The 55788-nt window shown below is 52.5% G+C and carries 59 protein-coding genes, 2 tRNA genes, 4 pseudogenes and 1 other annotated feature (2 of these 66 only partly in view); of the genes and pseudogenes, 28 read left to right on the forward strand and 37 right to left on the reverse strand.

What is annotated here, in order from left to right; translation table 11 throughout:
• Both RAL91_RS21895 and RAL91_RS21900 read left to right on the forward strand, forming a co-directional pair.
• Window positions 1-165, forward strand: the 3' end of a protein-coding gene (locus tag RAL91_RS21895; RefSeq protein ID WP_306263057.1) for a LysR substrate-binding domain-containing protein. It extends 705 nt beyond the left edge of the window; 165 of the gene's 870 nt are visible here — the last part of the coding sequence; the start codon falls outside the window, past its left edge; the stop codon is at window positions 163-165.
• Window positions 166-438: 273 nt separating this feature from the next.
• A complete protein-coding gene (locus RAL91_RS21900; RefSeq protein WP_306258371.1) occupies window positions 439-1695 on the forward strand; it encodes an MFS transporter in 1257 nt (418 codons plus the stop codon).
• A 119-nt stretch (window positions 1696-1814) separates the two neighbouring features.
• On the opposite strand, the pseudogene RAL91_RS21905 reads toward RAL91_RS21900, so the two are convergent.
• A pseudogene (locus tag RAL91_RS21905) lies at window positions 1815-1918 on the reverse strand (IS5/IS1182 family transposase); the annotation flags it as partial.
• Window positions 1919-2499: 581 nt separating this feature from the next.
• On the opposite strand from RAL91_RS21905, the gene RAL91_RS21910 reads away from it, so the two are divergent.
• On the forward strand, window positions 2500-3195 hold the full coding sequence (locus RAL91_RS21910; RefSeq protein WP_306258372.1) for a ferric reductase-like transmembrane domain-containing protein: 696 nt from the start codon (window positions 2500-2502) through the stop codon (window positions 3193-3195).
• Between the two features lie 66 nt (window positions 3196-3261).
• On the opposite strand, the gene RAL91_RS21915 is transcribed toward RAL91_RS21910, so the two are convergent.
• From RAL91_RS21915 to RAL91_RS21930, 4 genes are all read right to left on the reverse strand, one after another.
• Entirely contained in the window at window positions 3262-4002 is a 741-nt protein-coding gene (locus RAL91_RS21915; RefSeq protein WP_306263059.1) for an IS6 family transposase, read from the reverse strand.
• Window positions 3999-4778: a DUF6538 domain-containing protein gene (locus RAL91_RS21920; RefSeq protein ID WP_306258373.1), complete on the reverse strand. Its 780-nt coding sequence runs from the start codon at window positions 4776-4778 to the stop codon at window positions 3999-4001. Before RAL91_RS21920 ends, RAL91_RS21915 begins: the two co-directional genes overlap by 4 nt.
• Before the next feature lie 116 nt (window positions 4779-4894).
• Window positions 4895-4981, reverse strand: a tRNA-Leu gene (locus RAL91_RS21925).
• Between the two features lie 94 nt (window positions 4982-5075).
• On the reverse strand, window positions 5076-5333 hold the full coding sequence (locus RAL91_RS21930) for a FliM/FliN family flagellar motor switch protein (protein WP_306258374.1): 258 nt from the start codon (window positions 5331-5333) through the stop codon (window positions 5076-5078).
• A gap of 90 nt (window positions 5334-5423) precedes the next feature.
• On the opposite strand from RAL91_RS21930, the gene lipB reads away from it, so the two are divergent.
• Window positions 5424-6143, forward strand: coding sequence for a lipoyl(octanoyl) transferase LipB (gene lipB / locus RAL91_RS21935; protein ID WP_306258375.1), 720 nt, complete (start codon window positions 5424-5426; stop codon window positions 6141-6143).
• 6 nt (window positions 6144-6149) lie between these two features.
• Here the strand turns inward: lipB and RAL91_RS21940 are convergent, their stop codons facing one another.
• The 5 genes from RAL91_RS21940 to RAL91_RS21960 all read right to left on the reverse strand — a co-directional run bounded on the left by RAL91_RS21940 (window position 6150) and on the right by RAL91_RS21960 (window position 11765).
• Entirely contained in the window at window positions 6150-8168 is a 2019-nt protein-coding gene (locus tag RAL91_RS21940; RefSeq protein WP_306258376.1) for an acetyl/propionyl/methylcrotonyl-CoA carboxylase subunit alpha, read from the reverse strand.
• 106 nt (window positions 8169-8274) lie between these two features.
• Window positions 8275-8823: an NfeD family protein gene (locus RAL91_RS21945; RefSeq protein ID WP_306258377.1), complete on the reverse strand. Its 549-nt coding sequence runs from the start codon at window positions 8821-8823 to the stop codon at window positions 8275-8277.
• Window positions 8765-9730: an SPFH domain-containing protein gene (locus RAL91_RS21950; RefSeq protein ID WP_306258378.1), complete on the reverse strand. Its 966-nt coding sequence runs from the start codon at window positions 9728-9730 to the stop codon at window positions 8765-8767. Before RAL91_RS21950 ends, RAL91_RS21945 begins: the two co-directional genes overlap by 59 nt.
• A gap of 142 nt (window positions 9731-9872) precedes the next feature.
• Window positions 9873-10913, reverse strand: a complete 1041-nt coding sequence (gene hemH / locus RAL91_RS21955) for a ferrochelatase (protein ID WP_306263061.1) — start codon at window positions 10911-10913, stop codon at window positions 9873-9875.
• A gap of 165 nt (window positions 10914-11078) precedes the next feature.
• Window positions 11079-11765 (reverse strand): zinc metallopeptidase, encoded by a 687-nt coding sequence (locus RAL91_RS21960; RefSeq protein ID WP_306258379.1) that lies wholly within the window; start codon window positions 11763-11765, stop codon window positions 11079-11081.
• Between RAL91_RS21960 and RAL91_RS21965 the strand changes: the two genes are divergently transcribed.
• Window positions 11740-11892, forward strand: coding sequence for a hypothetical protein (locus tag RAL91_RS21965; protein ID WP_306258380.1), 153 nt, complete (start codon window positions 11740-11742; stop codon window positions 11890-11892). The genes RAL91_RS21960 and RAL91_RS21965 overlap by 26 nt on opposite strands.
• On the opposite strand, the gene RAL91_RS21970 is transcribed toward RAL91_RS21965, so the two are convergent.
• The 3 genes from RAL91_RS21970 to RAL91_RS21980 form a co-directional block, all read right to left on the reverse strand.
• The gene (locus tag RAL91_RS21970; protein WP_306258381.1) at window positions 11880-13472 is read right to left on the reverse strand and encodes a TRAP transporter large permease subunit; all 1593 of its coding nucleotides are present in this window, start codon (window positions 13470-13472) and stop codon (window positions 11880-11882) included. The genes RAL91_RS21965 and RAL91_RS21970 overlap by 13 nt on opposite strands.
• Complete coding sequence (locus RAL91_RS21975; protein ID WP_306258382.1) at window positions 13472-14059, reverse strand: TRAP transporter small permease subunit; 588 nt, start codon at window positions 14057-14059, stop codon at window positions 13472-13474. Before RAL91_RS21975 ends, RAL91_RS21970 begins: the two co-directional genes overlap by 1 nt.
• An 84-nt stretch (window positions 14060-14143) precedes the next feature.
• On the reverse strand, window positions 14144-15247 hold the full coding sequence (locus RAL91_RS21980; protein WP_306258383.1) for a TRAP transporter substrate-binding protein: 1104 nt from the start codon (window positions 15245-15247) through the stop codon (window positions 14144-14146).
• A gap of 228 nt (window positions 15248-15475) precedes the next feature.
• On the opposite strand from RAL91_RS21980, the gene RAL91_RS21985 reads away from it, so the two are divergent.
• From RAL91_RS21985 to RAL91_RS21995, 3 genes are all read left to right on the forward strand, one after another.
• Window positions 15476-17008, forward strand: a complete 1533-nt coding sequence (locus RAL91_RS21985; RefSeq protein ID WP_306258384.1) for a cache domain-containing protein — start codon at window positions 15476-15478, stop codon at window positions 17006-17008.
• Window positions 17008-17724 carry a response regulator transcription factor gene (locus RAL91_RS21990; protein WP_306258385.1) on the forward strand — a complete coding sequence of 239 codons (717 nt, stop codon included), beginning with the start codon at window positions 17008-17010 and terminating at the stop codon, window positions 17722-17724. Before RAL91_RS21985 ends, RAL91_RS21990 begins: the two co-directional genes overlap by 1 nt.
• A gap of 145 nt (window positions 17725-17869) precedes the next feature.
• Window positions 17870-17946 (forward strand) — tRNA-Met (locus tag RAL91_RS21995).
• On the opposite strand, the gene RAL91_RS22000 is transcribed toward RAL91_RS21995, so the two are convergent.
• From RAL91_RS22000 to RAL91_RS22020, 5 genes are all read right to left on the reverse strand, one after another.
• The gene (locus RAL91_RS22000; RefSeq protein WP_306263064.1) at window positions 17903-19552 is read right to left on the reverse strand and encodes a recombinase family protein; all 1650 of its coding nucleotides are present in this window, start codon (window positions 19550-19552) and stop codon (window positions 17903-17905) included. The two genes, RAL91_RS21995 and RAL91_RS22000, sit on opposite strands and share 44 nt — an antisense overlap.
• Window positions 19553-19566: 14 nt before the next feature.
• Entirely contained in the window at window positions 19567-19728 is a 162-nt protein-coding gene (locus RAL91_RS22005; RefSeq protein ID WP_306258386.1) for a hypothetical protein, read from the reverse strand.
• A gap of 131 nt (window positions 19729-19859) precedes the next feature.
• Window positions 19860-20195, reverse strand: a complete 336-nt coding sequence (locus RAL91_RS22010) for a hypothetical protein (RefSeq protein WP_306258387.1) — start codon at window positions 20193-20195, stop codon at window positions 19860-19862.
• A 12-nt stretch (window positions 20196-20207) separates the two neighbouring features.
• Window positions 20208-20825 (reverse strand): hypothetical protein, encoded by a 618-nt coding sequence (locus RAL91_RS22015; RefSeq protein WP_306258388.1) that lies wholly within the window; start codon window positions 20823-20825, stop codon window positions 20208-20210.
• Window positions 20826-20847: 22 nt separating this feature from the next.
• Window positions 20848-21354, reverse strand: a complete 507-nt coding sequence (locus RAL91_RS22020) for a hypothetical protein (RefSeq protein ID WP_306258389.1) — start codon at window positions 21352-21354, stop codon at window positions 20848-20850.
• A gap of 63 nt (window positions 21355-21417) precedes the next feature.
• Here RAL91_RS22020 and RAL91_RS22025 point away from each other — a divergent pair, with 63 nt between their 5' ends.
• Entirely contained in the window at window positions 21418-21678 is a 261-nt protein-coding gene (locus RAL91_RS22025) for a hypothetical protein (RefSeq protein ID WP_306258390.1), read from the forward strand.
• Here the strand turns inward: RAL91_RS22025 and RAL91_RS22030 are convergent.
• From RAL91_RS22030 to RAL91_RS22070, 9 genes are all read right to left on the reverse strand, one after another.
• Window positions 21675-21923: a hypothetical protein gene (locus tag RAL91_RS22030; protein ID WP_306258391.1), complete on the reverse strand. Its 249-nt coding sequence runs from the start codon at window positions 21921-21923 to the stop codon at window positions 21675-21677. The two genes, RAL91_RS22025 and RAL91_RS22030, sit on opposite strands and share 4 nt — an antisense overlap.
• Window positions 21920-23389, reverse strand: a complete 1470-nt coding sequence (locus RAL91_RS22035) for a type IV secretory system conjugative DNA transfer family protein (protein WP_306258392.1) — start codon at window positions 23387-23389, stop codon at window positions 21920-21922. The genes RAL91_RS22030 and RAL91_RS22035 overlap by 4 nt, the downstream gene beginning before the upstream one ends.
• Entirely contained in the window at window positions 23389-23688 is a 300-nt protein-coding gene (locus RAL91_RS22040; protein WP_306258393.1) for a hypothetical protein, read from the reverse strand. The genes RAL91_RS22035 and RAL91_RS22040 overlap by 1 nt, the downstream gene beginning before the upstream one ends.
• Window positions 23672-24058, reverse strand: a complete 387-nt coding sequence (locus RAL91_RS22045; RefSeq protein WP_306258394.1) for a hypothetical protein — start codon at window positions 24056-24058, stop codon at window positions 23672-23674. The genes RAL91_RS22040 and RAL91_RS22045 overlap by 17 nt, the downstream gene beginning before the upstream one ends.
• Window positions 24055-24591 (reverse strand): hypothetical protein, encoded by a 537-nt coding sequence (locus RAL91_RS22050; RefSeq protein ID WP_306258395.1) that lies wholly within the window; start codon window positions 24589-24591, stop codon window positions 24055-24057. The genes RAL91_RS22045 and RAL91_RS22050 overlap by 4 nt, the downstream gene beginning before the upstream one ends.
• A gap of 17 nt (window positions 24592-24608) precedes the next feature.
• On the reverse strand, window positions 24609-25175 hold the full coding sequence (locus tag RAL91_RS22055; RefSeq protein ID WP_306258396.1) for a hypothetical protein: 567 nt from the start codon (window positions 25173-25175) through the stop codon (window positions 24609-24611).
• A complete protein-coding gene (locus RAL91_RS22060; protein WP_306258397.1) occupies window positions 25172-26218 on the reverse strand; it encodes a hypothetical protein in 1047 nt (348 codons plus the stop codon). Before RAL91_RS22060 ends, RAL91_RS22055 begins: the two co-directional genes overlap by 4 nt.
• Window positions 26219-27123: 905 nt before the next feature.
• Entirely contained in the window at window positions 27124-29865 is a 2742-nt protein-coding gene (locus RAL91_RS22065; RefSeq protein ID WP_306258398.1) for a tetratricopeptide repeat protein, read from the reverse strand.
• A 56-nt stretch (window positions 29866-29921) separates the two neighbouring features.
• Complete coding sequence (locus RAL91_RS22070) at window positions 29922-30329, reverse strand: hypothetical protein (RefSeq protein WP_306258399.1); 408 nt, start codon at window positions 30327-30329, stop codon at window positions 29922-29924.
• 192 nt (window positions 30330-30521) lie between these two features.
• Between RAL91_RS22070 and RAL91_RS22075 the strand changes: the two genes are divergently transcribed.
• The 5 genes from RAL91_RS22075 to RAL91_RS22095 all read left to right on the forward strand — a co-directional run bounded on the left by RAL91_RS22075 (window position 30522) and on the right by RAL91_RS22095 (window position 34937).
• Window positions 30522-30995, forward strand: a complete 474-nt coding sequence (locus RAL91_RS22075; protein WP_306258400.1) for a hypothetical protein — start codon at window positions 30522-30524, stop codon at window positions 30993-30995.
• Window positions 30996-31669: 674 nt separating this feature from the next.
• Window positions 31670-32557 carry an ArdC family protein gene (locus RAL91_RS22080; protein WP_306258401.1) on the forward strand — a complete coding sequence of 296 codons (888 nt, stop codon included), beginning with the start codon at window positions 31670-31672 and terminating at the stop codon, window positions 32555-32557.
• Between the two features lie 87 nt (window positions 32558-32644).
• Window positions 32645-34354, forward strand: a complete 1710-nt coding sequence (locus RAL91_RS22085) for a ParB/RepB/Spo0J family partition protein (protein WP_306258402.1) — start codon at window positions 32645-32647, stop codon at window positions 34352-34354.
• Window positions 34355-34468: 114 nt separating this feature from the next.
• The gene (locus RAL91_RS22090; protein ID WP_306258403.1) at window positions 34469-34651 is read left to right on the forward strand and encodes a hypothetical protein; all 183 of its coding nucleotides are present in this window, start codon (window positions 34469-34471) and stop codon (window positions 34649-34651) included.
• On the forward strand, window positions 34641-34937 hold the full coding sequence (locus tag RAL91_RS22095) for a type II toxin-antitoxin system RelE/ParE family toxin (RefSeq protein ID WP_306258404.1): 297 nt from the start codon (window positions 34641-34643) through the stop codon (window positions 34935-34937). The genes RAL91_RS22090 and RAL91_RS22095 overlap by 11 nt, the downstream gene beginning before the upstream one ends.
• On the opposite strand, the gene RAL91_RS25155 is transcribed toward RAL91_RS22095, so the two are convergent.
• Genes RAL91_RS25155 through RAL91_RS22105 form a run of 3 tightly spaced genes read right to left on the reverse strand, consistent with a single transcriptional unit; the run spans window position 34898 to window position 35999 of the window.
• Entirely contained in the window at window positions 34898-35092 is a 195-nt protein-coding gene (locus RAL91_RS25155) for a type II toxin-antitoxin system RelE/ParE family toxin (RefSeq protein WP_371932449.1), read from the reverse strand. The genes RAL91_RS22095 and RAL91_RS25155 overlap by 40 nt on opposite strands.
• Window positions 35082-35384, reverse strand: a complete 303-nt coding sequence (locus tag RAL91_RS22100; RefSeq protein WP_306258405.1) for a hypothetical protein — start codon at window positions 35382-35384, stop codon at window positions 35082-35084. Before RAL91_RS22100 ends, RAL91_RS25155 begins: the two co-directional genes overlap by 11 nt.
• 45 nt (window positions 35385-35429) lie before the next feature.
• Window positions 35430-35999 (reverse strand): recombinase family protein, encoded by a 570-nt coding sequence (locus RAL91_RS22105; RefSeq protein WP_306258406.1) that lies wholly within the window; start codon window positions 35997-35999, stop codon window positions 35430-35432.
• A gap of 189 nt (window positions 36000-36188) precedes the next feature.
• Here RAL91_RS22105 and RAL91_RS22110 point away from each other — a divergent pair, with 189 nt between their 5' ends.
• Window positions 36189-36548 (forward strand): hypothetical protein, encoded by a 360-nt coding sequence (locus RAL91_RS22110; protein WP_306258407.1) that lies wholly within the window; start codon window positions 36189-36191, stop codon window positions 36546-36548.
• Window positions 36549-37427 carry a hypothetical protein gene (locus tag RAL91_RS22115; protein WP_306258408.1) on the forward strand — a complete coding sequence of 293 codons (879 nt, stop codon included), beginning with the start codon at window positions 36549-36551 and terminating at the stop codon, window positions 37425-37427.
• 13 nt (window positions 37428-37440) lie between these two features.
• On the opposite strand, the gene RAL91_RS22120 is transcribed toward RAL91_RS22115, so the two are convergent.
• Window positions 37441-37821 (reverse strand): helix-turn-helix domain-containing protein, encoded by a 381-nt coding sequence (locus tag RAL91_RS22120; RefSeq protein ID WP_306258409.1) that lies wholly within the window; start codon window positions 37819-37821, stop codon window positions 37441-37443.
• 19 nt (window positions 37822-37840) lie between these two features.
• A complete protein-coding gene (locus RAL91_RS22125) occupies window positions 37841-38281 on the reverse strand; it encodes a hypothetical protein (RefSeq protein WP_306258410.1) in 441 nt (146 codons plus the stop codon).
• Between the two features lie 126 nt (window positions 38282-38407).
• Between RAL91_RS22125 and RAL91_RS22130 the strand changes: the two genes are divergently transcribed.
• From RAL91_RS22130 to RAL91_RS22150, 6 genes are all read left to right on the forward strand, one after another.
• Entirely contained in the window at window positions 38408-39064 is a 657-nt protein-coding gene (locus RAL91_RS22130; protein WP_306257369.1) for a helix-turn-helix transcriptional regulator, read from the forward strand.
• Window positions 39064-39627: an N-acetyltransferase gene (locus tag RAL91_RS22135; protein ID WP_306258411.1), complete on the forward strand. Its 564-nt coding sequence runs from the start codon at window positions 39064-39066 to the stop codon at window positions 39625-39627. Before RAL91_RS22130 ends, RAL91_RS22135 begins: the two co-directional genes overlap by 1 nt.
• A gap of 310 nt (window positions 39628-39937) precedes the next feature.
• On the forward strand, window positions 39938-40327 hold the full coding sequence (locus RAL91_RS22140) for a helix-turn-helix domain-containing protein (protein WP_306258412.1): 390 nt from the start codon (window positions 39938-39940) through the stop codon (window positions 40325-40327).
• A 197-nt stretch (window positions 40328-40524) separates the two neighbouring features.
• Complete coding sequence (locus tag RAL91_RS25160; RefSeq protein ID WP_371932450.1) at window positions 40525-40983, forward strand: hypothetical protein; 459 nt, start codon at window positions 40525-40527, stop codon at window positions 40981-40983.
• Window positions 40984-41018: 35 nt separating this feature from the next.
• Window positions 41019-42101 (forward strand): IS5 family transposase, encoded by a 1083-nt coding sequence (locus RAL91_RS22145; protein ID WP_306258413.1) that lies wholly within the window; start codon window positions 41019-41021, stop codon window positions 42099-42101.
• Window positions 42102-42349: 248 nt separating this feature from the next.
• Window positions 42350-42787 carry a cytochrome c family protein gene (locus tag RAL91_RS22150; RefSeq protein WP_306258414.1) on the forward strand — a complete coding sequence of 146 codons (438 nt, stop codon included), beginning with the start codon at window positions 42350-42352 and terminating at the stop codon, window positions 42785-42787.
• 74 nt (window positions 42788-42861) lie between these two features.
• On the opposite strand, the gene RAL91_RS22155 is transcribed toward RAL91_RS22150, so the two are convergent.
• From RAL91_RS22155 to RAL91_RS22175, 5 genes and pseudogenes are all read right to left on the reverse strand, one after another.
• Window positions 42862-43566 (reverse strand): leucine-rich repeat domain-containing protein, encoded by a 705-nt coding sequence (locus tag RAL91_RS22155; RefSeq protein WP_306258415.1) that lies wholly within the window; start codon window positions 43564-43566, stop codon window positions 42862-42864.
• Between the two features lie 295 nt (window positions 43567-43861).
• Window positions 43862-44351 (reverse strand): annotated as a pseudogene (locus RAL91_RS22160) (IS3 family transposase); the annotation flags it as partial.
• A gap of 113 nt (window positions 44352-44464) precedes the next feature.
• The gene (locus RAL91_RS22165) at window positions 44465-45835 is read right to left on the reverse strand and encodes an IS1182 family transposase (protein WP_306258416.1); all 1371 of its coding nucleotides are present in this window, start codon (window positions 45833-45835) and stop codon (window positions 44465-44467) included.
• Window positions 45836-45954: 119 nt separating this feature from the next.
• Window positions 45955-47481, reverse strand: coding sequence for a group II intron reverse transcriptase/maturase (gene ltrA, locus RAL91_RS22170; protein ID WP_371932451.1), 1527 nt, complete (start codon window positions 47479-47481; stop codon window positions 45955-45957).
• Between the two features lie 607 nt (window positions 47482-48088).
• Window positions 48089-48902, reverse strand: a pseudogene (locus RAL91_RS22175) (IS3 family transposase); the annotation flags it as partial.
• Window positions 48503-48618 (reverse strand) — a sequence feature (AL1L pseudoknot). It overlaps the preceding pseudogene by 116 nt.
• A gap of 75 nt (window positions 48903-48977) precedes the next feature.
• Here RAL91_RS22175 and RAL91_RS22180 point away from each other — a divergent pair.
• The 6 genes and pseudogenes from RAL91_RS22180 to RAL91_RS22205 all read left to right on the forward strand — a co-directional run.
• Window positions 48978-49660, forward strand: a pseudogene (locus RAL91_RS22180) (transposase); the annotation flags it as partial.
• A 231-nt stretch (window positions 49661-49891) separates the two neighbouring features.
• On the forward strand, window positions 49892-51547 hold the full coding sequence (locus RAL91_RS22185) for an ATP-binding protein (RefSeq protein ID WP_306258418.1): 1656 nt from the start codon (window positions 49892-49894) through the stop codon (window positions 51545-51547).
• Entirely contained in the window at window positions 51540-52361 is an 822-nt protein-coding gene (locus RAL91_RS22190; protein WP_306258419.1) for an HNH endonuclease, read from the forward strand. The genes RAL91_RS22185 and RAL91_RS22190 overlap by 8 nt, the downstream gene beginning before the upstream one ends.
• The gene (locus RAL91_RS22195) at window positions 52354-54192 is read left to right on the forward strand and encodes a DEAD/DEAH box helicase (protein WP_306258420.1); all 1839 of its coding nucleotides are present in this window, start codon (window positions 52354-52356) and stop codon (window positions 54190-54192) included. The genes RAL91_RS22190 and RAL91_RS22195 overlap by 8 nt, the downstream gene beginning before the upstream one ends.
• Entirely contained in the window at window positions 54189-54611 is a 423-nt protein-coding gene (locus RAL91_RS22200) for an EcoRII N-terminal effector-binding domain-containing protein (RefSeq protein WP_306258421.1), read from the forward strand. The genes RAL91_RS22195 and RAL91_RS22200 overlap by 4 nt, the downstream gene beginning before the upstream one ends.
• A 365-nt stretch (window positions 54612-54976) precedes the next feature.
• Window positions 54977-55788, forward strand: partial view of an IS481 family transposase gene (locus tag RAL91_RS22205; protein ID WP_306258422.1) — the 5' portion only. The gene runs 223 nt beyond the window's last position; the window shows 812 of its 1035 coding nt (coding positions 1-812); it begins with the start codon at window positions 54977-54979; its stop codon lies beyond the right edge, outside the window.

Here is a 55788-nt window from a genome sequence, read left to right on the forward strand (position 1 = left end):
GAACGCTTACCTGTGGGTCTTGGTCTTCCAGCCACAGAGCCAATCGAGGTCAGGTTACTTGTTTCAGAACGTGCGTCTCCCGCATCTTTGGCACTTTGCAAAGTTCTTCGTAAGGTAGCGTTGCGAGAGCTTTCGCAGCATGAGCTTGAGGCCGTGGTCGCCTGATCACTCAAAGATCTTGATAATGATCTAGAGCCCAACTCTGTGTCGTTTCCGCTAGAAAACACCGTTAACTGGAGGTCCCGATGAAACTGGGTATCGCCAAATTGTTGGCAGCAGCCCGTTTTGGCTGTCGATCCCATTGGGCAGGGCATCCAGCGCAAACATATAAACTCACTTCAAGAATTCGAAAGTGACTTATCAGAATAACCCGTGATACGAAAGTGATGAACTTTGTTAAAGTAAGTTGGTAATGCAGAGCAGAGAGGCGCACAAACGATGGAAACCCGAACCGTTGGCCCTTTGTTTAACCCTGTTCTGATAGCCGGATGCATTATCATTCTGGTGAGTTTTGCGGTACGAGCGTCTTTCGGGGTTTTCCAGATTCCAATTGCAGAAGACTTCAATTGGATGCGGTCGGAGTTTTCCTTCGCGATCGCGATTCAAAACCTGTTCTGGGGTATAGGGCAGCCAATTTTTGGCGCCTTTGCCGAGAAATTCGGGGATAGAAAAGCTATCGTCGCGGGTGCCGTTTTTTACTCTGCCGGATTGCTTTTGTCTTCATACGCGATCACGCCAGGCCAACACCAAATCCTGGAAATTTTGGTTGGCTTCGGAATTGCAGGGACTGGTTTTGGAGTAATCCTGGCGGTCGTTGGGCGCGCAGCGTCCGATGAAAATCGCTCGCTGGCTTTAGGAATCGCAACCGCAGCTGGTTCGGCTGGGCAGATTTTCGGTCCGCCACTTGCTGAGGCCTTGCTACAACAAATGCCATGGTCGTCAGTTTTTGTCGTCTTCGCTTTCATCATTTTGTTATCGTTGCTTGCGCTTTTATATATGGGCGAGGTTCCTCTGCTCAAACCCCAACTGCGCGATGAAAGTCTGCGCAGGACGATAGGTCGAGCGATTAAAGACCCTACTTTTGCTATGATATTTGTAGGTTTCTTTTCTTGTGGGTATCAACTTGCATTCATCACAGCTCACTTTCCTGCATTCATTACAGAAATGTGCGGAGCCATATCACCTGGCAGTTTGATAAGTTCTATAGGAATTACAACTACTTCAGCACTGGGCGCGTTGGCGATCGCCCTAATCGGCGTGTCGAATATCGGAGGAACAATTCTGGCGGGTTGGCTTGGTAACAAGGTTTCGAGAAAGTATCTTTTGGTTGGCATTTACATCGCACGAACTCTCGTCGCCGCAATGTTTATTTTGACTCCGATGACCCCTGAATCTGTGGTCTTGTTTTCCATTGTAATGGGCTCGCTATGGCTGGCAACAGTCCCTTTGACCTCCGGTCTTGTCGCCCAAATTTATGGACTGCGCTACATGGGGACGCTGTACGGATTGGTGTTCTTTTCACATCAGTTAGGCGGATTTCTGGGTGTTTGGCTGGGCGGTCGAATGTACGATATGTATGGCGACTATACCTTGGTTTGGTGGATAGGAATCGGTGTGGGTGCCCTATCAGCTCTCATTCACATCCCGATTGACGAACGTCCAATTGATCAACGCTCAGATGTTGCTATCGCGTAGAGGAGTGAGGTCACGAGCAATCGTCGGCATTAATTCCACATGCGTCTGAGAAAAATCTCAAACGTGCAAGCCGCAGACCCAACTTAACTGAAGATGTTTATAGAGAACGCCCGTGTCTTCCGTTTCCAGCGATCATACAGCGTCTTGGGTGGACCATACCAAGAGGGTGCGTCAGACCAGCGAACCCATTGCGATTGATGAAGATTATGCCACTCAGAAGACGCTCGACTGAGCATCCGGCGCATCTGCTCCGCCCCATCGGAGGCGTTTGCGCAGCAAACTGACATGAGATCGATAATAGTGCACCTCGGAGGAGAAACTTCGAACATCCTGTTTCAAACTTTGGAGGAATGGAGCACCTATCTCAACGCAGAGGAAGTTGATCTTTCAGAGCCATCCGCAGAGGCACAGAAGAAGCCTGTTGAGAGCCGCGCCCAGCACTTGAAACTCTCATTATGAGGAAGGATGGCAAATTTCAGGGTGATAAGGCTGTTGGTGCGGTGTTTGCGGACGCTGTCAAGTCTCAGCGCAACAATCAGCGAAACCGCCTCGCGTAACCGACGAAGAAATGGCGACTTTAAAACATCTATCTGCTGGATTGAAGATAGCAAAATCTCGGCGTCAGCGTTTGTAAAATGGGGTCTGTTGCATTAACGTCCATGAAACTGCAATCTGATCCCGCAATTGTTATCTATGCGGCGATCGCCATCACTTCGGTTTTTGGGTTTCAGCGGCTATATCTCTCAAGATGGATCGCACCGGCTCCAACATGAGCAGCCGATTTCAATAACAATAGAGGTTGAGATGACGGCAGCAATTTTGAATACGAAAGCCTGGTGGGTCCGCCATCTGATTGTGATTGTCCTGGCTGTGATCGGAACGGCGCTGTTCCTGTACAGCCGCGCCGAATGGTCGCCTATGCATCGCTGGAACCGGGCGGTCGGGGACATGTCGTTGGTGCTTGTCGCTCTGGCGATGGCGCTCGGCCCAATGTCGCGATTGTGGCGTAGCTTTGTTCGTTGGGTGCCCTATCGCCGCGAACTGGGGATCTATGCGGTCATGCTGGCGCTGGTCCATTTCACGATCATCCTGTTCGGCTGGGTCGAACTGGACCTGATGCGTCTTGTCGGATTTGAGTTTCATCCGAGTCTGCAGCGGTACGTCATGGTGCAGCACGGCTTCGGGCTGGCCAACCTGGTGGGCGTGCTTGCGTTGCTTTACGGAGCAATCCTGGCGGCAACATCGAATGATCGCAGCCTTCGCTGGCTTGGCAGTTCGGTCTGGAAATTCGTCCAGCAGGGGACTTATGTTTTATGGTGGCTGTCGGTCATTCATACTGGCTACTTCCTGTTCATGCATTTCCTCGATTTCCACCGACAAACGCCTGAGCCGAACTGGTTCCAGTGGCCTTTTGTCGGGCTGGTCACAATCGTGCTAGTGCTTCAGATCGCGGCGTCTTTGACGACCTGGCGCAATGGACGCAATCGTGCCATGGCGTAACCGTTTTAGATGGGTCTGTTGCATTAACTCGGTTGAGACGGAACTTTGCCGGTTTTCCTGACTTGGTCAGAAGGTTTGAGCGAAGAGCCGCTCAATGAAACAGATTTCGCCTGCGACACCAGGAGCCTTGTTGCGAACATGGCCATTCTTAACGCTGCGAAAGATCTCGATACCTTTCAACGCATCTTTGGCGGCGCTCAGTGATTTGAACCCGCGCATTGGCGTAATTAGCTTTTTCAATGCGGCATGATCTGATTCAATGCGATTATTCTTCCACTTCCGATCAATGTGCACGATTTCCTCACCTGGGAACGACCATTCATTCATCTTTGAGACTACCTTGGCGTAGCTGTGAGCCTTGTCCGAAATCATCGTCATCGGTTGATAAAACCGGGCATTTTCTCGCGCTTGACGGAAGAAAGCCCGTGCTGCTTTCGCATCTCGCTTCGCGGTCAGCCGAAAGTCGATTAACTGGCCGTTTTGATCGACAGCGCGCCAGCGATATCGCCATCTACCGCCGACACGAACGTATGTTTCATCAACATGCCACGCGAGGCCGCGACAAGTCCTATGATGGAATGATCGTTTGGATATCTCCGGGCCGAATTTGCGGACCCAGCGGTATATGGTTGCCGCATCCACACTAACTCCCCGTTCTTCAAGCAGATCTCGGACATCGCGGTATGAAAGTGCAAAGCGACAGTACCAGCGTACGGCTGTCAGAATGACATCGCGGGAAAACCGGTGCCGTTTGAAAGGTTCGTGCGTTTCATATTCATGCTCCAGATCACAAAACGCAAATATCAGTCAGTTTTATCAGTTAATGCAACAGACCCCGCAAAAGACATATTTCTAAATGGGTTAAGCCGGACTTCTTCGCCTATGTATTTAAAATACTCGGTGAATAATTTGCGCATGTTGCCTAAATCACGGTTGGCGGACGATGCAGAAAATCCCTTCAATTGATCCTTCGTAGAAACCCTATCAAGCCACCACTTATAAAACTTTCGGGCGTCTTCCCGGCTTATGTCCTCAAGCGGAATGTCACCCACAACTTTGTTGAAATTGTTGACCGCCCGCTGTTTCACCTTTTTCCAAGACGCACTTTGCGATTGTGATTTGCCGGTCAATTCACTGGCGGCAATTTCATCGACGTATATATCAAAGGCTTCAGTCAGTTTCAGCTTCGGACGAGAGACCCTCCCCAACAGCGCCTCTGTGGTTGGAACATCTTGCTCGCTTTTGATGGTCTCAATACGGTCGAGTAACTCACCCACGCTGGCTGTACGGGCAAGCTCTCCCGCCGGAGCGTAAGTGAAACCCAGCAGGCTGGCGCGTTCCAAAGCTGCCTGGTACCGCTGCAACGCGGACACCCCACTCTTGCCCGTAACGAGGGCAGACCAAAAAAGCTCGTCGGCGCGCTCCAATTCATCACGCTTGTCTCGTGCAATAGCGATGTTGTCAGTATTGAGCGCGAACCGAATGACACCTCGCGAATCCACGTGTGCGAGTTTCCGCGGCACGCGGCGTGCGTAGTAGTATCGAAAATTTCGTTGCTTGAGGTGTCGATCACGGTCGCGCATGAGCCATCCGAATTCAAATTGTAGCTCAATTCAACGCGACTTGGGTGCACCAAACCATCGCCATCCCATATAACGCAATTAAATCAATGATGCAGGGGGAATAAAAATTCTAATGATGGTGCGGTCGAGAAGACTCGAACTTCCACGGGTTTTACCCCACAGCGACCTCAACGCTGCGCGTCTACCAATTCCGCCACGACCGCACTGTACACGAAACCGGGCACCAAGTGTGCCCTGCAACCGCTCATCTATCAAACCTTTGACCGGTTCACAAGAGGCTTGTTCGTCCTGACTGATTTATGCAGCTTCCGCCGGGCTTTCTTTATGAGAGCGACCATGAACATGCTTGATTTCAATGGCAACCTTATCGCCTTGCAGAACCACCTGCACATCGGCAACCGGCATCCCGTTGGCAAACAGGACCAGGTCCTGGTCCGCATCGGTGTTCAGCGCAATGACGGCACCGCGGCCCATCCGCAACAATTGATGGACCGGCATATGAGTGTGGCCAAGGCCAACGGCAAGGTCTACATCAATGACGTCGAGGGTCGCCATAAGAGGGCTCCATCTGATAAGGACTTATCGGCCAAGACCGATTGCAAAGCAGTATGCTCATACCTGTTTTGCGGAATTTAAGGTAAACAAATGATTAACGAACGGGCAGAGATCGCACTGGACTTGAAACGAATTGCGCAGCAACCCCCAATTTCAGGGGTTGAGCACGTTGAATGGGCCATCAGCAATCATCCGGTCCCTTATGAAGAAGCGCTGCAACGCATGGAATCACGTGCTGCAGACATCGCTTCCCATCAAACACCGGAACTGGTCTGGCTGCTTGAGCATCCGCCCCTTTACACCGCAGGCACAAGCGCGCAGTCGGAAGATCTGCTGCTGCCCGATCGCTTCCCGGTTTTTCAAACCGGACGCGGCGGACAATACACTTATCACGGGCCTGGGCAGCGCATCGCCTATGTCATGCTCGACCTGGGAAGCCGCACGCAGGATGTGCGCCGCTTTGTGGCCGTTCTGGAACAATGGGTCATCAACACGCTCGGCACGTTTGGCATTACCGGTGAGCGCCGGGAAGACCGGGTCGGGGTCTGGGTTCGGCGACCGGAAAAATCACCTTTGCCCGATGGCACTATGCGGGAAGACAAGATTGCCGCCATTGGCATTCGCCTGCGTAAATGGGTCAGCTTTCACGGTATCAGCATTAATGTGGAGCCGGACCTGACGCATTTCGATGGTATTGTGCCCTGCGGCGTAGCAGGGCATGGCGTCACCAGCCTTTTTGATCTGGGCGTGACGGCAACCATGGAAGATGTCGATGTCGCGCTACAGCAGGAATTCAAGCGTCTGTTCTAAGCCGGCTCAGCTTTCAAATTCCATGATAATGGCATCCACAGCCAGACTGTCCCCGGCAACGGCATGAATGGCTGACACGGTTGCATCGCGTTCAGCACGCAACACATTTTCCATTTTCATGGCTTCAACAACGGCCAGGGTCTCCCCGGCTTTGACCGGTTGGCCCACTTCCACCGAAACAGACACCACCAAGCCCGGCATGGGACACAACAGCAGATTGGATGTATCCGGTGCTTCCTTGACAGGCATCAGTGCATTCAGCCGCGCCTGCGCGGCGGGCAAAACCCGCGCAGTGGAACCAATTCCGCGCCAGTTGAGAGCCATACCACCTGGCGCATTGGCAATCTGCACCAGCAACGGTTCATCATTCACCATCCCGCGCCACAACGCAGCTCCGGCACGCCAGGACGCTGTAATCTGATAGGGTTCAGAGCTGTCGGAAAACACCAGTTGAAGCGACGATGTCTCGCCCGCAACAAATCGCGTCACATCCATCTGGAAAGCGTAGTCCCCAAGCGCAACAGACCAGCCTTTGGGCACAGCGCCTGTATGGGGTCGAAGGCGGCCTGTCATGTGATCCAACCGGTCCTTGCGCACCAGCTCCAGTGACAGCGCGGCGCAAGCAAGTTTGCGCGCCGTCTCTTCAGACAAATCCGCGCCTTCAAAGCCTTCTGGATATTCCTCGGCAATAAAGCCCGTAGACAGCTCTGCTGCTTGCCAACGCGGATGATCAAAGAGAGCCGCCAGAAACGGAATATTGTGGCCAATTCCTTCAACGACAAATGCGTCAAGCGCACCAGCCATGGCTTGATTGGCCAGGTCACGCGTGGCCCCATGACTGCACAATTTGGCAATCATCGGATCGTAAAACATGGAAATCTCGCTGCCTTCAACCACCCCGGTATCCACGCGAATAGTGGAAACCCCGTCGAATGTCTCGGCTGGCGGCTGAAAACGCACCAGACGGCCAATCGAGGGTAGAAAATTGCGATAGGGGTCTTCCGCGTAAATGCGGCTTTCCATCGCCCAGCCATTGATGCCGATATCGCTCTGCTGCAAGGACAATGTCTCGCCAGCGGCCACACGGATCATCTGCTCGACCAGATCGACATCCGTGATCAGCTCAGTCACAGGGTGCTCCACCTGCAGCCGAGTGTTCATTTCAAGAAAGTAAAAACTTTTATCCTGCCCGACAACGAATTCCACAGTGCCCGCTGTGTCATAGCCAACAGCGTGCGCCAGCGCACAAGCCTCCTCGCCCATCCGTGCTCTGGTCTCCGGGTCCAGCAGAGGCGACGGCGCCTCCTCAATCACTTTCTGATTGCGGCGTTGAATCGAGCATTCACGCTCGTTCAGATGGATGACATTGCCGTGCTTGTCACCCAGCACCTGAATTTCGATATGGCGTGGGTTCTCAATGAATTTTTCTATGAAGATGCGGTCATCCCCAAAGGACGATGCCGCCTCGGAGCGGGCCCGCTCAAAGCCCTCCAACGCTTCATCATGGTTCCAGGCAATCCGCATGCCTTTACCGCCACCACCTGCGGAGGCTTTGATCATCACCGGAAATCCGATTTGGGCGGAAATGCGCGCAGCGTGTTCTGCATCCCTGATCGTATCAGGCGCGCCCGGCACGGTCGAAATACCAGCCTCGGCGGCAACAATTTTGGACCGGATCTTGTCACCCATATCTTCAATGGCCCTGCGGTTTGGGCCAATAAAGACAATGCCGGCTTCGTCAAGCGCCTCTGCAAAGGCTGCATTTTCTGACAGGAACCCATAGCCCGGATGCACAGCTTCCGCACCGGTCTGGCGACAGGCCTCTATGATCCGATCAATCCGAAGATAGGATTCAGCGGCAGGCGGCGGGCCGATATGGACAGCTTCGTCTGCCATCTGCACATGCAGCGCATTCCGGTCCGCATCAGAATAGACAGCCACAGTTGCAATGCCCATGTGTTGGGCCGTGCGCATGACGCGACAGGCAATTTCACCACGATTGGCAATCAGGATTTTCTTAAACATGGGCGCAATACTGCTGGGCTGCTGGGTTTTTGTTCAGTACAGAGTAAATGCCCAAAGGTTGGCGAGCAAGCGCCAGCCTATTGAACTTTCGATTGGGTCACTTCGTCTAAGAATTACTGGCGGCGACAGGGACAACAATCAATGTTGCACTGTCTGTCTGGCTGATCTCAATCTGCGTTCCGGCTGTCAGGTTTGGCCCCCGGACACGCCACAGCGTATCGCCAATGCGCACACGCCCTTCCCCACCCACAATTGGTTCAGTCAGCGTAAACTGTCGTCCAATCAGCGCCTGACCGCGTTCATTCAAATGGGGTCGATCGGATGTCGTTTGCTCGGCAGAAAACAGTCTGCGGCCCACCAGCAGAAAAACAAGTGCAAGCGCCGCAAAACCAATCCAGGCCACCTGCCATGACAAATCAACAACCAAGGACGCAATGCCGACCACCAGCGCAGCCAGACCAAGCCAGATCAGAAAACTGCCCGGCATGGCCAATTCCAGCGCCAGCAAAACAATGCCGCCAATCAACCAAGCCCAGGGCCCAAGGTCTGAAGCCAGTTGCACGATGTAGGAGCCATTATTTTCCATCAGCGCAGTCTCACTGTCCTGTGTCAGGCTGGCGCGAACCGCCCTTGCGTGTGGAATTTTTACTATCACCAAAAGCTTCGCGTGCGATTTCGGCAACGCCGCCAATAGATCCGATCACGGCAGCGGCTTCCACCGGAAGCATCAACACTTTCTGGTTCGGCGCACTGGCAATAGCCTGCAGCGCGTCGACATATTTTCCGGCAACAAAATAATTGATCGCCTGAATATCACCGGCAGCAATGGCATCGGAAACAACTGTAGTAGCTCGGGCTTCCGCTTCGGCCTCACGCTCACGCGCCTCTGAATCCCGGAAAGCGGCTTCACGGCGGCCTTCAGATTCCAGAATCTGGGATTGCTTTTCGCCTTCAGCGCGCAGAATGGCCGACTGGCGCATGCCCTCCGCTTCCAGAATGGAGGCACGTTTTTCCCGTTCCGCCTTCATCTGGCGGCCCATGGCCTCAACCAGATCGCGCGGTGGGTTGATGTCCTTGATTTCAATACGTGTGATTTTCAGGCCCCAGGGCGAAACCGCCTGATCGACCACCGACAACAATCGGGCATTGATCTCGTCACGATTGGACAGCAATTGATCCAGGTCCATAGACCCCATCACTGTCCTGATATTGGTCATGGTCAGGTTCAGAACCGCATTCTCAAGTCCGGAGACCTCATAGGCCGCCTGTGCTGCATCCAGCACTTGATAGAAGGTCACACCATCGGCAGTGATGGAGGCATTATCCTTGGTGATAACTTCCTGGGACGGCACGTCCAGCACCTGCTCCATCATATTCAGCCGAGCACCAATCCGGTCAATGAAAGGTACAAGAATGTTGAGGCCGGGCTTCATGGTACGGGTGTAACGACCAAACCGTTCTACGGTATAATTGAAGCCCTGCGGCACCTGTTTGAGTGTAAAAAACAGGACGACGACAAGCAGAACGACCAAACTCAATACAAATACGTCAAAACCGAACATCAAAGTTCCCCATACCAGATACCAGGCAGCCAAAACCCGCCTGCTTTCACCATTATTCTCATTGGTAATATATGGGGCTTTTATGAGACTTGTACAATCCCGCCGATTGTCAGGCCACTGGCGTTCCGGTTAGCGAGGCCGCTCAGATCCAGCCGGAAAGTTCGCGGCGCACCATGGTTTCAATCACGGCCATGCCTTCCGGCGTGTCATTCAGGCAGGGAATATGGGCAAAATGTTCGCCGCCATGTTCCTCAAATATCTCGCCAGCCTCTCCGGCAATTTCTTCCAGCGTTTCAAGACAATCCGAAACAAAGCCAGGGTTGAAAACGGCCACGCTTTTGACCCCCTCCTTAGCCAGTTTCTCGACGGTCTTGTCCGTGTAGGGCTGCAGCCATTCTTCCGGTCCGAAACGCGACTGAAAGCAGGTCATCAAACGGCCCTTGTTTGGCCCGCTGTCCCAGCCAAGGCGCTCTTCCAGAAGCCGGGAGGTTTTCATGCAATGACAATGATAAGGATCGCCCTTTTTGAAGTAGCTTTGTGGAATACCGTGATAGGAAGCAATCACCTTTTCCGGTTCAAAATCAAGCTTGCCCAGACAGGTCTCGATGCTGGCCGCCAGTGCGTCGATATAGGCCGGATCATCATGGTAGGGCGGCACTGTGCGCAAGGCTGGTTGCCAGCGCATCTGCATCAGCGCTTCAAATGTCTTGTCGTTGACTGTGGCCGTTGTGGCAGCTGCATATTGCGGATAGAGCGGGAACACCAGAATCCGCTCACAACCAGCTGCCTGCAAAGCTTCAATGCGTTCCTTGATGGGCGGCTTGCCATACCGCATGGCCCAGTCCACCACCACATTTTCATGACCGGCGAGAATTTCAGCCAGTTGATCACCCTGGCTGCGGGTAAACGTTCGCAACGGAGATTCATTCAGCTCGTAATTCCAGATTTCCGCATAAGCAGCCCCGCTCTTTTTTGGGCGGACGTTCAGCACAATGCCAAACAGAATTGGAAACCACAGCGCGCGCGGCCATTCGATCACCCGTTTATCCATCAGAAATTCTTTGAGGTAACGGCGCATCGGCTTCTTTTCGGTGCCGTCAGGCGTGCCAAGATTTACCAGCAGAACACCAATTTTGCCCGCCTTTACCGGCGGATGATCGCCAGGCAATTGGACCTGCTTCATCCGCAGATACCGCTCATCCAGAGCAACTGATACGGTCGGGGCATTCTTATCGGTGATATCTTTAAGCATGAATGCCCTCGCTGGTGTTTACGTCTCATTGGTCGCTTGTGACATGAGAGTAGCTAGAGCGTTTTCAGAGTATTTCCAAGGTAGGCTTCAAAAATTCTATCGCAGCAAACGCAAAAGCCGCCAAAGATTGAACACACCCGCCAGTGATTGGGCCACATAAGTCAGTGAAGCGGCCCGTAAAACCGAACGTGTAGCCGGTAAATCTGATTGATCGAGATAGTCACCGCCCGACAAGATGGGAAGCGCCTTGCCGAAACTGGCGTCAAATTCCACTGGCAGTGTGACAAGATGAATGACCAGTTGCAGAACAAGCACCAGAATACCCAGCAGAAAAAACATCAGGCTGAAACTGGGGGCGCGGGCGATCATCGCAATCATCGGGCCGACAATCAGCAAAGCACCGGCGATCTTGTTGATCGGCTGAATGGATTTTGCCAGCGCCATGCGCAAATGGAAGAGCTTTTCATTGCGTGCATGTTGCAGGGCGTGCCCAACTTCATGCGCTGCAACCGCAACCGCGGAGATAGACTTTCCGCGGTAAAATGACCGGCTGAGACGGATCGTCCGGGTTTCGGGATCATAATGATCTCCGCCCTCATCAATCGGCTCTACACCAACACCACGCAGCCCTGCGCGCTTAATCAGATGCAAAGCCAGTTCACCGCCGGTTCCGGGAAAATCGGGCCTGGGGCGTGCATGCTTCTTAAGCTGTCGCCGCACCCAGAAAGAGGGTCCGAAAATCAACAGGATGAACAAAATGGCAAAGATCAAAAAAATGGGCATGCTCTCCATGTTGGGCGCAACAGCCGGACTGTCAATCGCCCGAATGGCAGAAAGCGCCGCTGAAGGTCATTCAACGGCGCTTTTCTATACAATTGAGGTTTTTGAAATCCGATCCTACGGGCCGTAAACCACTTTCGGCAACCAGGTTGCCAGCGATGGCAGGTACCACAAAACCACCAGGGCAATCATCTGGATAAAAACAAAGGGAATGGCCCCAAGATAGATATCCGATGTCTTGACGCTGGGCGGTGCGACACCGCGCAGATAGAACAGGGCAAAGCCAAATGGCGGCGTCAGAAAGGATGTCTGCAGATTGACAGCCATCATGATACCCAGCCAGACCGGACTGATCGGATCTCCATTCGGCATTTCAAGCTGCAGAAGGATGGGAGCGACCAGCGGAACCACCACAAACACAATTTCCAGAAAGTCCAGAAAGAAGCCCAGAACGAACATCAGCAACATAACGGTCAGGACAACACCAATGGTGCCGCCCGGTATGTCCCGCAGCATTTCATGAACCAGCTCTTCACCGCCCAGCCCACGGAAAACCAGCGAGAAAATGGACGCACCGATCAGAATGACAAACACCATGGTCGTCACATGGGTGGTACCTTCCACCACCTTGGTCAGAACACCCTCACGGAAAACACGCAGCAGGGCCACACCGATACCTATGGCAACGATCAGACAACACACAGCAGCAGCGTAAATTGCATATTGATCGAATTGCGAGATTTCATTACGCGCAACCCGCAGATCAAGATTGACCGTCATAAACAGAACCACGACCAGCGCAATTGCCGCCAGATAGATGGGCCACGGACTGCCATTGCCGACACGCAAACCTGCAAGGAAAATTGAGCCGACGGCACCCACGGCAGCTGCTTCCGTTGGTGTTGCGATGCCGCCAAGAATGGAGCCCAGCACCGAGATAATCAGCACAATGGGAGGCACAAGGGCATGAAACACTTTGCCAATACTGACCCGTTGACCGGATTCAGGCGGCATTGCGGGCGAGCTTTCCGGGCTCAAAATGGCCATGCCGATCTGATACAGCATATACATGCCAACCAGCATCAATCCCGGCAGCAGAGCTCCAGCAAACAGATCGCCTACAGACACAGTATCCGGTGAGAAATTACCCATATCCAACTGAGCCTTTTGATAGGCGTTGGATATCTGATCGCCCAAGATCACCAGAACAATCGAGGGCGGAATGATCTGCCCCAATGTTCCCGATGCGGCAATTGACCCGCAGGCAAGTCGTTTGGAATAGCCGCGTTCCAGCATAGTCGGCAAAGACAGCAGACCCATAGTGACAACGGTGGCACCCACAATCCCGGTCGATGCGGCCAGCAAAGCGCCCACGATGGTAACCGACAGGCCCAGACCACCCCTTAAAGTCCCAAACAGCTGGCCCATCGTTTCCAGCAATTCTTCGGCAACCTTGGAGCGCTCCAGCATGACCCCCATGAAAACAAACAGCGGCACGGCAATGAGAACCTCATTGGTCATAATGCCGAACAGGCGTTGCGGAGTGGCAAGCAGGAAGGAGGGGTCGAAAACACCGACCACATAGCCGATCAGACCAAAGGCCAGCCCTGTTCCAGCCAGCGTAAACGCCACCGGAAAACCCATCAACAGCACCACGCAAACCGTGGCAAACATCAAAAGGTCGAGCGATTGTCCAATAGAGACGTCCATTATGTCTGCCCCCCGGCGCGTGTTTTTTCAGTTCGCTGCTCACGCAGTTCCGGCAATTCCTGGCTCATCCGCAATCGATCGATTTCTATTTCGTCACCACCCAGTGCCAGCAATGACCGAATGGCCATGGAAACACCTTGCAGCGCCATCATTGCAGCAAACGCCAGAATGGCGGTTTTGTGAATGTAACGTGCCTGAATACCGCTGGTTTCCGGTGACCCTTCCAGTGCCGCCCAGGATGCAATGACGTAAGGAAATGACGTCCAGAAAATCAGCACACAGACCGGGATCATGAGAAGGAAGGCACCGACCAGATTGACCATCGCCTTTTTGCGCGGACGGGCATCGCGGTAGAAAATATCAACGCGCACGTGACCATCAGTCAGAAGCGTATAGGCTGCCGCCAGCATAAACAGAAAGCCATGCAGATAGGTGATGCTTTCCTGCGCAAAAATTGAGCCGACGCCAAAGACATAGCGCATCACCACAACAACAAACTGAATAAGGACAATGAACAGGGCGAACCACATGACGGTTCTGCCGATAGATTTATTGACCCGATCAATCAGATCAGCCAGCGCACGCATGATATGGCCCCCGAGGCATGAGAGAAATTAAGTTAAAGCAAAAAACCTCCCGCACTTTCGTGCGGGAGGTTTTTTCAGATTGGTTTATCCGAGATATTTGTTGCGACGCTGCACATATGGCAGCTCCTGCACATTCAGCCAGCCACCAAGATCTGTACGGGCTTTGCGGAAGCTGTCCACAATTCTGCGACCCAGATCATCTTCAGCCACTTCCGAAACAACTTCCTCGGATGCCTTGGCAAACGCTTCAAAGATCTCGTCGGAGAAGTCTCTGCGCTGCACGCCATGCACATTGACAAGTTCAGCCAATGCAGCGCCATTGCGGAAATTGATCTCGGAATACATCTGATTGTTTTCAGCGTAAGCACAAGCCGAAATCAATTCCTGATCAGCTTCTGACATGGAATCCCAGATGCCCTTGTTGATACCCAGTGACAAGGTTGTGCCGGGCTCATGGAAACCAGGACCGTAATAGAATTTGGCCACTTTGTAGAAGCCGAATGTCAGATCAAGCCACGGGCCAACCCACTCGGTTGCATCAATGGTGCCAGCCTGCAGGGCCGGGAACACTTCGCCGCCGGGCAACGCCACGGCAGTCATGCCAACACGGCGCAGAACTTCTCCACCAAGGCCGGGCATGCGCATTTTGATGCCCTTCAAATCTTCAACAGTGTTGACTTCATTGCGGAACCAGCCACCCATCTGGGCACCCGTATTACCGGCAGGCAACGCCTTGACGCCGAAGCCTGCGGACAACTCATCCCACAATTCCTGACCACCGCCAAATTGCATCCAGGCATCATTTTCTGCAGCTGTGAGACCCATTGGAACAGCAGCGAAGAAATTAAACGCCTTGTTTTTGCCCTGCCAGTAATACTCAGCACCGTGATACATATCAGCGGTACCGCTCTGTACCGCATCGTGGCTCTCAAATGGAGGAACCAACTCGCCGGCAGCAAACAGTTTAACGGAGATACGCCCATCCGAGGCTTTCGTAATACGGTCGGCAAGACGCTGCGCGCCCGTGCCCAGACCCGGCAGATTTTTGCCCCAGGTCGTGACCATTTTCAGCTCACGTGTATCCTGAGCCAATGCTGGCGTCGCCAATGTGGTCGCAACAGCGCCACCAGCGGTCACCAGACCAGCGGATTTGATAAAGGATCGACGATCCAGTTTTGAATTAGTCATGTGCAGATTTCCTCCCTTGCACAAAGTCATGCGAAACTCTTACCACGCGCATAGCCGCGGCGACCATTACAAATGGTGCAGGCGTCTGTCTAGGCAATCACTATCGACATGGCTATTGCGTTAACTGCGGAAAAAATGCGTAGTACTACTGAGTTTGGGTGTCAGGGGGAGGCAAACAATGATCAGAACAATCAATAACCCGTCCGTGCATGCACTGGGGAGCCAATTATGAGGTCCAACAGACTGCCTCGGCTGACCTTCAGGACCCGGCTGCTGCTGATAACAATCCTGCCATTGCTCGCCGTATCGGCGCTCAGTTGGCTGGTGATCTCCTTTCAGGCAGATCGGCTTATACGTGCAGAACTGGCCACCGTGGAAAAACGCATATTGGCAGCCCGGCAGGCCGAAATCCGCAATTACATTTCACTGGCACAAACATCAATCCGACACCTATATGATGCCGAGCCAGCCGGTCAGGAAGCGGCGCAGGCGGAAGTCATGCAGATATTGCACGACATGACCTTTGGCGATGATGGCTATTTCTTTGTCTATGATAATGACGGCAACAGCCTGGTTCATCCGCGTCTGCCAGAGCTGGTTGGCGAAAACTGGTGGGATCTGCAGGACCCCAATGGCGATTACGTCATCCGCAACCTCATCAAAGCGGCGCAGGATGGCGGCGGTTTCCACCGCTATATCTGGAACAAGCCCACCACTGGCCAGGCCGCCGAAAAGCTGGGCTATGCGGATTACCTACCAAAATGGGGCTGGATGTTCGGCACCGGCCTGTATCTTGATGACATTGAGAACGAGATCAGCATTCTGCGCGCCCAGACCGAAGAAAACGTCAACCAGACAGCGATCATCCTGTTTGCATTGACCTTTGTGGCGGTGCTGATGGTCAGCGCAATGTTGTTTGCCATCCGCCTGTCTGAAGAACGGTTTGCTGACAGCAAGCTGAAAGACCTGACGCGGCGCATCGTCAATGTGCAGGAGGACGAGCGCAAACGCGTCTCCACAGAATTGCATGACGGCATCAGCCAGTTGCTGGTCGGCGCGCGCTATTCGCTGGATTTGGCCCATGCGCAGGCCCCGGCAGACGCTCCCGCCCATACAATGGAAAAAAACAATGAAAAGCCGGAAGCCACCACAACCAGCAGTCCCCGCGCGCTGATCGCCAAATCCATGCACGTTCTGGACAATGCCATCAGTGAAGTGCGCCGCATTTCCAAGGATCTGCGCCCAAGCGTGCTGGATGATCTGGGCCTTGCCGCAGCCATTCAGAACCTGTGCAATGATTTTGCCGATCAGACCCGGCTTCATGTGGAGGTGACGGCAACGCCGGTCGGGCCAAGCTTGCCGGACGGGGCCAAAACGGCGCTTTACCGGGTGCTTCAGGAAAGCCTCACGAATATTGCCAAACACGCCGAGGCCAGTCGTGTCAGTGTCGAACTGAAACGGCAGGACGGCATGCTCGTCATGCGCATTCGCGACAATGGCAAGGGCCTGCCGTCCAAAGTGCGCAATGGTGGCTCTGGCAGTCCCGCTTCAACATCCACTGACACCGGCCTTGGTATTCGCAACATGATGGAACGAGTGGAAAGTCACGGCGGTAAACTGGTTATCAGGCCTGCAGAATTCGACGGCATCACTTGCGGCACCGAAATCTACATCACCATGCCTCTCGATCTCACCCGCGAAGACCCAAGCGCAGAAACCAATCTGCAATCGACCACGCCACAAATTCGGGAGGCGGCATAATGTCCTCGAACATCTCGATCATCATAGCTGATGATCACGAAGTGGTCCGCGATGGCATCCGCGCCCGGCTGCTGGGCACGTCCGATCTGAAAATCCTGGCAGAAGCCAAAAACGGCGCTGAGGCCGTAGATCTTGTGCAACGCCACAGCCCTGACGTGGTCATGCTGGATATTTCAATGCCGGTGATGAACGGTCTGGAGGCTGCGCGCAAAATCCGCGAAAACAAGCATGATTGCAAAATCCTGATGCTGTCGATCTATGATGCCACTGAATATGTGCAAGGCGCGGTCAAAGCCGGCGCCAATGGCTATCTGCTGAAAGAAGCCGATGCCCGGGAAATGCTATCCGCCATCCGCTCGGTTGCAGCTGGCGGTCTCTATTTTTCCGCAAAGGTCGCACCATCCCTCATGCCCGCGTCCTTCGCCCCCGCAATTGATGAGGAGCAAAGCCGTCAACACAGCAACCGCATCAACGGTTCTGTCAGTGCCACACCCCCGCCCGCCGACCCCAGCCGCATCTGCGCCTATGGCCTGTCCGGCCGCGAACGCCAAGTGCTGCAAGGCATCGCCGGTGGTCTTGCCAACAAGGAAATCGCCGAAAAACTCTCCATCAGCGTGCGCACGGTAGAAAGCCATCGCCTCAACATCCGCGAAAAAACCAATGGCGGCAACACCGCCCACCTGACACGCATCGCCACAGAACTGAACCTTATCTGACCCTATTTGCGCCCTTGAAAGGCCGGTTTCCGCCCTTTGATGGAAGGATCAAAAAAGACTTACAAAAAACGTCACATATACCTTTCATTCCCCAAAGAGGAGTGCTACATGCTGCCTGTCGCTGAGGAACTCAGCACGTTTTTGGCGCGGGGTGGAGCAGCCCGGTAGCTCGTCAGGCTCATAACCTGAAGGTCGTAGGTTCAAATCCTACCCCCGCAACCAACGCGGCTTGCTGTTGAGGTTTATACCAAGACAGTTGCCGTTCGAGGCTACTTCTGTCCATCTGAGTTGAGATAGACAGGATTCCTGCCAAGTCTCCGTGAAGGTCAACGCTTAGGCGGGCTTCACCTGATACCGGCTTCAATACTATTTTCTCTAACAAGCCTCGAAGTGTTTCTGCTGATTCAGCGCGATGCTGAGGCTTATTCAGCGTTTCGACCAAATTTCGAATAGCTGTATGATAGCGACCGGATAAGCTCGGGTGAAAAATGACCTTGTCTTCTTGCATTCCATCCAAAGTGGCGAGGATCGTTTTTTTGCGCTCATCAAGCTCATTTAAATGCAATTTAAGAGCTTCGTTGGCAAATCCATCAAAAATAGCCTGAATGCCTTTCTTTTCTTCCCGTTCAATCTTGGACAGCTCTTTCTTCATCTGATGAAGGGCACCATTTTTTTCCTTACGCAGCGCGTTCAAATGGCTAGTGTATTGCTCGCAAAAGATTTTGCAGAGTTCCTCGTCCATCAAATGGGTTTGAAGCGCTCCGATAACTGCCTGTTCCAAAGTTTCTCGCTTCATTGTTAGGCGATTATCACAGGTTCCCTTGTTCCGGGCTGTTGAACAGCCCAGGTGGGTCGCCGAAACCATCGAAAAACCACCGTCACAACAGCCGCATTTAAGGATTTGAGAAAGAAGATATTTTGGGCGATTGTTCTTCCAGAGTTTCCCTTTGTTTTTATCAAGTGATTTTTGTCTGGCTTTCGCTCCATCCCAAAGATCGTGATCAACAATTCTGTGTTCAGGCAGCTCTTTGATAATCCATTCTGATTCTGGATTTAAGCGGGAAACCCGTTTTCCAGTGTCCGGGTCTTTAATATATTTTACCTTGTTCCAAACAAGCCGCCCTATATAAAGCTCATTGTTTAGAATACCGGTTCCTCGCCTTCTATTGCCATTGATGGTCGATTGCCCCCACCCCTTTCCAGACGGGCTGGGAACACCTTCTTTGTTCAATTCTAACGCTATGCTCTTCGGTGACTTTCCGACGCAGTAGTCACGGAAGATTCGTAGAATGACTGACTTCTCTTGTGTGTTTATTTTACGGTCGCCTCGAATGGGCTCACCACTTGCGTCGTACTTTTTAACAACGTCGTATCCGTAGGAGTTACCACCGCCTGATTTCCCTTTTTCCACGCGCCCCCTCAATCCGCGACGGACTTTATGGCGTAAATCCTCAAGGAAAAGAGAGTTCATTGTGCCTTTCAAACCAATATGAATTGAGCTTATTTCGCCCTCTGACAGTGTGAACATGCTGGCACCAGCAAATTCAACCCGCTTGAACAAGTGTGCAATGTCCTCTTGATCCCTGGAAAAACGATCCAATGCTTCACCAACAATAATAGAGAATTGTCCGCTTGCAGTGGCTTTCATGAGTGCTTGAATTCCCGGGCGAATGAGGGATGCTCCCGATATTGCGTGATCACAATATACTTCGGCAACTTGCCAGCCTTCGCTTTCAGCTCGTTCTCTGCAAACGCGGATTTGATCCTCGATGCTAGTTTGTTTTTGAAGGTCGCTGGAATAGCGTGCGTATATCGCAATCTTTTTCATATCAGGTTTTTCCTCTAGTTGTATTTTCCCTTAGGTGCTTCTTCGTCAATAAAATCCTCTTCAGCCGCGACACGCGCTATTAGCTTTACAAGGGCCGTAACCTCCTTTGGAGGCCAATGACGATAACCGCCCGGTTGGCCTGCATGCGGATTGTTCTTTGTTGGTTTTTCAATCATATCACTATACCTCCTTTCCGTTTGAACAAAAAGAGAACAATATAGGTTTATATTCCTGTATGTTCAAGTAAAAACGGCGTAATATTGTTGCGTTTTCAGTTAGTTATGAAAATAAACCGTGCCGGGCGCGCTCACTCAGGCTTATCAATAAGCCCTTCGCCAAATTGCTCTTTGATGCTGTGAAGTTCACCGATGGCCTGCAAAAGCAGCTCCCAGCGCAGGCATTGATTCATTGGCAATCGCCCGGCAGGACAATGATAATCAAGACACATTGCTTCGGCGCGTCCGATGTGACCCAAATCGTGCGTTTGCTCGTGTTCTATTCGGCGTACTGTATCGTGCGCCTCATTGAGATAGTGAACGGCGCTTTGACGTATCCCGAATAACTCCAGGTGAGATTGCGTCACTGGCTGGGTCATGTTTTTTCCGTGTGGCAAATCAACCTTGGCGAAGAAAATATCTCTCATGATGGTGTCTCCCTATTGCGACTGAGTGCGCGTTCGCCTTTGGGCTTGCCCGTCTTCTTTTCTTTCTCTTCGGCTGAAGGACCGTGCTTCAGGGGTATAATATTGCTTCTCAGTCTCTTTGGCCCACTGGTAGAAGTCTTTTCCCTCTTTGGCTTTGAATGATTCTGCGATGACGCGTTTAGCGCCCGCTTCGCTAATCCCGAGATCTTGTGCGTAATCCACAGCCGCTTTATCCAGGGCGCGGTAGAGAGGGATGTCACCGTCTTCTATCCGTATGCCGATATTAATCGCGTAAGCATGCCCTTTGCTTTTTTCGAGGTCAGTCAGCGTTGCCTCTCTGTCCTGCAGGACCTTCAGAGTCGCTTTCATGGTTAGGTCGTAACGCGAGGCGTAGACATCCCTGATGATAATCTCGGCTTTCATGGCGTCGAAAGGTTGATGGCGGGCGAACGTTTGGGAAAAATCGGTAAGCACGTCCTTGAACTTGCCGGAATGCAGTATCTCCCGGTGCGTGATTTCCGTGAGGTTCCAAACGAACTGGAACTGTGAACCTGTCAGGCTGCGGCCAGTCTTGCTCTCCATTGCGCGTTGAAAGCCAGCCATGTCGTTTTCCGTATTGGTGATGTTCATCTTGTTCTCCTTTGGCTTTTGATTAGCGGTCGCGGCTCAGTCTGCGAGACTGCCCGCGCGGTTGATTTTCCGTTTGATCTGCTTGGCGACGATCTGCGGAACGTTTGAATTCCTGCCTGCTTTTGTCGCGCTTTTCATTGCGCTCATGGACAACATCCAAAAAACTGCCGAGCTCGGTTTTTTCCCGGCCGTCAATTGAGCTCAAACGGCGGGCGTGGTCGTGTTGAACCTCCCGGTGCGCCTGGCGTTTTAAGCTCTGCTGATTGAACCGATCCGTACCAAAGAGCTTGAGAGTATGGTCTTTGGTTTTCGCGCCCGCTTTGTCGATGAGCGTTTTAAGCCGCTTTGCAACGCGGGCGTCATATTCGCCATAGTATTTTTGTGATGTGAGGCGTGTTTCATTTTTGTAGCGGCTGGTAATTTCATTGGCCTTGTCCCAGTCACCGGGTTGTCGCAAAATCTGCGCCTGCCTGCGCAAGGCGCGCAGTTCAAATTGCCGTTTTATGTCGTCTGAAGTATCAGAGCACATGAGGAAATATTCCTTCTGCTGTTTTTATTGCGTTGGCGAATCCGTTTGTGGTATTCTCAAAAGGTGAGAAGTTTCAGCGATATAGATGATGTTGACGAGTGGCTGGAACCGATGGATTACAGCGGTTTCTGGTACGCAATTGCGCCGTTTGATCTGGACATCATGACCAAGGAGCATTGTGACCAGCAGATCAGGGAGACCAATGTTTCCGCCGCTGTAGTGCTGAACGTCATGAAGAACTTTGCCCGGCAAGAATTGACGGAAAAACTCGATCTTGACCACCGCATGCCGACCCCCTGGGTGAAACTGGCAACCAGCCATTAGCCCCTCTCGCTTTGTTGCTTGAAGAATTTGAAGCGCGGGCAATTGCCATCACCGGGATGAATGGTGATTTCAGTGCGGAAATTCGTATAGGTGCAGCGCGTATATTGCCGTTCGGCAAACGGATCATTGCCGCCATCACTGTAAAAATCATACGACCAGTTGAGATAAGGCGTGCCAAAAACCAGATAGATTGCGACGAGCGCTGCCGGAAAAATCAGCCACGGGAAAAAACGCAAAATCCTCATGCCTGCCACCCGTCATAGTTGGGCAGTACCACCTTGTAGTCGGGCGGTAATATCTTTCCGCCTTCGTTCGGATTGCCTGACAAATCAGCGGAGAGGGGGAAGAAGTTATTCTGCCGCACTTTCTTGCAATGGAGAGTGGGTTGGCCCGGGATGAATATAATTTGCTGGTCAGCCGGGAGGCTTTGGAGTTGATCAGCGGTGAACAGGCGTTCTTTGCCTAAATTGATTGTTCTTGAAACGTCGGGTTTGCCCGAGCTTTCATTGATGCTGTAACTGACATTCTCAACATCACCGATGGCTTTTGAAATGGTCTCGGCTGCCTGGTTGGTAATTTGCAGATACTGGATGGCGCAATTATCTTCCAAGGTCGCAACTATTTTCACGCCGTTTTGACGTTCCAAGTCGGCTTTTGATTGGGCCAGATACAAGACCTGCAATCCGAACGATCTAAAGATCGTGACATTCTTAATGATGTCCTTGGCCGGAGTGTTTGCTACCTCATCGAAAATCAAAATCGTGCGCCCACACTCGCCGGACATCTGGGCATTCAGAAAGGCGTTGAAAGTCAGCCCATAATAAATACTGAGGTTGGCGGCATTTCTGGCATTTTGGCAGACACATACAATGTAGTTTTCTTTCAGCAATTGCTCATGGGTGATGTCCTCATTCTGTCCAACTTCGTGAAGGGGCCCGCCTTCCATGAAGATCGAGAAGGCCGAGAGCGCTGCCAAAATATGCTGGCTGTAATGCTCGGGATTATCGGCGTGCATTTGCAGTATTTGTCTGGCGCGGTTTTTGGTCAGCGGCGTGCCTTCTTCCGCTTCAATCTCGAGCGCGCTGTGCCATAGATCAGGATCAGCAATCAGGCTGGCTATTCCGCCCGGTGTGGCGTTATCGGGGCTGTGCGCCAGCAGGATTAATATCGCAACGATAACAAGCTCTCTTGGTGATTGCCGAAAATAGAAATTGCGGGGTTCGTTGTCGGGCTCATTTATAAAAACCTTGCTGACACTCTCAATTTCCAGCATCAGATTGGGCGAGTTTTCGCGGTGGGCAGCAATCAAATTGCTAAACGGATTGACGCGCACACGATGAGGATAGGCCTTGCCCATCGACCCGCTATCATCGATGACCGCAAAATTGCGCCCAGCCTTGAGGCACATTTCGGCAATCTGGTGGGCCACTTCCGGCTTCACATCGTTGATGATCTGCCCCCGTGTGCTATCTGCCAGCAACGACAAAATCGCCGATATCGTGACACAAGTGGTCTTGCCTGATCCTGCACCACCATAGACGAGCCAGGACAGGGTGGTGTTCGGCTCATAGATAGGCGTTTCATCCTCAAGAGTGAGGCCGATCACCCGGCGGATTTCCCGGTGTTCAGCAGCGATCTTCCGCACATCTTTGCGGGTCAGTCCAAACGGCTTTTTAAGATGTCGGAGAATGTTTTTGAGACGTTTTCGCATCACAACATCCCCGCTTTTACAAGATCTTCGCGGTTGGCAAGTTTGGCATTGTGGGGCGCTGGCCGGGTGAGCATGTCCTCCCGAACGGCGGCATTCTGCCGTAGTTTAAGGGCTGCTGAAATTGCTTTGCCAATCAATCCGGCAGCGGCGAGATAACAGCAGATGCTTAAAAAGCCGAACGCCCACCAGTGCGGATGAGTGGGGTACACAACGTAACCTGCCAAGATCAAAAAACAGCCATAGGCAATCATCAGATTGATCTTTGCAACGTCACCCCATGCACTATTGAGTTTTTGCATGTGAAGCTCCTTTTTTCGACGCGGCAATGCGCGGCGTGATCTCGTCCCGGAGCCGATCAAGCGTCTTGTGATGACCCCAGATCACATTCCCCTGCTTTGCTGAAATGAGCTCGCGCGAGATGAATTTCAGTTGGCCGACCTGAAATCCGGCAAAGACGGAAATTGCCGTAACGCTCGCTATTGTGATGATTTCGACGGGGTACAAGAGATCACTAAAGGCGACCACAAAACCAATCGCAGCAACCCCGAAGAAAGCAAATGCAAAGCGGAATGGTCGATCCGTATCCACGTGATCCAGGCTTGAAATGGAATAGCTTGTCCGATGCGTTTTGACGGTATCGGACCCGATGCGCACATACCCCAAAATCATTGAAACCTCCCGGCGCAAACGGGGGAGGACAAAGCCGCAAAAAGCTCTGCGTCCAGATTGCGGATTTTAGACGGGGTGATGAGCCGTGCCGAGCCGGCGTAGAGCGCCCAAGGCATGCGGTCTTCCAGTTGGACGTTAACAGCGCATTTGCAGGATGATGAGGCGTGTGCCGCCGCATTTTTGAGGCGCGCATTATATGCGTCTTTCAGTTCTTGATTTTGTTTTTCAATCTGTCCCGCCAGCGGGTTCTGAAACAATGGCCCCACGATATTACAAAGCTGCTTGCCTTCCGGCCCGGCAAACATACCCATGATGCTATTGCAATCCGGGGTTGGAACAGGCGTTTGGAAAGTTGGCGCATCTTGCTTCGCCGCCAGAACAAGAGCTTGTTCACAGCGCGGCATCCAATTCGACTTCTCAATGACTCGAGTGCCGATCACTTGACCGGAAACCAGAGCGGAGAACGCCGCATAAGCCGCTCCTGTAAGAAACAGTCCGGTGCCAATTGGCGGTATGATCTGGTCAAAGGGCATGCTTGCTCTCCTTTTCTTTAGCGTGGGTTTTCAATGTCGAAGATGCCGAAGCGGCAATTGGCTTTTGCGATGGAGGCAAGGCGCTCTGTGCTTATGCCAAGCTCAGACAAGACATCTGGCGGCACGGTCTGTAGATCGCTGTAAATTGGCCGGGACGCCCCGGCCTGCTTGCCAAGATCAATATGTCTGGTAGCAACACCTTTGCCGAAGCCGACATAGCACCACTGTTTCGCCGCACGTTTTTCAATGACGTCTTCAGCGGAGGCAAAGCTTGCTCCAGTCACGACGACGCCAAGCCCGCCGACAGTAACCCGCTTGAAGAAACTTATTTCGTCAACACCTGCCAGCAAGTCGGTTTGTTGGCTTGTGTTTTCAGTCAGCTCGGATGGTTGCCACTCACCAAACATTGCCAGTTTGAAATTCTCCCATTTGTCGCGGAAGACAAAGAAATCAGCATCCCACGCAATGAAAATCGTCATGGCAACGAGGACAGCGCCGCCCAGCATCGTGAAGCCGATAGTGCGCGCGAGGCGGTTGGCCCCGCGCACATATCGTTTGCCCTGTGGGGTCGCAGGGGCGTTCATTCGAGCGCATCCCCATCCAGAGGCGTCGTCTTGCCGTTCTTATAGGCTTGCGGAGGAGTAGCGTTGCCGGAGCCACTATTTTTTGCCGTATTCTGTGATTTGTATTTTTGCTGCTTGAGCGCCTGCTCAATGATCCAGACTTCCTTGAGATAAGCCATGATCCAGACGGAGATCGGCAGTACGCCATCTATCGCGATGATCAGCAAAAACAGTGGCAAGAAATCCATGGCATGGGTCACCGCCTCACCAACCCCGGGACGCGCCGGAAAGATCGGACGCATGACTGCGGTACCGCCGCTACTCTCCAGGATTGCTTCAAGATTCTTGCCATGTTCCGACAAAATGGCATTGATACGCTGTGCGACATCTGCCCGTCCTGACAGCTTAATGCCGTTCGACAATTCCTCCGCATATCGTTCGATAAGATGCAGCGGTACGGCATTGGACAGTTTTGCCGTTGCCTGGTGCAGCAGGTTGTCGGTCTGTTTCAGTGTGTTGCGGCGCTCCCAAATGCTGATCTCTGTCTGCCCAACAATGCGCTGATAGTCAGCAAAGTGATCGTTGATTTCTTCCAGCGCATGTTCACGCGCGGCTTCGCCCTGTTCATATTGCTGTTGAATGGCTTCTGCCTGTTCCGCCAGACCTTCTAGGACTACTGTGATAGACCCACGCCCCGTAGCGGCTGCTTTGCTTAAGCAAGACTGTGATTGCTCGCAGGCGGCCCAGCCATGCAAATCCGATGCTATGACCCCGAGGGTCGCGCCACTTCTGCTGGCCTCAGTCGCGACTTGATTAACTTGCGAAATCTCTTGCGCTAGCTTGGTACCGTGATCCTGCATTCGAAGAGCAGCAACATCGGGTAAAATGTTCCCGGAAAATGTTGCCAAGGCGAAACCCGCGCCGACAAACATTATCCCAACTATGCTGGCGATCGCCGCCAACCTAAAGCGTTTGGCGGCATAAGGCGCACCAAAGCTAACAGCAAGGTGCATGACACCAAAACTCACTATCCCTGCACCAAGGGTCAGGGATGCAATCTTCAAATTGTGAAAACCGCCTGATCCTGTGATGATGTTTGGCAGGCCAAGCGCCAGTGTCAGTGTTTGGGTTCCGACAAGAAGGGGTGGGACCCAATCCATCAATGGGCGGCTCGGCGGGCGTTCATGAACCTGTAAGTCATTGTCAAAAGTATCGTCGTGAACGTTCATATTAATCTCCGGTTTTGGATGACAGCGACGAACGGGCCATGATTGCGGGCGTGCGGAAACAGCCGCGCAAAATCTGTCCGGTGGTTCGGTGTCGATATATTTTGAAACTTTGACGGCTACGGACGTGCCGAAGCCGTCAGGGTTTTTTGTCTGTGCGGTTCCCTAGATGGGAAATGATCCGCGACCACGACAGCTCCGGCAAAAGAAGGAATGCCGCGTCATGCCCCATCCCCTGCAAACTGGGCAGGACGTATCTTCAAAAATATTGGCAATTTGCCCGTCAGTGGACATTGGTGAATATTCGAGATCGATAATTGACCCGAAATCACCGAGCCGTGATAAGATCGTCTTCATCTTAAATCCTCCATGCAAGTGGGCTTTGGATGTGTCAGGTGTTCGGGACGCGCCAACTTCCCGAACACCCCTTGGCCTATTTCCCGGTCATGTGGCCAGAGGAATAGAGCCCGATCTGATTGGCCGCCGAGCCGGTGACAACACCTATTTGACCGAGCCAGAGATTAAGAATGGGACTGTTTTTCATTTGAGATTCTCCTGATTTATTCAGCCGGGTTTGTTCGGCCTAACTACACGCTAATGCAGCTTTGAATATACCTTGGGAGAGTTTAGGGAGAATTAGCCCAATATGTAGGCAGTGCTTTGTTTATAAAGCTTTTTTATTCTTGGCGAGTTCGTAGGTGGCTCATTTACGGGCTGGTCTCCGGCCACAATTGGCAAGGCGTTCAGCGTTCAATGAATTTATCTACGGAAATAACATTCTCGCGGAACGGCGAACAGACTTTTCTAACCTCAGCCGACTCGTCGCCATCGACGGCTTGTTCGATAATCGCGTTGGTTTCATCCTTACTGTACGCACTCATACCCATGTTCCGAAGCTGTTTAAGGGCTTCACCCGCCGTAGCAAAATCTCGTTGCTCTTTGCTGTAAAGGGTTTCGTAGGCAAGGCCACACAAGGCCGCCACATTGCCCTTTGCAGCAAGATCGGAAATCCGTGCGTATGACATTTGTCGGTTATCTACTGCCAACAAGCTCGACAACCTTATATGATTTTCCTCCCCGTTTTTGTTGCCCGCCTCCATAGCCTGCCGGTAATAGTCAAGCGCCGTCTGAGAATCGAATTTGTGAAGAGCGCCAATTTCGTAGGACACACCCAACAGATTTATTGCGCACGTATTTCCTTCCGTCGCAGAGAATTCAAGCGCATTGCGCGCATCAGTCTCGGTGATCTCGACTTTACTGTCTTCGAACATACATGAGTACCCATCCGAATGGAGATAGGTTTCAGCGACCATGTAGGCTCCCATTGCATGGCCCTGTTTCCAGGATAGAAGTAAGCGCTCAACTCCGCGCGCCTCTCCAACAGTACGCGGGTCCGACATTCTAATAAGAGTCTTCCCTACCATAGCTGACGCTTTCCCGTCCCCCTCGTCAGAAGCCTGTGAAATCAGATTGAACGCTTCTTCCCATTCCGGCGTTTCGCGTTCAAACCGCCCTGTCAGATTTACTACCAGTGGATAGAGCGCGGGTTTGTGGCCCTGTTCCAGCGCCTTTCGGTACCAACCTTCTGCGATGGCCGCATTGTTCTCGCTGTCTTCTACGCCCCGGTTGTTTTCATACATCAATGCAAGATTGAACTGAGCACTTGGCAATCCCAGTTCAGCGGCTTGGCTGTACCACGATACGGCTATTGAATCATTGTCGGAACTTGGCGGAACACCTCGATCAACCTCATACATCCAACCTAGATTTTTTTGCGCCAAAGCGAATCCTTGCTCTGCCGCTTTTCGCAACCAATCTACAGCAGTCTCATCATTGCGGCCTTCCTTCGCCACACCCTCATCTTCCACGTACATCATTGCCAGATTGTTTTGCGCCGCTGCCAAACCCTGCTCTGCCGCCAATTTGTACCAACGCACGGCCTCTTCATCATCTAACGCGACACCGCGCCCCATGTCGTATGACCAACCCAAATCAAGTTGTCCGCGCGAGTTTCCTGTTGACGCGGCCTTTCGGAACAATTCCAGCGCTGCGCGGTCATTTTCATTCGAGACCTCAGATCCTCTGCCATCCCTCAGCATACTTCCCAAGTCCACCTGAGCATCCGTCACACCTTTGTTGGCAGCCTCCCTGAAATGTTCGACAGCGATCTTGTCGTTTTCGGGATCGGCCTGCACCCCCCGGTTTCTTGCATACATGACGCCAAGTTTCCATGTAGCGCGAGGGTGATCATGGTTGGCCGCGTGAGTTAGTAGTTCGACCGCTGCCACTAGCCGGTCTTTTGGATCTTTGCCTCCCTCCGGGCAAAGACCGCGATCATAGTAGACAGCTTCCAGGAAATAACCATCAAACTCTTCTGCCTGCCTGGCAGCAATTGCAAAACCCAACCCGTCGCAATCATCATTTGCAGATTTATTGTTTAGATATAGCTCAGCAAGATGGACCCCAGCGCGGCTGCTACCATGGCTGGCGGCCGCAAGGAGAAAATCAACACCTTTGCCGAGGTCCTTCTCAATGCCAACGCCCCGAAGAAGGATGAAGCCATAAGCATTTTGAGCCTCTACATCGCCCGATCTTGCAAGAGACGGCAGGCCGCGCTCTATCGCAGTTTCGATGTATCGTTCGCCCAGCCCTTCATTCTTGAGGGTGCGCTCACCAAGCAAGTAGCTTACACCAAGTCTCGCCGCCGCAACCGGATAGCCTTGTTCATTTGACCGGCGGAGGTCAGCGAGAAACCCATCAAAATCGCCTTCTCGCCCATGATCCATGGCTTCATTGTAAGCAGAATTGCCAAGTGCTTCGGATTCTACTGGTTGTGAAGGATTTGCGAGAAACAGGTACGCGCCACCCACCACGAGCGCGATGCAGGTTGCCGCGAGACCGGCGCCCACAAATATTTGCTTCTCCTTGCGTGCCTTGGATATTCTCTCTTCTTCGAGAACGCGATCATAAAGCGCTTTTGCCACCGACATTGTGTGCGGTACTGGTTTATTAAAGGCCTTCTCAAATGAACTGCCAAGGATATCGTGATCAACAGCGGACACCGCCGAGGCAAACCCGTCGCCGGCCATTGTGTGCGCCCAAAAATAGGCCAACAGAGGAACGAGCTTGTGGGATTTCGTCGTGGTCGGTGCCCATTTGTCGAGGAGATTTTCCTGAATGTCCCGCAATTCCGGTTCCCCCGTAAATTGACGTGGAATCTTGCCGGGAAAATCCTTCTTGAGATCGTTCAGAAAACGCGACCAGGCTATTGGAACCGGCGCAGAGCCAGCGTTGTCCGAATATTTCTCCTGTAACGGATTACGAAAATGCTCCTTGACCGTCCACGCGATCTCGTTGACAGGAGCCTCTCTCTTGAAAAATAGTCGCTTCGCCTGCGCGGCGCGCTTCGCGTGTTTTAGGCGAACTATCTTGCAAAAGTACTCGAAAGCCTCGACATCAGGGATGACCATTTTTTCGCTCGACATTCCAAAGTCCCCGCACACGTTTTGCGAGAAACAATAATGTCGAACTACTCAAAGGTCTAGGTGGGTTTTGGTGGCGGGGCTTTCGGTATGCTTTGATCCCCGTGTTCGTGAACGTAATTCTCGGTGCGTCTTACAGCCCCCGTCTTGGCGTCCCTGACAATATAAGCCGGCCCATCGATTCGGTGACGGTTGCCTGAATCGAACCATTCTTCTCCGATGATCACATCGGTATCCGGATCAATCACCTCAACCGCCGGAACGTGCAATCCGTGCCGCCTGCCGTGGAACCATCTTTCGAGCTTTACCGGTTTTCCGGAGACCGGATCATACTCGATTATCGCAGGCATGTTGACCCCTCCGTGAAGCTTGCCGTTTTCGTCCCGGCAGGTCTTGGTGATCACCTGATCGGTTTGCAGGTCTCGTTCAATCTCAATTTGAAATGTTTCTGTATAGGTCCTTCTCACAAAATCATTCTATCAAAGATTCTACAAAATAACCATAAAAAACAACATGTTATATGGGAAATATCAGCATGGGTTCAGGCATATGTCAGGCATATATCTGCTGACAAGTACCGGCAGGTTTCAGCATTATCCCGGTGTCGACCAAGCCCGGGGTAACCCAGGAGAGCTCTCCGCAGCGTCACGGAGAATAAAATGACGCAGATTTATACAGGGGATCTGTATTCCCTCTCGACCGCCGCTTTGCGGCATCCTCACATGGCAGGTAAAATTGCCCGCTACTGGAATTTCGGTGGCATGTCCGGAGAACTGATTCTGGACACTATCATGGATGAGCTGAACCTGAACCACGAAGGACGTCTTTTCCAATACAACCAGCGGGCTCTTGACAACAAGCGGGCTCTTGATCTGGTGGCGCTTAGGCCGAAAGAACTATGGGGCGAGCAAGCACTGAGTACGATGAAGTCGCTTTCAAAATTCCGCGATCAACATATGATCGAAGTTACGGATTTATTCGGCGAAGACGGGCGGCGTGCTATCAATGCTATTCGGACTTTGGCCTCGATTCCCCCCAAAAAAGCACTTTGTCGGTCAGTCGTACCGCGCTTTATGATGCTCGATTTCGCGCGCCGGATTCGCGAAGCTCGGTTGGCACCAGCGATGGCCTAACAGGATCGGCTAATAATAGTGCTTGCCTTGCTGTCCGGGCGGGCTCTATTTCACTAGGCGCGTGCCTTGCCAAGTGAAACCGAACCAATGAGGCATTGTTTCGGCGCATTCGCGTAACGATCCCTGACAAAGAAAAGCCAAGCGGCCGGTACTCCAAGGGTGCTCTCGATCCCACGGCGTTGGCCGCTCCTGCGGGAACACCGGGAACCTTGGCTTACCGATCGACGCGTCCCGCCACCTCAAATGTGGCTCCTGGCAGTCTTCATTTTATGGTGTCGTCGTTGACGGCGTTTTTAAGGACTGTCGGAGACGGCACAATCAGGATTGTGCCGCCGCTTATAGTGATGCCCGGCACACCGGACATGGAAACCCTAGGCCAGCTTACACCGACACAAAACACCTGATCCAATAGCCAAAATCCTCCGGCCCGCTCCATTCCCCTCATTGCATTCGGCTCCCGTGTTGTCGGATCGGCTGGCAAGCAGCCGCCGCAAGCGGTGAGGCTTTGGGGCGTTTTGCTTTCGGCACAACCGTCCAAAGAGACGTCGCCTCCGATAAATCGGGGGCGGCTTTTTTCGTTTTTGGACGCTCGCCGCGAGCAAGGTTTCATGTGCGGGGTAGACAGAAGAAAGTCTGAAAACCTCGTTTTTGAAAACCAACAATGCGAGGAAAAAATGACCAAGCGAGATATTTACCAAGAGATAACCGACAAGATTATAGCCGTTCTGGATCAGGTGAATCTGGACGACTACCAAGCCCCATTCGCTGGATTGGCGGCGCAGGGATTACCAGCGAACCCCACAACAGACCACCAATATCAAGGCATCAATATTCCGTCCCTTTGGGTAGACCAGCAGGTGAATGGGTTTGAGTCCAACCAATGGGCAACCTTCAAACAATGGAAGGACAAGGGCGCACAGGTTCGCAAAGGCGAAAAGGGAAGCCCGATTATCTTTTTCAAAACGCTTCAAAAGACCGCAGAAAACACCGCAGGCGAGCCGGAAGAATTTAACATACCAATGACGCGGTTCTATACCGTCTTTAATGCCAGTCAGGTCGATGGTTACGACCATCAGGATGGCGGCGCAGAGCCAAAAATTGATCTTGTCACACGCATTGACCATGCAGACCGATATTGCACCCAGACGGGCGCAGACATCCGTCATGGCGGGTTAAGTGCCTTCTATCGACGCAGCGGCGACTTTATCAATCTGCCCGACACTGCCGCCTTTGTGGATACATCACAGGCCACCGCCACAGAAAACTATTATGCGACTTTGTTCCATGAACTGACCCACTGGACAGGCGCGCCCAAACGCCTTGACCGTGACAAGGCAAAAAACCGCCAAGACCGCGAAAAATACGCCTTTGAGGAATTGATTGCAGAACTTGGCGCGGCATTTTTGTGTTCCAAACTCGCAATCGTACAGACCCCGCGCAACGATCACGCGCTTTACATCAAGAGTTGGCTGGCGGCGCTCAAAAACAACAAGAAATTCATATTCAAGGCATCGGCACAAGCCGCCCGTGCCGTGGCGTTTCTCGACGGGTTTCAGGAATAGGGATTGCAGCACAGAGGCCAATCGCTGGTTGGCCTCGATGGTGCAATTCCGCGCCTTTTAAAAACCTAACCACCCAAGGAGAAGACCATGGAACTACAACATATTGAATTGAAAGATTTAAAAACAACAAAACTGAATGTCCGCAAAATCGGTGCCAAGAACACCGCCGATCTTGAGGCCAGCATTCAATCGCTTGGCATTATCCAGCCATTGCTGGTACGTGCCAACTGTGAGGGCTTTGAAGTTGTCGCAGGACAGCGGCGCTTTCATGCTTTGAGCAAATTGGCGCAACAAGGCGAGATTGAGCCTGTGCCGTGCATTGTCATGCAAGAGGGCGATGATGCCAAAGCGATAGAGGCGTCCTTGGCGGAAAACATTGCCCGTCTGCCGATGGATGAAATTGACCAGTACAAGGCTTTTTCAGCGCTGGCAAAACAAGGGACAAGCATTGAAGATATTGCCCTGCAATTCGGCATTACCGACAGGCAGGTCAAACAGCGCCTTGCCCTTGGCAATCTATATGCACCGATATTGAGCGCGTACCGCAAGGCTGAGATTAACGCAGGAACACTTCGCGCATTGACACTGGCAACCACCAAACAACAAAAACTGTGGTGGGATTTGTTCAAGAGCGAAGATCAACACGCCCCGCAAGGTCACAGCCTTAAAAGCTGGTTGTTTGGCGGCGCGAATATTCCACTGGAAAATGCGCTGTTTGATGTCGCAAATTACAAAGGCGCAAGCGTGTCTGATCTGTTTGAAGACGCCAGCTATTTTGATGATGCAACGAATTTCTGGACATTGCAAAATCAAGCCATTGCCGCCGCGAAGGAAACCTATCTTGCCAATGGTTGGCAGGAGGTTATCATTCTGGATATCGGTGAGTATTGGAGCGATTGGGAATATGCGAAAGCCACCAAGAAGGATGGCGGCAGAATCTATGTCCAGATTGCCACCAATGGCGAAGTGACATTCCATGAGGGGTATCTGACGAGACAGGAAACAAAGCGCCAGAAGAAAGTTGAAGCTGGCGAAGTTGTGGCAGACATACAAAAGGCCGAGATTACCAAAGCCATGCAGAATTATCTTGCGCTTCATCGTCATAGCGCAGTGAGAACAGATTTACTCTCACATCAAGGCATTGCCCTGCGTTTGGCAGTGGCGCAGATGATTGCGGGATCTTCGCTTTGGAGTGTTCAGGCCGACCCGCAAATGGCCAATACGGACGCAATTGCCCAAAGCCTTGCAACCAATAAGGCAGAAAGCGTGTTTCAGGCAGAGCGCGAACGGGTGCAGAACCTGTTAGGCCTGTCTGGTGAAGAGGGCGAAACCATCGTACCGCGCAAAACCGATTGGGGTAAAAGTCCTGATCTTTACGCCATAGTCGCCAAGCTGATGGAACTGGACGATGCCAGCGTCACTATGATTTTGACCTTTGTCGTTGCCGAAACCCTGCCGAGCGGTTCTGCGCTTGTTGAGGTGTTGGGCGAAAAACTGGGTGTCGATATGGCGAAGCACTGGCAACCGGATCAAACCTTCTTTGATCTGTTGCGCGACAAGGAAACGCTCAACACCATTGTCAAACAAGTCGCTGGAAAGAGCACGGCAGACGCGCATGTCGCCTCGACCGCCAAAGTCCAGAAACAGATTATTCAGGACGGATTAAGCGGCAAGCGCAAGAATGGCAAAAAGGACTGGCAACCGGGCTATATGAGTTTCCCCATGATCGCCTACACCAAAAAGGGCGGCATTGAAGCCATGGACAGCCGCAAAGCCCTCAAGAAGCTGTTTAAATAGCACTCACCAAAACAAAAACCGCCCGTTGGTTTCGACCAACGGGCGGTTTTACCGCTTTCGCGGCAATTGTCGTTTTTTATGGATTTTTGCCCTTATTTTGCGTTACAATGGGGCATGAGCGAAATCAAAGAAACATCATCATTGGCTGAGTTGACACAGCCTTGCGAACCGTCTTCCGACCCAAACTATCTGGCTTGGAAAGAGGCCAAGATACGCAAAGGCCTTGAGCAGTCAAAAGACCGATCAAACATGATTCCCGCCCATAAGGTCTGGGAGACATTCGGCTTTGAACGTTAATTTTACCCCCGAAGCCCTTTCTGACCTTAAACATATTCATACCTACATCGCTGAGTTTGACCCGTCTGCCGCTGACCGCGTGATATCGCGCATTCGTCAGGTCACGCAGATTTTTGAAAACTTCCCGCTTCTGGGGCGTGAGGGACTTGTCAAAGATACGCGGGAGTTCGCCGTAACGGGTTTGCCCTATACGATCATCTACAAGATCACATCACCAACCGACATTGATATCCTGACCGTGATCCATCAGCGAAGGCAATACCCTCCGGAAGAGCAGGATGAATAGGCACGACCTATTTTATGGTTGTCGCCAATGATTTCAAAAACGGCATCGAGTTCATGCAGATATTTATCTGCCTGCCCTTTGCCAAACGATTTAAATGTGTGCGTGTAAATATCTTTGAGGTCGCGTTCTGCCCGCCGGGATAGTCTATGCGCCATCCCTGATATCGGCTTTTGCCTCTGCAATGATATCACTCATCGCCTTGTCGCTGACACCGCTTGAAAAACCCTCTTCAATGGCGTCCTCCAGAGCCTGGCGCTTTTCTTCGGTTGAAAGCCTATCAAAGGCGCGTTTTTGCGCTTCCGTCGGCACAGCCCACGGATAAACGTTAATCTGAATTGTCTCTAGAACATCGTCTTTCATAATGTAATTATCGCTGAAACCAACCCGATTTGCCAGAATTTTGATGACTTTTGGTGCGGCCTGGGAGCGAACACTGTCATTCTGCATCTGACAGTGGATTTCGACAGGCATCTTGACGATTAAGACCAATCCCTAATGGAGTGTCCGCTCCGACGGCAAAGCCCGCATTCTGCGCGATAGCGTCCATGGGTGCACTTTCAAAGAGGCCGCCGCATCTTTGATGGTTGTATCGGAGCTATCAATCAATGCTTTTGCGCCACGCACTTGTTCATCGGTAATTTTGGGCGGTCTGCCTAACCGGCTTCCCCGCTTGCGTGCCATGAGCAGCCCTTCAATCGTACGCTCCGATATCTTGCGCCGTTCCCATTCCGCCGCTGCCGCTCTGCTTTGATATTCGTGATTTCCATCTGCTGTGCTGGTGTCGATGTTCATGTTCATGGCCTTGAATTTGATGCCACGCCGCCGAAATTCCTTCTCATAGACAATCGCGTCATATGTTGTCCTGAAAACCCGATCCAAATCCCAGACAAGAAACGTATCGCCGCACTGTAGCTTTTGGACGATTTCCTCAAATATTGGCCGTTTTGCCGATACAGCAGACAGCACTTCAACATAAAACGCGTCACATAAGCCTTTCAGCCCCTCAATTTGACGATCAGGCCTCTGCATTTTTGTACTGATCCGAAGATATCCATATATCATGTTTTTCAATGCGTTAGCTACATATAGTCGGTGACAAGCCAACCAACAAAATCGGTCCTTTTCGTGTGATCCTGAATTTGTGAGGAAGCGCCGGGATTGTGTCCAGCCAAGCCCTTGAAATTGCACGATTACAATTCAATTATAACAAAACCAAGGCATGAGAATCAAATTCCACAATATTGACCGATTATGTTGAATAGAAAAGTTAATATATTAAGTAAATATAAACAAATATCTGCAATAATACTTCTATGTATATTTGGAAACACTGCCAGGGCGCAGGAAGACGTGATAAATGCCGGGTTTGTGTTGCATAAAATGGCGGTTGCAGAGCAGTTCGCTTATGTTTCAGGGGTCGTGGAAGGCTTGGCCTACGCACGGTTTTTGCGGGATAAGCCAAATGAGGATGGGATGAAGTGTATTTATGACTGGTATTATGCGGATAGTGACCGACAGTGGGCGCGAATTGAAACGGTTTTTGGCGCACACTTGGAAAAACCAGTTGGAGTGTTGCTCCACGTCCTAATCAAAAAAAAGTGTGGTGCGTAGATGATTGAATTGGTGAGCCATTTTGCAAGCAAGGAACGAAGTCGCAATTTAGAGCCACTTCGCCAAAAGCAATGGTTCATCAAGGCAAAACAGGAAGCCAAACAACGCACGGACGTTGAAGATAGACTTGAAGGCGATGTTCTGGCGTTTGCAGCCGAAACCATCACCGCTACACAAATTCAGATTGAAGCATTTGAAGCCCGTCTTGATAGCTACGGTTCACAGCTTGATAAGAACGAAGCACAGCTGCTTGCATATGACACAGCTATTGTTGAGGCGTTGATGGAAAATCGACGACGTTTAGATCAAATTGGAGACGAACTGAACGAAGTTGACGCTGAACTGGAAAGCTTGCTTGAACAAGCCCATGTCCATGAAGACGGACGCCGCCTTTTTAAATCGCGAGATGGCTTGTCTGTCATTGATGAAACTGGTGAGAACGTCTCACTTGATGAGATTGATGTAGATTCTGTTTTTAGTCCTGCCTCTGAATTATATACGGATGGACTTGCTCGAAGGCGCGATTTACAGGGACAACAGTTGCTTGCCGAACAAGAACGCAGTGAACTTCTAGACGCACAGGAAGATATTGCCGTTGAACTTGAAGGGATTTCTGAATCCCGCGAAAATCTTGGTCAGGCGCGGGAACGCGCCGCTTCCGGCGACATGACAGTCAAAGAGATGGAAGAATTCGACGCCGAGCTTGAGGACGCCATGTCCCTGCCAATGCCAAAGATTCCAGCTTCTGCCATGAAACATATCACTGGAATTGAAAGCGCGATTGACACGCCAAATGCCACAACCGCCTTTACCAGCAATGCCGATCCAGCCGCAGCATTGCAGTCTCCAAATCATAATCCAGCCTTTCAACCTGGCTAGATGCAAAGAAGTTTTACGCCGCGTCTTTGCTGCGCTTTTCGTCCCACCGGATGATGGAGCGCACAAGATGAAAAACGCTTTTGCGGATATTCTCGTCCGGCAACTCCATGATCTCAGCCGCCAGCAACAAGCCGACTTTGTTCGTGTTCGAAGCTGCCGGATGCTGGTCAGTCTCGCCATAGAAAAAGCCGACAGGCGTATTCAGCGATGCGGCGCATTTGCCGATTGCCTCCGCAGTCAAAGGGATTTCACCCGCTTCATAGCGTTGCATTGTCGGGGTTGAAACACCCAGTCTCTCGCCCAGAACCTCTTGCGACCACTTGTTGAGACTTCGTATCTGCCGGACACGAAAGCCCAGCTCGACATTGAATTTGTTTTTCTGTTTCTTTTTCATTGCGACCCCCATCATCTGATCAGGCAGCAAACGCCTGGCACAGGGGAGTGCCAGACGTTTGCGGGGAAAGCCGCCTTGAAAGGTATGACGGCTTTGACAGTGCCGTTTTAACCTTGTGGTATAATGCGTGGTGCAGTTTCATGCTTGTCCAGTAGAGCCGGAAGACACGGTTGAACTCGATCTCAAGCGTGCGCTCGGCAATGTAGGCGATTTTACCCTCTTTGCGGCTTCGGCGCATTTTTCTCAACTCTTTGGATAAGTCCTGCGCTTCCCCACGGAACAGCTCCAGCATTTCAGTGCTGGCTTTGAAGGGCATATAGTCCGGCACTGTCGTTTCCGCCGTTGCGCGTTCGATTTGATCCATGATTTCCTGGGCTACAGCCTCGCCATAGCGTTTTTCGAGCTCTGCTCTGAGCGCCTCATTGTCTTCTTTTTCAGTATTCTTATTAGTATTACTCATAATAAACCCCCGTGTGTCTCAACTAATTAAATATGTAAATTAATAATATGTTGTACTTTCTACAGATATATGGTTAAAGAATGGTTAATATATAGTAATAATAGAAATTAAATTCCGGTATAGACAATGATTACTAAAGAACAATTACGCGCAGCAAGAGGTTTGGCGGGCTTCGAGCAAAAATTCGTTGCTGAGAATATCGGCGTAGACCCGAAAACTATTTCCAATATCGAAAATGGAAAGGGCAATGTTTCAAGCCCCCATGCTGCAAAGCTCGTCAATTTCTATGAAACCCGCGGCGTCGAATTTACCGATCACAATGGGGTCCGGCAAATCCCTTCGGGTGTTCGGGTCTATCGTGGAAACGCTGAGTTCCGCCAATTCTATGACGATATCTACGAAACAGCCCGGAAGGTCGGCGGCGAGATATGCCTTTACAATGCCGCATCACACCTTGTCATCGGCGCTTTGGGTGCTGACTTCGTGAAGGTTCAACAAGAACGTATGCTGGCGTTGAAAGACAAGAAGCCCAATCAGTTTAGATACCGGGTCATTTTTGCGGAAGGTGACGGCACATTTTTTGGCGCGTCCTATTGCGAATATCGCTGGATAAATCCCGAACATTTCAATGATACGGCTACCTTTGTCTACGGCGACAAGGTGGGCATTGCCACGTTTGAGAACAACGACGTCATGGTTGTTGTTATCAAGAATGCCGGTTTTGCCGAGTCCCTGAAAAAGCAGTTCAGCTTGCAGTGGCAATTGACGCATGAGCCAAAGTGATGCTCGGGACAATCAAACGCACGCATTTCTTGAAGACCAGGGATCAGTTCAATGCGCGTGGCGTTTGCGCGAAACACAGATTGGTTGAAGTCACTCCTAATCCGAAGAATATTGTTGACCGTGTGTCGCGCATACCGTGGAATTGGATCAACAAGGAACTTTACGATGTTGATGTTTTAACCGCGCGGATCAAAAATCAAAATATGCGCTTGTTTGATTTTGTTGAGGCTGGAAAACAGATTGGCTATTGTATCGCTGTACCCCCGGATCAAAATATTGCCAGGACGTTTCTTACGGCGGTAAGGCCGAAAAACCCGATTGAGATTGAGAATATCGCCCTGTTCCCCGAACATGCTGGCAATGGCAGAGGCCGTAGCGTGGTAAATCTCATGATGGGTAAGTTGTTTGAAGACGGTCATGATGTCGTGTGTCTGAATACCAGCGAAACAAATTATCCAACATTATCCGCATTCTATGAGCGCATCGGAATGACCAATGTGGGGCAGGATGAAATACCGGACTTCAACATCAGGACGCGTCAGCCAGCATGCATCGTGGCTTGATCTGATTGCTGCATTGCGTCCTGCGCAAATCCCACGTTCAAGAGCTACGCAAGAATTTGCGTGTTGCGTAATGGTGCTACGTTGGCAACCGCGCCACACGCACAAAATGCTGCCTATGGCATGGTTTCTCTTGAGCGTTGATCCAAAGATCTGCGATTATCTTTTGATGAGCGAAACAAAAACCATCACCCAACATCACAGAACAATGCGATATTTCCCCATCGCTTGTGCAGATCGGGGGAAAGCCAGCCGAAAGCGATTTGGGGTGTGTAGGCTTTCCTCCGGTTTCATGCGCTTTTGAAAGCCTGAAATGCGCCTGGTAGATCAAGATATTGAAAAACTAATCGGGCAACGCCTAAAGAAGGCACGGCTTGAGGCAGGTCTGACGCAAGCCGCTCTAGCTGAAAAAATTGGGGTCAAATTCCAACAACTTCAAAAATATGAGTCCGGCAAGAACAGGATTTCATCATCCAAATTGTTGCAATCCGCTATCATCCTGGATCAACCAGTGAGTTATTTTTTGTGTGATGCGCGTGCCGTTTTGACGGGCAGGCAACTATTATCAGAGCCGCGAAGCTTAGATGATGATGAAACGATTTTTAGCTATGGCCTTATCGTTCATCAAATACGCGACCCAGCATTCAGGCGATCTTTTATCAATCTCATTCGCCGCCACAACAAAATTGCTGAAATCACCTAAATTGGTTTCAGCCCATCCTGTTTAGCCCCGCGCGCAACAATCTTGAGGCTGCTATCTGGCAGAGGCCGCTGTAATGTAACGGCTTCATCCCGTTGAAGCCACCGGACAATGCCGCTATTTGAGAGCTGCCAGAAAAGAAAATTGAAAAGTGTTAAACATTTCCAGAGTGTTGCCGTTGAGGGAGAATCAAAGTGGCAATGTGTGGATATCGAACTGGCGTGATATGGGACCCGACGCGCCCGAACTGGCAAAACAATGGCGAACGCCCAATTGCATGGTCAGCGTGGTATCCCACAGATGACATAGGCAGCGTCCAAATACCTTCCGGGCATTTCTTTGAATTGGGCGATGTGATCCAGAATGCCGCTCTTACCTCGCAGAAAAGGTTGCCAGTTGTATTGCTCTCCCATGGCACTGGCGGAACGGCAGAGAGCGTGAGTTGGCTTGCATGGGCACTCGCTTGCGAAGGCTATGTGGTTACTGGAGCAAATCACCACGGCAACACGGGCTTGGAACCATACCTTGCAGAAGGCTTCCTATGTTGGTGGGAGCGCGCACCAGACCTTTCGATGTTGCTTACATCACTAGGGGCAACCGGTTTTTTCGCGGACCAACTGGAAACTTCTAAAAACCTCGCCTGGTCCCTCATTTTTTGATTCACTATCCCAAATCGCTGATTTGGAGATTGATTGTGTCAGGACAGGCTGGGTTTTGGGATGTTGATGATCGCTATGAGCTGCTGAGCCGGTCGGGAGACCCGCTGGAAAGTCTTGAGCGGATCGTGCCATGGGATGTTTTTCGCAAGCCGTTGGCCAAGGCGCTGAAGCGTTCGGACGGTGCGAAGGGCGGCAGACCGCCGTTTGACAGCGTGATGATGTTCAAGGTTCTTGTTCTGCAGACGCTGTATAATCTGGGCGATGACCAGACCGAATTCATGATCAACGACCGGTTGTCCTTCATGCGGTTTCTGGGGTTGAGACTCGGTGACAAAGTGCCGGATGCCAAGACGATCTGGCTGTTTCGCGAGCACCTCACGCAGGCCAGCGCCGTGGATAATCTGTTTGCCCGGTTCGACAAGCACCTTGCAAAGAACGGTTATCTGGCGATGGGCGGTCAGCTTGTCGATGCCACCATTGTAGCCGCTCCCAAGCAGCGCATCACCAAGGACGAAAAGGCCGCCATCAAGGCGGGCAAGACCGTCGATGAGATCTGGCCGGATGAGCCCAACAAGGCGGCGCAGAAAGATGTGAGCGCTCGCTGGACGGTCAAATATTCCAAGGCCAAGGCTGTACCCGATGGTCAAAAGCTACAGCGTGATATCGCCATCCCTTCGTTTGGTTACAAAAATCACATTGCCATCGACCGGGAGCTTGGTCTGATCCGTTCGTGGAAAGTGACCGATGCGGCCCGCTACGACGGGGCGCAGCTTGCCGATCTGGCGACCCGCAACAACACCGCGTCTGGCGTGTGGGCAGACACGGCCTATTGCTCGAAGAAGAACAAGGCATGGCTCGCCAAAAACGGTTTTCACTCGCACATACACACCAAAAAGCCGAAGGGGCGTGACATGTCTGGCCGAGCGCGCGAGGCCAACATCAGGCGCTCCCGAATTCGTTCCTTTGTCGAGCATCCGTTTGCCCGTATCAAAAATGTGATGGGATTATTCATCCGCACTATCGGCATCAAGCGGGCAACCACAAAGATCGGATTGGCCAATCTGGTCTACAATTTCCAGAGGATGATGTGGATCAACAGGAAACGTGCGCCTGCATGAGGCGAAAACACCCTGCAAAGGAATATCCAACCCAAAAGCCGCAGCCAGCAACGTCAAATCGACGGCGCTTAAACACCCATCAGGACATCACCTTGGGACACAGCTATGCCATACGCAGAAATAGGTGGTTTTTAGAGGTGTCCAATTGGGTGGAAAGGGAAATTAAATTTTGACATTGAAGAAATCGCTCCATTCAATCACAAAGTCAGTTATTAAATAATAGGATATTAGAATATAGAGGTTACACGATGAAAACAAATTTACCGTTATTGACAACTATGTTCATTCTAGGTTTTTTGAATATAGTATACGCCAATTCTCATGAACGCGAAAGAATTTCTGAACAAGATGAATATTGTCGAGGGGATGTGGCGCTTGTTAAGACCGGTGAGATTGTCTTTAAACAGTGCCGCTCTTGCCATCAATTTGGCCCTGCAGCGAAACACGGTGTTGGCCCCGTCTTAAATGATGTGCTTAACTCTGCTGCCGGTAGCAAAATAGAGTACAAATACTCAGATGCTTTTAAAAAGGTTTCGGCTCGCGGATTGCGCTGGGATATTCTAAATATCAATGAATTTTTGATCCATCCAGGGAAGTTCATCCCTGGAACTGCTATGAAATTTCGCGGATTGAGCTATGAAGGTGACAGACAAGCTGTGATCGCATTTTTGGCCTGCTCCAAATGAATCTAAACTCCTGCAGACATTTGGGAATAGCCTAAACGACGGCGCCGAAACAGCGCCATCGCGTTCTAAATATTCTATCTGATTATAAAATTTGATCTTTCAGAGAACATAGGCTGTAGTTTTTCAATTACAGAACTTTCCCCAATCCAATAGTATTGGAGCATGGGAAGCTTCACTGCGACTTCGTAATTTTCGACTGGATTGTCGCGAACGTTAAGAAGGGACATCTTACTCATTTCGAGAATGGGACTTAAATCCGAAATGCGATTATTTTCCAACTCCAATATTTCAATATTTCTAAGACCAGACAACGCCGAAATGTCCGAGATTTGGTTGTGATCCAACTCCAACTCTATTAGATTGGTTAGTCCGGCGAACGCGCTCACATCGCTCAGCAAATTATTTTCCATCTGCACGCGTTCAAGCGATGTTATTCTAGAGACAGCTGAGATGTCCACCAGGTCATTGTCACACATCCAAAGTTTCTTCAGATTCTGCAATTCAGCTAGAGGCGCTAAATCTTGAATACGGTTGAAATCAAGCTCGACCTCTTCTAAATTTACGGCATACTCAAGTCCCTTGGCACTAGTTATTCCTAGGCTCACAGCGGACAAGACCGTGAGTTTCTCCATGTCTGCGGACGTCGGATCGGATACACCTAGTGTTTCCTCAACCGCAGCTTTGAGGTTTGGGTCGCCAAACTCAACGGACTGTGAATAGCCTGACGTTGAAATCGTCAATAAGAGAGCCGCAGAAATTACAGTTCTTTTGAATAACATAGTCTCACCCCTTGTGAAATTTTCATCACTTACGCGTCAGCGCGCGTGTATAGTATGACGTTAAAGGTGCAGTAAATCAATATTTCGTGTAAAAGGTGCATTGCTGTCGATAAAAAGATATTTGTAAATATCACTCTAAGCTTAGGGTGTGGCCTCAATTGGCCCAGCATCTAAATGCAAAGAGTTGGACCAATTGACGTGCTCCCCTGAAACCTCACTGATTTGAAGTTAGTCCTTCTCGGCATTTGCTTCGCACTGAACCGCCCCGGGATTGTCGGAGGCTGTTTGGTTTAAGTCATGCTGCCACGGGTAGTTTGTCCTGCATTGCGTAATATTGTTCCTCGGCTTCAATTGGCGGGATGTTGCCGATGGGTTCGAGTAGGCGGCGGTTGTTGAACCAGTCGACCCATTCAAGCGTGGCGAATTCGACAGCTTCGAAGCTGCGCCATGGGCCACGTCGGTGGATCACTTCAGCCTTGTAAAGTCCGTTGATGGTTTCTGCCAGAGCATTGTCGTAGGAATCTCCAACACTCCCGACCGATGGTTCAATACCCGCTTGTGCCAGGCGTTCGGTGTACTTTATCGATACATATTGACTTCCTCTGTCGCTGTGGTGGATGAGTCCGCCGCGATGAATTGGACGACGGTCATGCAAAGCCTGTTCGAGAGCATCCAGGACAAAGCCTGCATGCGCTGTGCGTGAGACACGAACCCACGATGTATCGAGCGTAAACGTCGATCACGAAGGCGACATAGACGAAGCCTTTCCAAGTGGCCAATGGAGTAAGAAGCGCTTTCGCGCTTCTCAGACTGCTGACAAACCCCGTCATTTTTGGCGGGGTTTTATTTTTTGGTGTGATTATTGTCGGTTCAGTTCTGGCAGGATGAGGCCATTGTCTCATGCGGGCTTTGTTTGTGGTCTTTGTGCCATTGTATTTGCGATTTTTTTGATATTCTGTGCGGTGGCTGCCAGCAGGCATTGACAAGCAACCCTGGTCAAACTTCGGAACCGTGCATAGCGATGGCCGTGGAGTTGTTTGGCATCGGCGAAGGAACGCTCGACGGTCTCTTTCCGTCGCTTGTAGATGGCCTTGCCCCAGGGCTGTAGACGGTGGCTATCGGTACGCTCGCGGCTGTCCGCCCACACATGGCGGGCTATGGTGCGTTGCGCCTTGGTATTTGTGGTGCAGGAAGCCAGTAGTGGACAGGTTTTGCAGATGGCTGGGTCGGATGTGTAATGGCGATAGCCATTGCGGCCGGTGGTGGCATAGCTTAGCATCTGGCCTTGCGGACAACGATAGCCATCGTGCTGCGGCTCATAGATGAACTTGCTCTTGCGCATCATGCCAGGTCTGGGCGGCGTCGGATTGCGGTAGCCCGTCACACCAAGAACATCTCTGTCTTCAAGTCCCTTGGCAATGCCGGTTGTGGCATAACCGGCATCAAGGCCTACGGCTTTTGGGTCAAAGCCAAAGCGGGCTTGCTGCCGGTCGAGGCGCTCCAGATAGACAATGCTGTCATGCACATTGGCCGGCGTCGCATGGGTGTCGGTAATGATGGCAAGTTTCCCGTCTACGGTGCGGTGATCGAGATAAAAGAAACCCTTGGGCTTGCCATCGCGCACCATATAGCCAGCCTCAGGATCGGTGCGCGAGATTTTGGTTTCCTTTTCCACCGGTTTGCGCTCGCGTTTCTTCAACGGCTTTTTGCCGCGGACCACACGGTCTTCATTGATGGCCGTATCCAGATCATCCCAATAATCGGAGCGTGATTTGACAACGACTGCCTTATCGTACCGGTTCTTGTTGGCATTGGCCTTCAGATGCGTACTGTCGGTGTAAAGCACGGTGCCATCGACCAGTCCATGAGCAATGGCCTGTTCAACTATTTGATCGAATATCGCCTGAGCCACCCTCGTGTCGCGATAGCGCCGTCGGCGGTTCTGCGACAATGTCGAAGCATCGAACACCCGATCGGTCAACTTCAGTCCCAAAAACCAGCGATAGGCCACATTAACCTCAATCTCGCGGGCAAGCTGGCGTTCCGAGCGGATGCCGAAAAGATAACCAATGAACAAAGCCTTGAACATCAAAACAGGATCAAGCGCCGGGCGGCCATTGTCCGGACAATACAAATCCGCAACCAGATCGTGGATAAACGAAAAATCAATCACCGCATCAATGCGACGGAGCAAATGATCCATGGGAACAAGCGAATCGAGCGTTACCATCTCGATCGCCGTTTGCTGGGATGGGGGTTTTTTCAACATAACACACTGAATCAAAAACCTCCGGCAAAAGCCAGAGGTTTGTCAGCAGTCTGAGAAGCGCTTTCGCGCTTCTCCTCCCCGAACCGTACGTGCACCTCTCAGCGCATACGGCTCTCCGTTCAAGCTTGGCCCAAGGCCATAGCAACATCACGATAGCGGGAAGTGACGGTGGAGCGGGTTTCCTCACGAAAGATGTAGGGATTGCGCTCCGGGGTCCGCCACTTGAACTGCGCTTTCGGGCTTGTGACCAGTCTGCGCAGTGCTTTGCCGATATGCACCCCACGTTGGTTCGTGTCGAAGACAAGCCAGGTCTTTGCCTTGCCCGCCTCCGGCACCCGGAACCATTTGCGCATCAAGGGTTTGATGCGTGTCCGGTATTTCCGGGCCAACCAGTGCGCCACTTTCCAGAACACGACATGGTCGATGCGCCGGAATGTAGTCGCAGTGAAGTCGGTGAACTTGTAGAATGCCGCCCATCCCGCCAATTGGCGGTTCAGACGGTCGATCATATCGACTTTCCCAACGTCGTGATTGCCGGAAAGGGCCTCGGACAGTTTGCAGACAAACGCCTTGGCCTTTTCCTTGGGTATCGTCGTCACGACGTTCCTACGTCCCCGTGACCCTCGCTTGCGAATGATCCGGTGCCCTAGAAAGACAAAACCGTCATTGACGTGGGTGATATGGGTTTTCTCCATATTCAACGTCAGTTTCAGTCTGCCTTCCAGAAACGACCGGCATTCCTCACGGATGGTTTCGGCATGAGCCTTGTTCCCTTTGACGATGACAACGAAGTCATCGGCGTAGCGGCAGTAGGCGACAGCAGGTTTCCACTGCCGGTTCTCCTTCACCGCTATGGGACGGCCCTTTTGTATGCCGAAGTTCCATGCCCAGCGATCCTTACGGGCTTTCTTGTTCAGGTATTTCGCCTCCAGCCACGCATCAAACTCATGGAGCATGATGTTGGACAGGAGTGGTGAGAGAAACCCACCTTGCGGAACACCCTCGCTTGAAGCCCTGAACAGACCACGATCAATGTGGCCTGCCTTCAGGATGCACCAAAGTAGATCAACGAACCGTGTGTCCCGAACCCGCCGCCGCACACATTTGAGAAGCAGCCGGTGATGCACCGTATCAAAGTAACTCGCCAGATCACCTTCGATGATCCAGCGGCCACGTTGATGGGTGCTATCCTGTAGCTGTATCTTCACGGTGCGCACAGCATGATGCACACTGCGTTCTGGCCGGAAGCCATAGGATAGGCGATGGAAGTTGCTTTCCCAGATAGGCTCCATGGCCATCAGCATTGCGCGTTGGACAATGCGATCCGTCAGGGTTGGGATACCCAACGGGCGAAGCTTGCCATTCGACTTTGGAATGTAGATCCGTTTCACCGGCTGCGGGCGATACCTGCCCGTCAGAAGTTCAACCCGCAATTGATCCAGATGGTTATCCAGAATGCCTTGCAGGCGTTGCTTATCCATCCCGTCAATGCCCGGGGTTCTCGCGCCTGACGACGACAGAACGATCCGGGCGGCCTCAGTAAGCCATTGCCCATTGGCGATGAGCCGTAAAAGCCGATCAAACCGGCGGGTCTGATCACTCTCGGCCCATGTTGCGAGCTTGTGTTGCATTTCGCTGATTATCAAAGGTCTTCACCTCATTTGGTCAGGTAATCCGCACCTCAAGCGGCTTGAACTGTTCCCCTTCGCCAGCCCGCCACTATGGCGAGCAAAGTGACAGGCTTTCCCTGCCGCAGACTACTACGGGAACTCTGCCAGCATGGCGGACATTGGGGTCAACTCCCTTGTCGTATCATCCTACCGGATGGGCATTCCACCATGCCTTCCCTCGTTCATATGCTGGACTTAAATCGTATCGGTGAGGCTGCCGGTCGCAGTCTTTGTCCTTGCTTGCTGCAAGTCGATGCCGATGCGATGGCATGGCTGCATTCGCTCCATCGCTCCCCGCAGGACAGCTACATGTAGCCCTGCGTTCGGACGGTTCCGACATACATGTCCGGAACCATCATCGCCATTGCGCCTGTTAAACCGTGTAGGCGCAGGTGACATTTCAACCCTCAGATGCGGGTGAACCGGTTCGTGTTCCTCAACCTTCCAATACTCAGCCTGGGGGACCATCTCAGCGTAACGGTTTCGCCTCAAGCCCCTTTTCCCAAGGGCTACGTCACCCTGCCAGTCGACAGCAGGTCACCTCCGCTTCGGCTCATGTTCCCTCGCAGCAGGGAACAGGCATTCCATAATCCTCCTTTCTCAAAGCATTCCAGACATACGCCACCCCGGATAGTCCGGGTCGAGGCGCACAATACGTAAAATCAGACACCCAAAGCCTGTTGGGCGCAGGTGCATGGAATTGCCGATTGACGTGATCAAGCGGACATGGTGCAGCCTTGTTGCTGACCGTGGTTCGCACGGGTTTGCCCCGGATAACCCCTTGCAATCCCATGCCTCTCATCAGCCGTACGACCGTACAACGGGCGACATCAAAGCCTTCCTGTTGCATTTGCCGCCAGACTTTCCGTACGCCATAAACACCAAAATTGTCTGCAAACACACGCGCTATCTCCGGCTTCAGCGCCAGATCCCGCTTTGCCCGCAAGGACAATTTGGCTGGATCAACTCGCTTGGCTGCATGGAGATGATAGGTGGAGGGGGCAATCGGCAGAACCCTGCAAATTGGCTCGACCCCGTGGTCCTCCCGGTGATCGTCGATGAACGCGATCATTTCTTGAATGGGCGGTCGAGCTCCGCCTGGCAAAATATGCGGACGCCTTGCGCAATATCTCATTGGCTTGGCGAAGCTCACGGTTCTCCCGTTCCAGGGCCTTCATCTTCTCACTCATCTCGGAGGGAACACCGGCGCGTTGGCCACTGTCCACTTCGACCTTCTTAACCCATTCATTGAGAGTTTGGGGCACACAACCGATCTTGTCCAATATCGACACAATCGCAGCCCAGCGGGAGTTGTGTTCGCCTTCATGCTCCAGAACCATCCGCACCGCACGGGCGCGAACTTCAGCGGAAAACTTGTTCGTTGTTTTGTTTGTCATAGCTCAATCCTCTCAGGAGTTTGAGCCTCCGACAATCCCGGGGCGGTTCAGTTCACAATTGCCTGCAGGGCAATGGATGAGACTTTTTACAAATGGCGCTCCAAATTTGGCGGCATGGAAGTTTCGGATGCCAAAAGGTTGAAGACGCTTGAGGAAGAAAACAGGAAACTGAAGAAGCTTCTGGCAGAGCAGATGTTGGATGTTGCGACATTGAAGGAAATGCTGGGAAAAAACTTCTTAAGTCCAGTTCGTAGAAACGAGGTGTGAGCTGGGTTATAAAGATCAAAAACTACTCCTTACGCAAAGCGTGTGAACTGGTGGGCATTGCTCCTCGGGTCTAATCGCTATCGATTGACGCGTAGTGACGGCAATGAAGTGAGCAAGCGGCTTGTGGAGATGTCTGCGGAGCGGCGACGGTTTGGCTATCGGCGGCTACACATCTTGCTGAAGCGGGAAGGCTGGGAACTGAATTGGAAGAAGCTGTACAGGCTTTACAAGGAAGAACGGCTCACTGTGCGCAAACGTGGTGGCCGAAGCGTGCCTTGGGCACCAGAGCACCCATGACGACCCTGCAGAGCCGCAATCAGCGTTGGAGCTTGGATTTTGTGTCTGACACATTGGTAGATGGACGCAGGTTCCGCATCCTGTGTGTGATTGACAACTTCAGTCGGGCATGTTTGGCAACCATTGTCGACAGCTCTCTGTCAGGAACGCGTGTTGTGCGTGAACTGGACCTCATCGCTGAACGCCGGGGCTATTCGAAATGATACAGACCAAGTTGCCATTCCGCGCAGGTGCGCTTCTGCGTTGGTTAAAAGGGTATAGTTAGAAAAGTGTTGGTAATTGCTCAGGCGATAGCCGGTTCTTTTGCGATGATAATATACTGAATTGGTACAACGGCTTGCATTAGCTGGTTTACACTAGCATAAATTGAATTTAACCGAACTAATAGTGCAAGCCGCGCATGCGGCGAGTTTGCAGGGGATAGCATGACCGAGACCACTAGTTTGCCACTTACAAACCCACCCGACGCTGCACGGCTGATATATGGACTCCGTGATACGGGCTACAGCTTCAATACCGCTGCGGCGGATGTCATTGATAATTCAATCGCGGCGAATGCAGTTGAAGTACACATCAAAATCGCGATGAACGAGGACGGACGCAAGGTTGTCACGATCGGCGACAATGGAGACGGCATGAACGAGAAGAACCTGTTTGGCGCAATGAAATACGGCGCCCAAGCACGGCAGAGCCTCGCTAGCCTCGGGAAGTTCGGGCTCGGTCTGAAAACGGCATCGAGTTCGGTTTGCCTTCGATTTACCGTCATATCGCGAGATGCCGCGGACGGATCGCTAGCGAAACTCACTTGGGACCTCGAGCACGTCCAAAAGGCCGACAAATGGGAGATGTTGCAGACGGAGGTTTCAGCAGATGAATACGACACGTTCGAGGAAATGTGCGGTGAGCGCGGTACTCTGGTCGTATGGGAGAACTGCGACCGGATCCTTTCCAAGGAATATGCTAATCCGGGCGGTGCACACGAGCAGGCCGCGCTCAATAAACTTGAGCATAAGCTGATCGAGCACGCCTCTCTGATCTACTACCGGTTTCTAGACAAAAACGACGGGCGCGAACGCGATGTGACCATCACTGTAAACGGCACGGCGGTCGACGCATGGAACCCGTTCTTCACCGAGAAGTCGGACCAAGTTCTGGAGACGGTGGCCCAGAAGATCGAGATAGTGCGGGAAGACGGCACAGACGGCGAGGCCACGATCAAGGCGTGGATTCTGCCCCCCCGGAGCCTTCTGACGAAAGAGGAAGAGGACCGCGCAAAGATCGCGAACCACCGGCAGGGGTTCTACATCCACCGCGAAGGACGCCTGATCCAGCAGGGCGGCTGGCTTGGTGTCTTCGGAACACTCGAACCTCACATGTCCCTATTGCGGGTAGAGTTCGACTTCAATCACGAGCTAGACGAAGCATTCAAGGTCGATGTGAAAAAGTCCCGAATTCACTTCGATCCCGCACTTGAGGCTCATCTCAAGGAGAGGCTTACGCCTGTCAGGCGCGAGGCGCAGAACCGCTATCGGCGAAAGAACAAAGAAGACACGGCCAACAATGAAATCAATCACTCAGGGTCGAACAACAACATCGCCGGCACTCAATCGACGAAGAAGCCGGGGGTCACATCGGTCGATGTGGATGGCGGTACTGGGATCGTCAGCAATAACCATGGCACCGGCATCACTATCAAATCGCCGGTTCAGAACAACGTCGACCCCAAGAGCATCCATGTTGAGGCGGTTGACGATATAAACTCTGGCGAGCTTTATGAGCCTACCTTGCGCAGCACCGGAAACAGTGGGCACGTTCCCGCCGTGCGGATCAACAAGCACCACGACTTCTACCAAAAGATCTACCAACGAGCGGCTGGCGGAGGGTTCGCGGTGCAGGGCATGGACCTGCTTCTGTGGGCGTTCGCCGTCGCGGAACAGAACAACACGAACGAAGACCTCGACGCCGTGTTTGAGGACCTGCGCGACGAGGTGTCCGGCAATCTGAAGAAGCTCCTGCGAAACGTAGAAATGCCCGAAGCGGACGAGTTGGATAACGGTACGGACAATGAGGACGATGATTGATACCAAGGCAGGGCTGATCGGCCAGACAATCGCGAAACGAACGGGAGCAGATATCGCCATCGATGCAGCGCCGGAGGGATTGCAGAAAGGCCTCAGCATCCGGTTCGCCGACCTGAACAAGAATGGGGGGCCTCTCATCACGCTCAGGCCGAGTGGGCTTCACCGTCATAAGGTATCCTTGGGATTTGGCAGTTACTCGGGCTCGGTTGTTTCGTGCATTGCCCAAGCTAATCCCGAACAGATTACGCTCGCACGTGCCCTTGTGCGCTCGATCGACGTCGCAGCTACCTTGGCGTTCCCCTCATCCATGGACGTCGATAGCTGGGTAATCGACAGCCCGGCATTCTCCATGAGCGCTGAGCGCAAGGTTCGCGGGAACCGCCAGTCGGACGAGCAGATTATCGAGACCTGTGAAATTGTGGTTGTGCCAATCATGGCGGCGCTCGCGGAGCTGATCGGCTACGAGGATAAACAGCCGGCGACCGACGACGAGGTGGACGGTGAGCTGGAAGGCGCAGTGGCGGTTTCAACTGTTCAGCGCCGCGAACGAAACCCCCGCAACCGCCTTCTATGCCTTCTTGTCCATGGATACGCCTGTGCGACCTGCAGAACCGATCCCCGCAAGAAGTACGGTCCGAACGGCGCTGTGCTGGAGATCCACCACCTTCAGCCTCTTTCGCAGATCAAAGCGCCCCGTGCCTACGACCCTCGGACCGACCTCGTTCCCCTTTGCCCCACCTGCCACCGTGTCGTGCATTCCAGAAGACCTGTACCGTGGAGCCCGGCCGAGGTCGGAGAGATGATAAATGAGTGATGATCCGGACGCATTATCTTGGTCTGTGCAGTACCGCGATCTGGCCTCGGTCCCTCCTGAAGGCTATGCCATATCGGAGCGGGTGCTTCCACCGCGCCTCGTAGTCCGCCGGACCAATAACGGGTTCGAGGTCGTTCTCTGTGGCGTCAGAATGATCCGCACGGAAGAGCGTGTGCTGGATGCCTTCAGCACGGCGCACAACTGGGTTCTGGACGGAACCACGATCCGGCCGCTTCCCCGTGATGTCGCCGAAGCCCTTACGACCGCCTTTACCGGCTCGGACCTGAAGCAACCCAGTTTCAGCGAGGTGCTGGCGATCGCGCGACATACTCAGGATGTCGTTCCTGTTTCCGTCGACCCAGACGTTTTTGCCGCAGCCAAGGGTATTGCCACTGGCATGGGCGAAGGGTTCAAGGTCCCGGGCCTGCAGGCGACCCCTTTCCCTTACCAGACAGACGGTATCGCATGGATGCACCGGACACTCGCCGCCACGGGTGGGCTGGTCCTTGCTGATGAAATGGGGCTGGGAAAGACCATCCAGATCATCGCGCTCCTTCTTCTGGAACCACCGGATACCGAAGCCCCTGCCCTCGTCATTTGCCCGACGAGCCTGATCACCAACTGGCAGCGGGAGATCGAGAGGTTTGGACCATCCCTGTCCATCCTTCAGCATCGAGGGGCATACCGGACCGGCATCGTGAGCGGGCTTCGCAAGGCACAGGTGGTCATCGCCACCTACGACACCGTGGTCAATGATATTGCCCTGTTCTCTGGTACGCGTTGGTCGTGGGTGATCGCGGATGAGGCGCAGGCTATCAAAAACCCTAGCGCGAGTAGGCGTCGGGCGCTCGCTTCCATTCCGCGGGACCGAACAATTCCGATGACCGGAACACCAGTCGAGAACAGTCTGATGGACCTGTGGTCCCTTGCCGACTTCGCGATCCCCGGCCTTCTGGGAACGCGAGAAGAGTTCGGACGGCTCTATCCGGATGGCACGGAGGCGGCGCAAGAGATCTCAGACATGACATCTCCAATCGTGTTGCGGAGACGGGTCGCGGACGTGGCCGACGACCTCCCCCAACGCACGGACGTCGATGTGCCTCTTTCACTTGGGGACGACCTCGCGCGGGAATATAAAATGCTTCTGGCCGAAACGCTGGAGGAATACCCTGTAGCGGGTGCCTTGGTGGCGACCGGTCGTCTCCAAATGTTCTGCGCGCACCCAATGTTGAGGTCACGTCAGGGGCACGATGGCGAGGATCCCGATAGTGACGCGATAGCGGACGTGGAGGCCGGGCGGATCATGCCGACGCCGAAGCTGGAGCGCACCGTCGACCTAGTTCATGAAGCCTTCGCGAATGATCGCAGGGTACTTATTTTCTCCACGTTCAACCGAATCGGAGACATTCTGCAGAGTTTGCTTGGCAACACGCCCGGCATGTTTTGGGGAACGATCAACGGGTCGACGCCAGCGGATGAGCGGCAGCCTTTGGTTGACCGTTTCTCAGAGCACGCAGGCCCTGCCTGCATGGTGTTGAATCCGAAAGCCGCAGGTGCCGGCCTCAACATAACGGCCGCAACAGTCGTGATTCACTACACGCAGGTCTGGAACCCGGCTCTGGAGGCTCAGGCGAGCGCAAGAGCGCACCGTCGAGGGCAGAAGCATCCTGTCACGATCTACCGCCTGTTTTACGAAGGGACGGTCGAGGAGGTGATGATCGACCGCTCCGCGTGGAAGCGCAAGCTTGGCAACGAGGCAGTGCCCGTATCGACACGCGACGCAGGTGACCTTTCGAGGGCGCTCTCCATTACGCCCAGAGGGACATCATGACCAGACAGACCTTCAAGAAAACCCTATCGGCGAACGATACTGGTGAGTCCGGGGGGCATCAGGCTGGTATTCTCGTGCCGAAGGGGGATGCAGACTTCCTTTCGTTCCTGCCGGAGTTGGGGAACGCGGAGAAGAACCCGCGCGCATGGATCGAGTGCAAGGACCCGGATGGTCGGACGTGGGACTTCTGCTTCATCTACTACAACAACAAGCACCATGATCCTGGTGGTACCCGCGACGAATACCGCATCACGCATATGACAAAGTTCCTCAAGTCTTTCGGAGCAACCAAGCGCGATGAGTTTGTGATAACCGGTGAACCGGGAAGCAGTAGCTACTTAATCGCCGTCGAGAAATCGCCCGTCACCGAGAACAAGGTTGCCCGCATCGTTCTGAAGGGTTGGCGCAGAGTTCACTGATCCGTCTGCTGGAATGGATTGACCGGCGACCAGTTCGCTACTCGCCGTATTGTTGCGAAACGCTCGGCCGAATTGGCCCTTGCTATCAATCGTCCGTCAAACGGGCTTGGTCAAAGCATCAGCGCACTGCCTTCGCATACCATGGCAGCATGCGCCCATGCCCGGCATTCTCTATGAGAATGCATTCAATGAGGATCTCTTTCAAGAGGTTGAGTGAGAGACTGATTATTTGAATTAGTCTCGATGTGATCTGACACCGCCCCCTTCCCAGCAAGCTGGAATGGGGACGGCACATCTCTTGAAGGAGATGATGGTTATCCGTTTTGATGGTGGTGCAAACCCAACCACAAAACGAGGAAACCACGATGTTGAATACTACCGACAAGATCATCAAACACAAAACCGGATTGCTGAACCTGGCCGAGGAACTGGGCAACGTGTCGAAAGCTTGTCAAGTGATGGGCATGTCGCGCGACACGTTCTACCGCTACAAATCGGCGGTCGAGGACGGCGGCGTTGAGGCCCTGTTCGAACGGACCCGGCGCAAGCCCAATCTGGCGAACCGGGTCGATCAGGCGACCGAGGACGCGGTGATCAAATCCGCCACGGACTTCCCGGCCTACGGCCAGGCACGCACATCGAACGAGCTGCGCAAGCTGGGGGTCTTTGTCTCGCCCTCGGGCGTGCGGTCGATCTGGCTGCGGCACGACTTGGCAAACTTCAAAAACCGGCTCAAGGCGCTGGAAGCCAAGGTTGCCGAAGGCGGTGGCATTCTGACTGAAGCGCAGGTGCAGGCGCTTGAAAAGAAGAAACACGATGACGAGGCTTGTGGTGAGATCGAGACGGCCCACCCGGGCTATCTGGGCTCACAGGACACGTTCTACGTCGGCACCCTCAAGGGCGTCGGACGCGTCTATCAGCAGACCTATGTCGACACCTACAGCAAGGTGGCCCATGCCAAGCTTTACACCACCAAGACGCCTATCACGGCGGCTGATTTGCTCAACGACAGGGTGCTGCCGTTCCATGAGGAAAACGATCTACCGGTGCTGCGAATTCTGACGGATCGCGGCACGGAATATTGTGGCCGCGTCGACAAGCACGACTTCCAGCTCTTCTTGGCAATCAACGATATCGATCACACAAAAACCAAGGTGAAATCACCGCAGACAAATGG

The organism is Pararhizobium sp. IMCC21322, assembly GCF_030758295.1.
Lineage (GTDB): Bacteria > Pseudomonadota > Alphaproteobacteria > Rhizobiales.

Excerpts from the sequence above, each read along its gene's own strand:
- RAL91_RS21900 (WP_306258371.1), top strand. The coding sequence starts at position 439 with ATGGAAACCCGAACCGTTGGCCCTTTGTTTAACCCTGTTCTGATAGCC.
- RAL91_RS21910 (WP_306258372.1), top strand. The coding sequence starts at position 2,500 with ATGACGGCAGCAATTTTGAATACGAAAGCCTGGTGGGTCCGCCATCTG.
- RAL91_RS21920 (WP_306258373.1), bottom strand. The coding sequence starts at position 4,778 with ATGCGCGACCGTGATCGACACCTCAAGCAACGAAATTTTCGATACTAC.
- RAL91_RS21930 (WP_306258374.1), bottom strand. The coding sequence starts at position 5,333 with ATGGCGACCCTCGACGTCATTGATGTAGACCTTGCCGTTGGCCTTGGC.
- lipB (WP_306258375.1), top strand. The coding sequence starts at position 5,424 with ATGATTAACGAACGGGCAGAGATCGCACTGGACTTGAAACGAATTGCG.
- RAL91_RS21940 (WP_306258376.1), bottom strand. The coding sequence starts at position 8,168 with ATGTTTAAGAAAATCCTGATTGCCAATCGTGGTGAAATTGCCTGTCGC.
- RAL91_RS21950 (WP_306258378.1), bottom strand. The coding sequence starts at position 9,730 with ATGTTCGGTTTTGACGTATTTGTATTGAGTTTGGTCGTTCTGCTTGTC.
- hemH (WP_306263061.1), bottom strand. The coding sequence starts at position 10,913 with ATGAAGCAGGTCCAATTGCCTGGCGATCATCCGCCGGTAAAGGCGGGC.
- RAL91_RS21965 (WP_306258380.1), top strand. The coding sequence starts at position 11,740 with ATGGCAAAGATCAAAAAAATGGGCATGCTCTCCATGTTGGGCGCAACA.
- RAL91_RS21960 (WP_306258379.1), bottom strand. The coding sequence starts at position 11,765 with ATGCCCATTTTTTTGATCTTTGCCATTTTGTTCATCCTGTTGATTTTC.
- RAL91_RS21970 (WP_306258381.1), bottom strand. The coding sequence starts at position 13,472 with ATGGACGTCTCTATTGGACAATCGCTCGACCTTTTGATGTTTGCCACG.
- RAL91_RS21975 (WP_306258382.1), bottom strand. The coding sequence starts at position 14,059 with ATGCGTGCGCTGGCTGATCTGATTGATCGGGTCAATAAATCTATCGGC.
- RAL91_RS21980 (WP_306258383.1), bottom strand. The coding sequence starts at position 15,247 with ATGACTAATTCAAAACTGGATCGTCGATCCTTTATCAAATCCGCTGGT.
- RAL91_RS21985 (WP_306258384.1), top strand. The coding sequence starts at position 15,476 with ATGAGGTCCAACAGACTGCCTCGGCTGACCTTCAGGACCCGGCTGCTG.
- RAL91_RS21990 (WP_306258385.1), top strand. The coding sequence starts at position 17,008 with ATGTCCTCGAACATCTCGATCATCATAGCTGATGATCACGAAGTGGTC.
- RAL91_RS22000 (WP_306263064.1), bottom strand. The coding sequence starts at position 19,552 with ATGAAAAAGATTGCGATATACGCACGCTATTCCAGCGACCTTCAAAAA.
- RAL91_RS22005 (WP_306258386.1), bottom strand. The coding sequence starts at position 19,728 with ATGATTGAAAAACCAACAAAGAACAATCCGCATGCAGGCCAACCGGGC.
- RAL91_RS22010 (WP_306258387.1), bottom strand. The coding sequence starts at position 20,195 with ATGAGAGATATTTTCTTCGCCAAGGTTGATTTGCCACACGGAAAAAAC.
- RAL91_RS22015 (WP_306258388.1), bottom strand. The coding sequence starts at position 20,825 with ATGAACATCACCAATACGGAAAACGACATGGCTGGCTTTCAACGCGCA.
- RAL91_RS22020 (WP_306258389.1), bottom strand. The coding sequence starts at position 21,354 with ATGTGCTCTGATACTTCAGACGACATAAAACGGCAATTTGAACTGCGC.
- RAL91_RS22030 (WP_306258391.1), bottom strand. The coding sequence starts at position 21,923 with ATGAGGATTTTGCGTTTTTTCCCGTGGCTGATTTTTCCGGCAGCGCTC.
- RAL91_RS22035 (WP_306258392.1), bottom strand. The coding sequence starts at position 23,389 with ATGCGAAAACGTCTCAAAAACATTCTCCGACATCTTAAAAAGCCGTTT.
- RAL91_RS22040 (WP_306258393.1), bottom strand. The coding sequence starts at position 23,688 with ATGCAAAAACTCAATAGTGCATGGGGTGACGTTGCAAAGATCAATCTG.
- RAL91_RS22045 (WP_306258394.1), bottom strand. The coding sequence starts at position 24,058 with ATGATTTTGGGGTATGTGCGCATCGGGTCCGATACCGTCAAAACGCAT.
- RAL91_RS22050 (WP_306258395.1), bottom strand. The coding sequence starts at position 24,591 with ATGCCCTTTGACCAGATCATACCGCCAATTGGCACCGGACTGTTTCTT.
- RAL91_RS22055 (WP_306258396.1), bottom strand. The coding sequence starts at position 25,175 with ATGAACGCCCCTGCGACCCCACAGGGCAAACGATATGTGCGCGGGGCC.
- RAL91_RS22065 (WP_306258398.1), bottom strand. The coding sequence starts at position 29,865 with ATGTCGAGCGAAAAAATGGTCATCCCTGATGTCGAGGCTTTCGAGTAC.
- RAL91_RS22075 (WP_306258400.1), top strand. The coding sequence starts at position 30,522 with ATGACGCAGATTTATACAGGGGATCTGTATTCCCTCTCGACCGCCGCT.
- RAL91_RS22080 (WP_306258401.1), top strand. The coding sequence starts at position 31,670 with ATGACCAAGCGAGATATTTACCAAGAGATAACCGACAAGATTATAGCC.
- RAL91_RS22085 (WP_306258402.1), top strand. The coding sequence starts at position 32,645 with ATGGAACTACAACATATTGAATTGAAAGATTTAAAAACAACAAAACTG.
- RAL91_RS22090 (WP_306258403.1), top strand. The coding sequence starts at position 34,469 with ATGAGCGAAATCAAAGAAACATCATCATTGGCTGAGTTGACACAGCCT.
- RAL91_RS25155 (WP_371932449.1), bottom strand. The coding sequence starts at position 35,092 with ATGGCGCATAGACTATCCCGGCGGGCAGAACGCGACCTCAAAGATATT.
- RAL91_RS22100 (WP_306258405.1), bottom strand. The coding sequence starts at position 35,384 with ATGCAGAATGACAGTGTTCGCTCCCAGGCCGCACCAAAAGTCATCAAA.
- RAL91_RS22105 (WP_306258406.1), bottom strand. The coding sequence starts at position 35,999 with ATGATATATGGATATCTTCGGATCAGTACAAAAATGCAGAGGCCTGAT.
- RAL91_RS22110 (WP_306258407.1), top strand. The coding sequence starts at position 36,189 with ATGTTGAATAGAAAAGTTAATATATTAAGTAAATATAAACAAATATCT.
- RAL91_RS22115 (WP_306258408.1), top strand. The coding sequence starts at position 36,549 with ATGATTGAATTGGTGAGCCATTTTGCAAGCAAGGAACGAAGTCGCAAT.
- RAL91_RS22120 (WP_306258409.1), bottom strand. The coding sequence starts at position 37,821 with ATGAAAAAGAAACAGAAAAACAAATTCAATGTCGAGCTGGGCTTTCGT.
- RAL91_RS22125 (WP_306258410.1), bottom strand. The coding sequence starts at position 38,281 with ATGAGTAATACTAATAAGAATACTGAAAAAGAAGACAATGAGGCGCTC.
- RAL91_RS22130 (WP_306257369.1), top strand. The coding sequence starts at position 38,408 with ATGATTACTAAAGAACAATTACGCGCAGCAAGAGGTTTGGCGGGCTTC.
- RAL91_RS22135 (WP_306258411.1), top strand. The coding sequence starts at position 39,064 with ATGCTCGGGACAATCAAACGCACGCATTTCTTGAAGACCAGGGATCAG.
- RAL91_RS22140 (WP_306258412.1), top strand. The coding sequence starts at position 39,938 with ATGCGCCTGGTAGATCAAGATATTGAAAAACTAATCGGGCAACGCCTA.
- RAL91_RS25160 (WP_371932450.1), top strand. The coding sequence starts at position 40,525 with ATGTGTGGATATCGAACTGGCGTGATATGGGACCCGACGCGCCCGAAC.
- RAL91_RS22150 (WP_306258414.1), top strand. The coding sequence starts at position 42,350 with ATGAAAACAAATTTACCGTTATTGACAACTATGTTCATTCTAGGTTTT.
- RAL91_RS22155 (WP_306258415.1), bottom strand. The coding sequence starts at position 43,566 with ATGTTATTCAAAAGAACTGTAATTTCTGCGGCTCTCTTATTGACGATT.
- RAL91_RS22165 (WP_306258416.1), bottom strand. The coding sequence starts at position 45,835 with ATGTTGAAAAAACCCCCATCCCAGCAAACGGCGATCGAGATGGTAACG.
- RAL91_RS22185 (WP_306258418.1), top strand. The coding sequence starts at position 49,892 with ATGACCGAGACCACTAGTTTGCCACTTACAAACCCACCCGACGCTGCA.
- RAL91_RS22190 (WP_306258419.1), top strand. The coding sequence starts at position 51,540 with ATGATTGATACCAAGGCAGGGCTGATCGGCCAGACAATCGCGAAACGA.
- RAL91_RS22195 (WP_306258420.1), top strand. The coding sequence starts at position 52,354 with ATGAGTGATGATCCGGACGCATTATCTTGGTCTGTGCAGTACCGCGAT.
- RAL91_RS22200 (WP_306258421.1), top strand. The coding sequence starts at position 54,189 with ATGACCAGACAGACCTTCAAGAAAACCCTATCGGCGAACGATACTGGT.